The organism is Mesorhizobium sp. FG116 (genome assembly GCF_057809835.1).
This window is the reverse complement of the sequence record NZ_JBMDKS010000018.1, coordinates 1-57,671: the sequence shown is the minus strand read 5'-3', so window position 1 is coordinate 57,671 and position 57,671 is coordinate 1. Positions and strand designations below refer to the sequence as shown.

Genomic DNA, 57,671 nt, shown 5'->3' with positions numbered 1-57,671 from the left:
GCGTTCATGGCCGGGGTGAAGGAAACGGCACCGGACACCAAGTTCCAGGTGGCCTTCATCGGGTCGTGGTTCGATCCGCCCAAGGCCAAGGAAACCGCTTTTGCGCAGATCGATGCCGGCGCGGACCTGCTCTACGCAGAGCGCTTCGGCGTTTCGGATGCCGCCAAGGAACGCAAGGTTCTGGCTGTAGGCAACGTCATCGACACCCAGGGCGACTATCCCGAAACAGTGGTTGCCTCGGCACTTTGGCACTTCGAGCCGACGCTCGACCACGCCATCGAGCAGGTCAAGGCCGGCACGTTCAAGGCTGAAGACTACGGCGTCTATTCCTTCATGAAGAGCGGCGGCTGCTCGCTCGCGCCGCTGGGTGCCTTTGAAGGCAAGGTTCCAGCCGATGTGGTGAGCAAGGTTGCCGAGAAGGAAAAGGCGATCAAGGACGGCAGCTTCACCGTCGAGATCAACGACGCCGAGCCAAAATCCAGTTGATGCTGCTTGAAGGGCGTCTTCCAAAGGCGCCCTTCACCTCCTCGTCAAAGCGCAGTGGGCAAAATCGACGCGCTCAAGCGTTCCAGGCGCTTGGGCCGCGATGCCAGGGATATAGCACCACATGAGCACGAACATTCCGGCGCTTCGTCTCACATCCATTACCAAGCGGTTTGGCCCGTTGACGGCGAACGATGCCATTTCGTTCGACGTCAACCAGGGCGAGGTGATCGCGCTCCTGGGTGAGAACGGCGCCGGCAAGACGACGCTGATGAACATCCTGTTTGGCCACTATGTCGCCGACGAAGGCGGCGTCGAGGTATTTGGCCAAACCCTGCCTCCGGGTGACCCCAAGGCGGCATTGGCGGCCGGTGTTGGCATGGTGCACCAGCATTTCACCCTGGCCGACAACATGACGGTGCTGGACAATATTGCTCTTGGCACCCAATCACTGTTTCGGCCCCGGCTGGACCGCGCGGCAGCGAAGGCAAAGATTGCCGGCCTGGCGCAGGATTTCGGCCTCTCAGTTAAGCCAGATGCGCTCGTTGCGGACCTGTCGGTTGGCGAACGGCAGCGCGTGGAAATCCTCAAGGCGCTCTACCGCGACGCCCGCGTGCTGATCCTCGACGAACCGACCGCCGTGCTCACGCCGACGGAAACGGATGCCCTTTTCAAGACGCTGAAGCTTCTGGTCGCAAAGGGGCTTTCGATCATCTTCATTTCGCACAAGCTGCACGAGGTCATGGCGGCCAGCGACCGTGTGCTGGTTCTTCGCGCAGGGAAACTCTCCGGGGAAAGACGAACCGTCGAAACAAACCGGCGCGAACTTGCCGAACTGATGGTCGGGCGCGAAATCACTCCGCCCGCTGTACCCGCAGTTCCGCTTGGGCCAGTGCTGTTTGAACTCTCAGGCGTGTCGACCGTGCGCCAGGCACATGGCACGCCTTTGAAACAGGCGAGCCTCATTTTGCACGGTGGGGAAATTACCGGCATTGCCGGCGTTTCCGGCAACGGGCAAGCAGCGCTCGCCGGTTTGGTGGCCGGAACGGAAACTCCTTCAGCCGGAACGGTCACGGTCAATGGCAATGCCATTTCCGGCTGGTCACCACGCGCAGCGCTCGCCGCCGGCATCGCACGCGTACCGGAAGATCGTCACTCTCAAGGGGCGGTCGCCGATATGAGCGTGATGGAAAATGTCATCGCCGAGCACTATCGCGATGCAAGATTTAGCCGCTCCGGCCTGCTGGACTGGGCAGCAGCGCGAAAGTTCACCCAGTCGATCATCGAAGACTACAACGTGAAATGCCCCTCGCCCGACGCACGCATCAGATTGCTGTCGGGAGGCAATATGCAAAAACTCATTCTCGGGCGTGCGCTCGATCCTGATCCGTCGGTGATCCTTGCCAACCAGCCATCGCGCGGACTTGACGTGGGCGCTGTTGCCTATGTCCACCAAAAGCTTCTGGAAGCGCGCTCGCGCGGCGCGGCAATCCTGCTGATATCGGAGGATCTTGAGGAGCTGCTGGCGCTTTCCGACAGGATCGTGGTGATCTCGGAGGGACATCTTTCGCGGCCATCGGCGCGCGGCGAACTGACCGTTCGCCAGATTGGCGAGATGATGGCTGGACACGAGGCGGCATGATGAATTTGACCCGAAGCTGGCGCTCTTCCTGCACAGGCAATCTGCATGCGGCTTGAACCCAAACCCGCAACCTCGCTGGCCGCATCGATCCTCTATCCGCTCGGCGCATTGCTGGCGACATTCGTCATTGCCGGGTTGCTGGTCATGGCAGCCGGCGCGAACCCGATTTCGGTGTTCGGGCTCGTTCTAAAGGGCGCGGCCGGATCACAATTCGCCATTCTCGAGACGTTGACGCGTGCGACACCCTTGATCTTCACCGGGCTGGCGGTGGCCGTCGCCTTCCGCGCCAAGCTGTGGAACATCGGGGCCGAGGCGCAGCTTTACATCGGCGCGACCGTCACCGTTATCCTCGGCACAGGCGCGTTGCCATTGCCTGCACCCATTCTCATCCCGTTGCTCATGCTCGCGGCCCTGCTGTGCGGGGCAGTTTTGCTGGCCGGTCCGGCCTGGCTGAAAATCCGCTTCGGCGTCGACGAGGTGGTGACCACGCTGCTTTTGAACTTCATCGTGCTGCTCTTCGTATCGATGCTGCTGGAAGGCGTGCTGAAAGACCCGATGAGCCTAGGCTGGCCGCAATCGGCCAAGGTGATAACCGAGGCGCAATTGCCGCGCATCATCACCGGCAAGCGGCTGCACTACGGTTTTGTCATCGCCGTCGCCTTGGCGATCGCGCTGTGGTTCGTGATGAAGAAGACGGTGCTTGGCTATGAGATGCGCGCGGTCGGCCACAATGCGGGAGCCGCCCGCTTCCTCGGCATGCCGGTGAACGGCATCGTGATGAAGACCGCGCTGCTTTCCGGCGGCATCGCGGCGCTTGGCGGCTTCTCCGAAGTCGCCGGCCTCAAAGGCAACCTGACCCTCGATCTGTCGCCGGGGTTTGGCTACACCGGCATCGTCGTCGCCATGCTCGCCATGCTCAATCCGATTGGCGTCATTTTCTCCGCGATCTTCGTTGCCGGCATATTCGTCGGCGCCGCCGCCATGAGCCGCGCCGCGGGCGTGCCGAGCTACATTGCCGACGTCATCGTCGCGACGTCGCTCTTGACGATGGTGACCGCAATCATGCTGTCGCGGTACAGGATAAGGTGGCGCTGATGGAAGCTCTCGAAATCCTGTTCACCGCCTCCTTCTGGGTCGCAGCCATTCGCATAGCCTCGCCGCTGATCTTCGCCACCATGGGTGAATTGATCTGCGAACGCGCCGGCGTCCTCAATCTCGGCATTGAAGGCATCATGACCGCCGGGGCCTTCGCCGGCTGGTTCACCGTCTATCTGGGCGGAGACCTGTGGACCGGCGTGCTGGTTGCGGCATTTGTCGGCATGTCGCTTGGCCTGCTTCATTCCGTTTTGACCGTGCCGCTCGGGCTATCGCAACACGTCGTCGGCATCGGCATCACGATGTTGGCGACCAGCCTGACCTACTATTTCTACCGGCTTGCCCTGCCGGAAGTGACATCGCCGCCCAAGATCGTGCCGTTCGAGCCTTGGGCGATCCCCGGTCTTTCCAAGCTGCCTATCGTCGGCGAAGCCCTGTTTACCCAGACACCGCTGACATATCTGGCCTTTGCTTCGGTCGTTGTTGTCGCATGGGTGCTTTACCGCACGCCGCTCGGGCTGGCGGTGCGCGCGGTAGGCGAGAATCCGTCTGCTGTCGAGGCGCAGGGCATTTCTGTGACGGCGATCCGCACGGGCGCGGTGATGGCCGGCAGCGCGCTGATGGCGATAGGGGGCGCGTTCCTCACCATGTCCGCCTTCAACTCGTTTTTCTTCAACATGATCAACGGCCGCGGCTGGGTCTGCATCGCGCTGGTGGTGTTCGGTTCGTGGCGGCCGGGCAAGGCGCTGATCGGCGCGATCCTGTTCGCGGCTTTCGACGCCTACCAGATCCGGCTGCAGCAGCTTTCCGGCGGTATAGTTCCCTACCAGATATTCCTGATGCTGCCTTATGCGCTGTCCATACTGGCGCTGATTGTCGTTGCCCGCCGAGCAACCTATCCAAAGGCGCTGATGATTCCCTACCAGAAGGGTGAAAGATGAGCTTCGACCTGATCGTCAAATCCGCAACGCTTACCGACGGGCGCGTTGTCGACATCGGTGTGAACGGCGACAAGATCGCCGCGATCGAACAGGGGATCGACGCGCAAGCGGCAAGGACGATCGATGCCACGGGAAATCTCGTTTCCTCTCCATTTGTCGATCCGCATTTCCATATGGACGCGACGCTGTCCTACGGCATACCGCGCATCAATGCGTCCGGCACATTGCTCGAAGGCATCGCGCTGTGGGGAGAACTGAAGCCATTGCTTACGCATGAGGCAGTGAAGCAGCGCGCGCTTTCCTATTGCGACTGGGCCGTATCGATGGGTCTGCTCGCCATCCGCACCCATGTCGATGTCTGCGACGACCGCCTGCTGGCGGTTGAAGCCCTGCTTGAAGTGAAGAAGGAGGTCGCGCCTTACATCGATCTGCAACTGGTCGCCTTCCCCCAGGACGGCCTCTACCGCTCGCCCACTGCTCGCCAGAACACACTGCGGGCGCTCGACCTTGGCGTCGATATCGTCGGTGGCATTCCGCATTTCGAGCGCACCATGGAAGACGGACGCAAATCCGTGACCGAGCTTTGCCAGATCGCCGCAGAGCGCGGCTTGATGGTCGACATGCATTGCGACGAGACCGACGATCCGGAATCTCGGCATATCGAGCAGTTGGCCTATGAAACGCAGCGGCTCGGCCTGCAGGGACGAGCTGCGGGTTCACACCTGACGTCGATGCACTCGATGGACAACTACTACGTGTCCAAGCTGCTGCCGTTGATCGCAGAAGCCGATCTGTCGGTGATTCCGAACCCCCTTATCAACATCATGCTGCAGGGTCGGCACGACACTTATCCGAAACGCCGCGGCATGACGCGCGTTCCGGAAATGCTGAAATACGGCATCCGCGTCGGCTGGGGACAGGATTGCGTGCTGGACCCCTGGTATTCGCTCGGCACCGCCGACATGCTCGACGTCGCCTTCATGGGCCTGCATGTGGCACAGATGTCGTCGCCGGCGGATATGCGCCACTGCTTCGACATGGTGACCAAGGGCAACGCCGAGATCATGGGCCTCGATCATCTTGGAATCGAGGTCGGCAAGACGGCATCTCTCGTGATCCTAGATGCGGGTGATCCGATCGAGGCGCTCCGCTTGCGCGCCGAACGGCTGTGCGTCGTCGCCCGCGGCAAGGTGGTAGCAGAGCGGCCACGCCGAGACACCGCGCTATCCATCAAGGGCCGGCCGGCAAGCGTCAACCGCCGGCACAAGATCTGATCTTGTCCCGATAGTGCGAGGGCAGGGCTGCATTCCCGGCAAGATAGCCAGCAATATCAGCCCCCTAACTACGTAAGCAAATACTGACAATATGCGGCTGGCTGCCACTGCAGAACGCACCAGCGCATCTTCCGCTGCCCTCACGACCGTCGCCGACGCCCTGTCTGAAGCCCACTTCAAGGTAGCCACAAACGCAAAAACGCCCCAGCGGGTTACCGTCTGGGGCGTTTTGATGTTCGAAAATATTGGTTGCGGGGGCTGGATCTAATCTTCACTTGTTGCCCGAGCAAGTAAAGATGGTTGCGGGGACCGGCATCGATCACAACTTGCAATCGACGCCGGTAAAGATGGTTGCGGGAGGCTGCAACCACCATTACTTGCGACCTACTAACATCCATTTTCCTATCAACGCCAAATCCAACTCGGGGAGAATGGTTGCTAAAAATAGCAGCTTTCATTCCGTCCTATTCCGAACAGCAGCGTGAGTATCGGTTACACTACAATTCAACCGCCACGTCTTCCCGGCGAAAAATCCGGCACTGCGCGCCGAACGCGGTCAGCGCAGGTTCGTTTGTCATCTGTCACCTCTGACCGACCTGGAACGGGACGTAGGACATCGCCATGCAACTGCGCCCTCAGTTCCAGCCAACGCGCCTTGAGAACCTGCCAGTTGTGATCGTCGTATGTGCCACTGACGACAACAGGGTGAACCCGAATGCGGGGCGGGAGACCATCACCATGATCCCTCCATTTCCGCCATTCGCGAAGCCAAAGACTGTTCTTGCGATCCACACGCCCAATCTGCTGCTCGACAATGCCGGGATTCCACTCCGCGTGCAGTAGAATCACTGTGCGACAGGCCTCATGCAGATTCAGGCCCTCACGCCCGACGCGGGATTGCGCGAGGAGCACCATCGGCCAACTGGACGACCGGTTGAATGCAGATTGCAGCATACGCCGCGTTTGCGGTGCGGTTGCGCCTGACATCATCCTGGCGAAGTTGCCCTCGCGCCCGGAATAATCGTTCAGCCAGGCATCCAGCCGGGCTTTCTGCGTATCGTTGTTCTCTGCTTCATCATCCCCGGCAAGCTCCATGAGCAGTTTTTCGAACAGCCCGAGCATTTCCCGCCCCGTCCAGGAAGCGCCCGCAACTTCCCGCCTGCCACCAAGTGCCTCGAGCAATGCCCCGAATTGAAGGTCTTGTTTGCCGTCCTCATGGCGCAGAATCTCTGACAGAAATGCGGCAGCTCCTCCCTCCAGCGCAAGGTCTTCCAACTCCCGATGAAGCCGTGCGAGTTCAGCCCGGCGCTCGCTCGCCCACTCCTGATAGCGGGTTTTCAACATCACATCGATTTCGTCGACCCCACCCGACACCGCAAGATCAGGATCCCTCATCGCCGCAATGACGGCTGCTATATTGCTTTCCCCGATCCCACTGGCAGGCCAGTGCTGTCCGTCTCGCAAACGACGCAGCATCTCACGCGCGTCCAGCAGTCTGGTCAGCACATTCATCGGCGTCAGGAACCTGCCGAAGACGAGCACTTTCTCGCCGGCCCGTGTATAGGCCTCGATTTGTCTCACAGCCGCCAGGATCGCAGGGTGGCTATAGATGTCGTTGCTCTCAGCGGTGAAAGCTTCCGTCCAAAACCCCGCCGGACCAACGAGGTTTGCATCTGTCATGCCTGAAGGGCTGTCTTCCTCATCCTCTCCAAAGCCGAACCCATACCCCTGGGCAACGGCGAGCCTGACCCGTTTCACACGCGGATCATCCTGAGGGAGTAACGACAGCGCCTCAGCCGCACAAAAGCGGCGCAACCAGTCACGGGTAAAACCGTCTGCCTCCGGTGAAACCGGGATATCGGTGACCTCACGATAATCACCATGACTGTCTTTGAAGACGCAGAATTCGGGGTCACTTCGTTTGTCCCGGCGCAGGACGTGTGGTCGCAATGCTGCGTAGAACTGCCGGGCGGAGGTCTCGAATTCCCCGGTCAGCGTCTCGTCCAGTTCTTCGGTTTGAATCCGACGAACAACATCCACATAGCCGGTGATCCATTCCGTCAGCTCTGCGAGCGCAGTAATATCCTGATCGTCATCGCGACCATTGAGTCGCTCCAGCGTGTCGATCCACTGGCTGGAGTCCAGCTCGACCGGGGTTGCGGTCATGCCCAGACGAAAAGGATCATCCGCTTCCCAGCTTACCGGGCCGAGAATGCGCGAAAGGCTTGAATCTGCGCCGCGCGCCTTGTGGGCTTCGTCAACGACTATGAGATCAAACTGACCCAGGCCATAGCCGATCAGCGGCAGGATCCTGTTCTTGTAATCGTCCGCCGAAAGCCATTTCTGATCGCCGTTAATGGCATCGCGCGGCAGTTCGTGGTCCAGAATCGTTTGGGCAATGTGCCGCGCCGCACGGCGACTGGCATATACATAGCCCACCTCACCCGAATGGAAATTTTCGCGCATGAAGTTGCGCCGTCGGCCGTCAATCAGGCGGGCGACGTTGGGTAAGAGTTCCCGGCGCCAGCCTCCAGCGGGGCCTTCTCCACGATTGGGAAACTGCATGTTCGCGAAGGAATGAGAGATCATTATGATCTCTTCGGCGGCCCAGCCGTTCTCCGGCAACTCACGCTGCTTGCGGCGATCCGAAAGCCACTCCTTATGGCTGTGTAACCGTCTTGCGCTCCCCTCCGCATCGGTATCGTGCAAGAAACCGGAGATGAAACCATCATAGCTGCGCAGCGGCAGCAATGTCTTGTCGTCGGCGTTGAACCGTTTCAGTTCCTGTTGCCATTGTGCCCCAAGGCCCGCGGGCAGAACAATGGCGCTGCGCCCGCCCGCCTCCCACACCGCTGCGATCAGCGCCGCCGCAATGCGGGTCTTGCCCATACCCACCTCATCAGCCAGCAGGGCCGAGCGTTGGCCCGCCCGGATACGGCACGCTAGTTCTGTGACACTCGCCTTCTGGCCATGATCTAGCAGGGTATCATCAGACGTCCCTGCGATACGATCCAGAATGCTCGCGACCTCGTTCCAGTCCACCATCACGCGGCCTCCCGTTCCCAGAGCGATGGGTAAGCGCTGAGCTCCCACGCGACGGACACTGCCAAAAGCGCATCTCTCAATAGGTCTGGCGAAACCTCTTCCGGGCGCATACGCGGATCTGCCAGAGCAGGCAGAGGATTTGCCCTGGCGTTCCGGAAGAACTCGAGCATCGTTTTTTCGCGAGACGCGATAGCGCAAAGGTTCTGTTGCAACTCCCGACACCACCTTTGCCAGTCCCGCGGGTCCAACCTTGCCTGTGTCTCACAAAGACGCACCAGAAGTTCCATCATCCTGCGAATGGGATAGGCAGCTGGCGGAGCTTCGGTGGTATCTGAGGCGTCGGTGAGCGGCTCTTCGCCTTCCTCACCCTCATCTTCGCTGTCAGCATCACCTGGCTCGGGAAATGAGCCAAGGCTGGCAAGGATATCTTCGACCGACATATCGGAGGGGCGAGCGACAACAAGTGCTTCGGAAGAAATGACAGGCAGCCGCCAGCCGCCCTCCGCGAGTGTCACAATCGCTGGAGCCGGTGCAGGCCATGGACAAGGTGTCTGGGCCTGAGCCGCATCGACACCAATCACCATCACCGATTTGTCTTCGGGGGCCGAGAGCACCCCGTCTTGCCATATAAGCCACGCAACTGGCGGCTGGGTTTCTGGCTCATCGGGGCGCACAAAGCCTTCCCCTTGCTGCAGGGCCTCGGGCGTCACCACATCAGTGAACTGGATCGGCAAAACAGCGGCGATACCGTTCCGCGTGTCTCTGCGTCGCGGCCATTTCAGTCCTCCCGGCAGATCGACGATCACACCTGCCTCAAGGTTTCCCCCGGCGCTTGCGGCACGCTCAAACCCGTTCATGCTCAGATTGCCGGATCCAAGATAAGCCCGTCCCGAGGCCTCGGTCTCGCCCGACGCCAGCACCACAAATTTTGCATGCAGGCACCCATCAGTTCCATGCAAGACAGAGCGCGGAGGGCGCAAGTTCCAGCCTGCGTCAATCAAGGCACCGGCCCGGGCAGCAAGCCCCTGACAGGAGGACGGGTTGAGAAACAGGTCGAGAGCCGCTGTTTTCGTCAGGGATTTCTCCTGCACCAATGCGCGGCGCAGTCGCTCTGGCAGGCCAGCAGCACCATCGCCGTCGCTCTCGAAATAGCCAGACCCGAGGATGAGACGGTCGGCCTTCTTTTTGGTACCCAGGCGCTCGATCACCTGAGGAAACAGCGCCTGATTGCGGCTGTCGATGAAGCGGGGACGCGCGGATGACCTGGGCAAGGCTGTGATCGCGGCCTCCAGCAGGGCGTCTGGCCGGTGCCCGTCAAAACTGCGTTCGATCAGGGCGCAATCTGCCCGCTCGCGCAGCCATCCAAACATCTCATGCGCAGCGCGGATATCGGCAATGTCCTGTGCGTCAGGCACAGCAGAGTCCAGATCGATCAACCAGAACAGGTCGATGCTGCGAGTAAGCGGATCCTGTGTCCAGTTCCCCGTGCTGACAGCGAGGCGAATGACATAGCCATCTCCGCCGCGCTTGCGAAAACCCAGAAGCGCCACCTTGGCATGGAGAAGGTTGTAGCCGCGTCCCACGAGGCGCATCCACATCCAGGCAAGTCCCGGAACGTCCGAGATCGCATTCACTGTTGGATGGATGAAGGCGGCCAGCACCGGGCGCGCCATCTCGCCTGTGAATGTTCGGCGGATCTGCCCCAGGACCTGCCGCGTCGCGGTGAAGCCGCACATAAGGCCAAAGTCGCCATAACAATCTTCGGGCGGCATGAAGAGGGAGTAGAGCGTCGTGTTCTGCATCAGACGGCCTCCTATCCCGCGTCACGGCTGCCCGGGTTCACCTTTCCGGACAGCTCCGTCACCAGACAATGAAGATTGTGCAGCCGGAAAAGCTGCGGCGCGAAGGCCTCGTCCTGAGGGGGCCGATTCTCGTCCTGGGTCTCCGAGCTGCCCCGCAACTCGCCCGCAGCCGGCCCGAGAACAATGTGGCCTTCGCACTGAAAAATTACGGTAGAATCGCGCGCGGCCAGCCTCTGGATCAGCTGCTGATCGGACAGATTTCGGATTTCCGCGATAAATCTGCGGCTAGTCTCCTCATTGCCCTGATCGACAAGCGCGCCTTTTGCCGAGGCCAGATCGCGCAATTGTTTCAGCGGCTCGGCGGCGACTTCGGCTGCCTCCGCTTCTGACAGGCGCACAGGCTGATTATCGTCGCGAAGCTTCAGCAAGTGCTGTTCCAACTGGTCCAACACCGACAACGCAGCATCGCGCAGATCCATAAAAGCCGCTCCTGCGCGCAAATCCGACCAATGATCCGGCGCCAGCCCCGCCAATGCGGTTTCCTGATCCAAATGCGCGGAGCTGGGGCCAGTGCCGAGGCGCGCCAGGGCCCGGCGCCGGGTCGAGCCGGGATCATTTCCGTCGAGCAATCGGGCAAGGATCAGTTTACGCACCGCTTCCGGGACAGCCCCAACCGGGGAAAGCACTGTCAGGGCCTCCTTCAGGCCATGTGGCTGCCTGCCATGCGCCCAGGCACCAAGCAAACGGCGCGGTTCTTTCATCGCATTCAGCTCCAACAGCTCTCTTCCAGCGCTATGTATGCGGAACGCGCCGTAGCGGCTGCCCTGCACGAACCCGAGTGCGACCAGAGGCTGCACCATCGCCATGCGGATCGGCTGAACCACATAAGTTCCGCGACGCCTGAGATTGTGGAAACTGCTATCCTTCAAGCCCTGCATCTTCCGCGCCCCTCGCACGCGGCGATCCTGCGGACCCGCGATGACTTCAAGCATGACACGCGCTTCGACCGCGTTGCCGACAGGCAGTGCCGGCACACCAAGTTCCTCGGCGATAGAGATCGCCAGAACCGACCAAAGGATGGGCATGGGAAACCACATGCCGCCGATTCCGGGGACCGCCCGATCATTGAAATGACGAACCGCCGCCGCAAGCCCGAGGTTCTGCTGGCGCCGTTGCGAAACCACGGTATCGGGCGCAAGTATTCCCCAGGGCATCAGTTAACTCTGGCCTGTGCGAAAGCTCCCGCCGACGCGCCCTCATCTGCCAGTTCCAGCCAACCGTGATCGACCCAGAACACCGCCACGCCCTGCAGCGGATGCTGCGGGTATAGTCCGGCCAACAGTCCAGCATAGCTGGAAAGCTGTGGCCAATAGGGGCCAAACCCGTCACCGCCGCCGCCGGATTTATGGTCGATCAGCATCGCGCCTGCCGGGCCGATGGCGAGAAGGTCGAGGGCTCCGGGGATCTCTGCACCCTCGGGCGTGTGGCCAAGCACCGGAATCTCGGCGCGCAGGTCCGTATAGCCCTGATCGGCAAGCCAGGCTTTCAGCGCCGTGGCGCGCTCGGCCACTAGCGCAAGAGTGGCGTCGTCAAGCCCGGTCGCGAGAGCCAAAGTCGGGGCCAGATCGGGCCGGGTCAGGTATGTGCGCAGCGCCAGATGCAGTGCTGTGCCGCGGTAGGCATCGTTCAGTGCCTTTGGCCAGGGTGCTCCGATGTTGATACGGCGGGACACGGGCGGCACCCCCGCACTACGGGTTTGCGAGGGCTGCAGCCGCCAGGGTGTCAGCGGTGTCACGGGCAACGGCGCAGCGGCACCGAATCGCAGCGCTGAGGCTGCCGCACCGCCTGCGTACTCGGTAAATCCCGCCTCTTCAGGCAGTTGCGTGATCAGCGCCGGGCAATCCACGCCATTGATGCGCAGGCTGCCCGCCCCGATCTGCGGCGCGCAAGTATCGGACAGGATATGAAACAGGTTCGTAGCCTCGGGCGCGTCTTCTTCGCGGTCCTTCAGAAAACCCGGCCATTCCAGCACCATCCGGTCACGGGCACGGGTCAGGGCGACATAGAGAAGGTTTTTCGCATTGGTTTCAAAATCGGCGCGGCGGTCTTCGATGAAACGGCGGGTCGCCTCGGGCGCGGCAAAGCCGGGCGTGTGGATCAGGCTCGCGGACCCCAGCACCACCGCCATATCGTCGATGCGGTCCAGGGCATCGAAACGGGTCGCAGTGGCCCCCGCACGTTCCTCAATGCCATAGTCGAACTCGGCGACGACAGTGATCGGCCATTCCCGCCCTTTGGAGGCGTGCCAGGTGACGATCTCCACCGCCTCGGCGCTGTTGGCGGAAGGATCGGGATGACGGTCGAAATCGCGCTCGCTCCCACGGGCGTCGAGCCAGCCGAGAAATATCTTGGCAGTCTCGCCGTGGAACCCCGAGGCGGATTTGAGATCGCGATGCGCGGCTTCGAACTCACCCGCCTCAGCCTCTAGCCGCAAAAGATCGGCACGGGATTGGGCGGCGTCAGGCTGACGTTCCGCCCAGAGGCGCAGGCCGGCGGCATCCAACACCAGATCAAGGGCCGCACCCACCGGCAGGCGGGCCAAAAGGTTCGACAGAGCGGCGAGCCGCATCAGCACCGGGTCATCCACCAACCGCCCTTCCATTTGGGCGGATAGCGCCTCCTGCAAGGGCAGCGGGTCCGCGCCAAGCGTGCGCAAGAGCAGCCCGGCATGGATATCCGCCGGATTGGCGGCAAAGGCCAGCGCGGCGCGGGCGGCAACAATCACCGGGCTTTTCGCCCAGCCATCCTCAGCGATCCGCACCGGAACGCCGCGCGCGCGCAATTCCTCGGCATAGCGGGCGGCGGTGGTGTGGCGGCAGACCAAGAGCGCGATATCCGAAGGCCGCGCCGGCCGGGCGGCCTTCGTGTTGCGGTCGGTGATGGTCTCAGTATCAGTCAGGATACGGGCGATGCGCTCGGCGATGTGTTCTGGGGGCTGCGAATACTTTTGTGAGCGCCGTCCCTGCGTAGCGTTCAGAACCTCGATCGCGGGACCTGCGACCGCATCGCGGGTCGGCGCCAGCGGGTTATAGCCCTGCCCAAAGAGGCCAGCCCCCATCGCATTGACGAATTGCATGATGGCTGGGGTCGAGCGCCAGTTGCGGTCCAAAGGCTGGGTCGCATCGGGGTTTGCCGCCGCCAGCGCTATGGATAGGCGCGGATCGGCGCCCTGAAACCCCATGATCGACTGTTTGACATCGCCCACCAGCAGTGTACGCGGCGCGTGCTGGCCCAACTGCCACAAAAGCGCGAATTGCACAGGGTTGGTATCCTGGAATTCGTCGATGATGACGCAGTCGATCTCGTCCAGCACCGCTTGCCGCACGGCGAGGTCGGTGCGGAGCAGGTGCTCAGCCCCGGTGATCATATCAGCAAAGTCGATCAGGCCGAGCGCCTTCTTGCGGGTCTCATAGGCCGCCATCACCTCTTGCGCGCAGGCGATCAGGCAGGACAGGTGCAGCTTAGCATCGGCCAGCGGGCCGGGATGGCAGGGCAGCACATCCGCCGCCGCCATGATCGCCGTGGCAAGGTCGTCATATCCCGCAGGCGTCTTGCTGGAGCGGTTAGAGATGAACAGGCTGCGCAGATCGTTCCAGACCTGCCAATCCCGATCCAGAAGATCGGGCGCGCGATCAACACGTTTGAAAAGCGCGAGGTTTTTCTCCAGCTTCTCGACATTGGTTTTGGCGGTGATCCCGGCCATGCCTCCCTCGGGAAAGGCTGCGATCATGACCTGCACGGCCGTCTGCAACGCGGTGGTCGCGGCGATAGGGTCATCCAGAACCGGCCCGTAAACCGTATCCAGCCGCGTCAGTGCCGGAGCGATCAGGCCAGCGTCACGCCCCTTGTCCCCAAGGCCGCGCAAGAGGTCGATCATCGATAGCACCCGGGCGCGCAAACTGTCTTCGACCGTCTCGCCCTTCACGAAGTTCGGGGCGTAACCGAACCGCTCGGGCGCGGCCTTGATCGGGTCCAGCGCCTTGGCATGTGCCAGTGCCTGACGGATCAGCAGATCCCGCTCGGCATCGCCCAGATGGCGCGGCTGCGGCGAGGCGCCAGCCGCCAGAGCATGTTCGGTCAAAAGCCGCAGGCCCAGTCCATGTATGGTCGAGACATAGGCGCGCTCGACCGCCATCGCCTCGGCGACCAGTCCATCGGCCAGAAGGCCGGCACGGATCCTTTCGCGCAACTCGCCAGCCGCGGCCTCGGTAAAGGTGACGGCAAGGATACGTTCGGGCCGGACAATGCCGCGTTTCACCCAATCGGACAGCTGGGTCTTGATGCGGTGGGTCTTGCCCGCGCCGGCACCCGCGGGAACGATGACCAGACCTTGATCTGCATTGACGGGGGCCATGGTCATTCCTCCTCGAGCGTGCGGATGAAGGCGGTGACCAGGGCCGAGCCATCGGTCAGCGCATATGGGGTGAAGCCGGCTTCTTTCTTGAAGAAGGCCGCATCCTCAGAGGTGTTCAGCACGACCCGTCCTGCACCAAGTTCGGCCAAGCGTTCCGCCAGCTTGGCTACCGCCCCGGCATTCACCGCATCGCCCATGTCGCGGGCGGGCGAGCCCTCGGGCAAGACCAAACCCGAAGTCAGCAGCCCGCCATCATTCATCAGGTGATAGGCGACCGCCACCTTGCGGCCGATCAGCGGGTCCATGCCATCACCCTCGCGCCGCATGGGCCGCGCTATCATATCGGCGTAAAGCCCTGCCTGCAGATCCCAGCCCGCCTCCATCCGCTGCCGTCGGCCCTTGGTGCCGCTTTTCTTGTGATCGATGATCAAGAGCGCACCATCAGGCAGTTCAAGGATCGCGTCGGCCTTGCCATGCAGATTGATGCCATGCGCCTCACCGGCCAGCCAGATTTCATTGCCGATGATCTTGGCATTGAGCGCCAGCAAATGGTCGCGCCAGCGCAGGGCCGCCGCCATGATCTCACGCTCCAAACCGTGGCGCTCCATCTCCCATGACGGGCTGCGCAGATAGCCCGCGTGACGGGTGAGCGCACGGTCATAGGCCTCGGCGATCAGTTCTGCCAGCGCCTCGGTTTCCGGGAACGGCTGATCCTTCAGGAAGACATGCTCAAAGACATCATGGGCGATATTGCCCCTTGCCATCACGTCGAGTTCTTCGGTCGACCAAGACATATCCTCGGCCCCAACCTCGGCCAGAAGCCAGGCGAGCGGGCTGACAAGCAGCGTCTCGAGCCGTGAGGGCGATTGCGGTTTGGCGGTGCCGTCATCGCGCCGACGAAGGGACAGAAGGTCATGCCCCGGGAAAGCAAGCTCCTCAGGCAATTCCGCGGGTTCCGGCACCGGCCTCAGATGGTGATACGCAATCGGCCATTCCGCAGGACTCTGACGCGACAGATCGGTGATCAGATCGCTGGCATCCTCAACGCCCGCCACCGCCCGTGCCACCAGCGACAACCCGGCCGAAGGTTGCAAGCGCCCGCCCGCCAGATCGCGCCATGGGATGAGGAAGGTGACGCTGCCGGAAACCGCCTGAAGCTGTTGATCAAGTAACGCGAGGCTTTGCGCCAGCCCCTCGGCCCGACCGCGAAGGTGAACGCCGGTTCCCGCGTGTATCGCAGCGATCTCGCTGTCAAGAAACAGCGGATTGGCACGCGGGCGAGTCGGGTAAAGCCCGTCGGTGAAATCGCTGACGATCAGATGGCGGCATGGGCGCCACGGGCTTTCATGCGCGGACCAGAGACTGACGCCTTCAAGATTGCGGTCGGGGTCCGCAACCATGGGCGGCGCGACCTGAATGCCACGCAGGATTATCTCCCAATCCGGCGTGCCTTCGCCGGGGGGGACAGTCAGCCGCGCGCGGACCTGATCGCCTTTTCCGATCCGCTCGCAGATCCGGTCCAGCAGGAATCGCAGCTGCGGCAAGCTGCCGGCCGAGGCGCGGATATCGTCCCACAGTTCCTTATGTGCGGGCGTGTCCGTGAGGATGGCGCCTCGGAAATCGCCACCCATGAGGCTTTCGGCAAGATCGCGCCCGGTCTGTGCCGCCCAGGGCATCAAGGGAGAAAGCGCGAGGCTCGCCAAGACCATAGCCGGAGTTGGCGGTCGCTTGGCCAGCGCCAGATGTAGCGCGGTCTCGCCAATGACATCTCGCTCGGGTAATTGGCCCGGAAGGCCCGAGAGCGGCACTCCCTGGGCTGAGAAAGCGCGCGCGATCTGGCGCAGATCATCGCCCGACAGCACGGCGATTTCACGGGCCGAAACGCCGGACTCAATCAGCGCCCGGGCTTGGGCGGCGGCGAAATCGGCGCAGGCGGCGGGATCGCGCAGACCATAGAACGCGAGGCTGTCATCCAGAACCCCGGCCTCGATATCCTGCGCTGAAACACCGCCCTGCAGCGCGTGCAGGCGGCTGCCGATTGCGGCCCGGGGCGTATAGGCGCTTGCGGGAACAGTGCCGAACTCGTCCCGCAACCGGGCAAAAAGCGCCTGCAGCGCCGCAGGAGCTAGAGGATCCAGCGAACCTTCAACCACCGGCAACGAGCCCAGGAACGACCCATGCGGCAGGGCCAGCACATGGGAAATCGGTGCCAGCCCCTCTGGCAGCGCATCCCCCAACCTTTGCCACAACGCGACCAGCGCCAAGAGATGCCGCTTGGCGCGGCTGTCTGGCAGGTGATCGACGTTCGGCACCTTCAGATCCGGCGTGGCCAGCACAAGATCCGTCAGCGCGGCGGTCACCGCCGAGATCGTCTCGACAGGCGCATTGGCAAGACTTTCGGCCCAGACCGGGTCAGGCGCCTCGGCAATGGCACGCCCCGGCGCCCATTCGGCAGAAATGGGGGCAAGGGACAATTCGGCAAGACCGGTATCGGTCAGGCGGTATTGCAGGCCGGAGCGCGGATCAGTGACGAGGAAGGGGTAGTGCATGAATGGCCTGCAATCTGCGGATCAGGAAAACTGTAACGAGGATGAGGGCTTGGGCATCGAGGTCGACTTCTTGCTTCCCGCCGAGCGCGTAGCCGAACCTGCACCGTCAACACGGTCGACGAAGCTAAAGGTTCTCGACATAAGTCACGTAGAAACCACGGACCATCCGGTGCTCCTGCATCCGTTCTCCCAGCGAGAAACCGTTCATCTTGCGAGGCGTTGGCTGGAAAATATCCAATCCGCGATCCAGAACCATCTTCCAGCCGGTATCCGTCGTGATGTCGCGTGCATGGAGAGTGCCGCTCCCATCAAAGGCCCATGTGAAATCGACACCCGTGCCTGTGCAGGCTTCAGCAATCCCATCCAGGCACTCTCGCTGCTCCTGGATGTTCCCATCGTCCGGAGCCGTGACAAGATGCACAGCGATCTGATCTTCAGGCTGTTTGCGCCGGATTAGCATCTCGATCAGTTCCATCACGTTGCGCGCCTGATGGAACTTCCGGATATAGGGGTCTGTGATGATAATCCGCGTCGCACCATCCGTCCAAGGACCAAAGATCTTGTCGAAACTGATGCCCTTGCGGTTTTCTGTGAAAACGACATGTCCGGGAGTTGGGGGTGAGTGCGGGGCAGCGGCAACGGCAGGTGCTGCGGAAGCAGCCACCGTTGAGACCGGCTCTGCCGGTACCAACCCAATCTCTTGTTGATTCATACCTTCACTACCATCGTCGGTTGATCGACGGTGGTAGAACTGGGGGAACTCCTCTTCCTCCAGCGTGGCGACGGCGCGCTTTGCGCCATCCGATGCGATGTAATGGAAATCTGCTGCCTCAAAGGTGCTGTCGATCCGCAGGAGCTGATCCTTCACCCGCTTTCGGCATTCAATCGCAAAGCGCAGCAGTTCTTCAACTTCGGCTTCTGTCTCGCCTCCATTCGGGAAGATCAGCTTCAGCAGACCTGACATGGTCTTGTTGATCGCCGCACGGTCCCGGATATGGGTCTGAACCGGAATAGTGAAATAGCGATCTGGCCGGTGTGAGAAATCCTCAGCACGCAGATGGCGCAGGATTTCGGCGAGATAGTCGACAATGAACCCATAGCCAGATGTGAACATCTCACCCCGGATGATGTCGACCTCCCATCCAGGCAGATAGGCGTGCAATCGATCGATAAAGGCGCTGTCGTGGAACTGCGGCGGCAAAGCTTCGAAGAGGTCGGTATTTTTCAGCATCCAAGGCACGTTATGGTCCGTGTTGCCGACAAAGGCGAAGCTGGCCTCGGCGCCCATCGGATTTACACCACGAGAAAACTGCTTGTTCGCCATGTAGTTCTTCATGATATCGACAAGCGCCTTGTTGGCCGTCTTCTCGCGGCCGGCAAATTCGTCAAAGGCCACGACATCCCAAAAGCCGACCAATCCGATCCGGCCATTGGAATTGTTCACGAAAAGCTTGGGAACCGTGATTTCACCGCCCGAGATCAGCTGACCATGTGGTGAAAACTCGGAATAGATATGAGATTTTCCCGTCCCCTTGGGACCAAGCTCGATGAGGTTGTAGTTACGCTCAACAAATGGCACCAGGCGCAACAGTTGCAAAAGCTTTGACCTGCGCCCGAACAGTGACGGATCAAAGCCGATGCTCTGCATCAGCAGATCGATCCATTCCTCGGTGGTGAACTTGTCCCGCGTCTCGCGATAGCCGTCATAGTCCACACGGGCGATCTGGATCGGTTTCAACGTGTCGATGATCCAGGGGGAGATCCGGCTGTCTTCCGAAAATTCGTACTGCACATCGGCGATGCACCAAATACCCGTAACCAGCAGTTTCGGGTGCGCCTTTACCGTGGCGCTGTCGATGGCAACCCGCTTGATACCGAGGTTTTCAAAGACCGCCTCATAGGCATCGGTCTTTTCATTCAGCGCCACGCTAACCTGATCGATGACCTTGTAGCGGCCACGCTCCTTGATCGTTGATTGTACCAACCCCGCTTCGGAACGATGGACGTAGTGCTTGCGCAGGATGTCCTTGACCGTTTCAATGCCTGTCGCAATCGAGGCTTCGTCATCGGTCGCGCAATACTGGCCGAGAAGGTATTCGAGCACATAAGTGGGGACAATGGCGTTCCCCTTCACGGCCTTCACCAGGTCCTTACGGACCACGAAACCGGCAAAATGCTCATTGATCTTGTCATCAAGGGTCGACATCGGCACCTCAGAAATCGAAATCTGTACTGATCCCGCGTTTCAGCAGCAGCGGCTGCGAAGCGTGATCTTCGAAATGGCTGGTCTTGCCGATGCGCGTTCGCAGCTTCAGGAAGACTGTCTGATTGTTATAGGCGTCTGCCGCCCTGGACAGCAGGAAGCTCCGCGACAGCTCACGCTCGCGCGGGTTCTCGGACGCGAAATCGAACTCCAGCTCGGCTTCGTCAGAGATGAGTGTTCCATCGTCGGCAAAGATGGCTGCATGCACCTGCCGGGGCTGCTGCTTGTCGGTCACTGGCTCCGCCTGATAGAAGGTGACTTGGATCTGGCCCGTGGTGATCTGAGCACGGGGTGGCGGAATGATCTGCAACGAAACTTGTCCGACATCCTCTTTACGCTGCTTGCCGACACGCAGGACAGGCAGGACAATCTCCTGCAGGCTCGCCCCACCATGGACAAAGCGGCTGCCTGATCCTTTGACCCGCAGGCGATTGATCGAGTTCGGGATCAGAATGTCCTGCTCACCTTCCAGCCCAAGCTGCGCGGCCGAGAACTTCTTCATCCCGCCGCTGCTGTTGAGGCCTCGGCCGATCACGAAGCGCCGGTTTCGTGTAACGATCTCGCCTTCCGGCTCGCTCAGCGCGAAGCCGCTCTCTTCCAGAGCCTTGTGCTGCCACAGGAAGCCGTGATCGGCGGTGATCAGGATGTTCGAGAAGTTGGCCGAGGTCAGCTTACGCACCAGCTTCACCAGATCCTCGATGGCATCCTCTGCCGCAGCGGGGACATTTTCCTCGGTGGCTAGCTTGTCGCCAATCGCGTCAATCTGGTTATGATACAGATAGAGGACATCATGATCCCGGAAGAGGTCTTTGCCCTCCCATGATCCCAGATTCATGAAATCCTTCGCCGCGAGAACCTTTACCCGGTCTCCAGCCCGGCCCGCAGCAAGCACCTTTTCACGAGCGGCGGCCCCCATGGTGCTTTCACCGTCCAGCAGTACCAAATCATTGTCGTCGCGGATCGCCAGTTGTCGGTGCGGCAACAGCGCCGCCATGCCAAGCTGGGTATAGCTTGGCAAAATCCCGATCATCGGTTTCAACTCGGCATCGAACCGGTTGAGCTTGCGGATTTCGCGCAGTGCCTCTTCGGCCACCTCATAGCGCAGCGCATCCGAGATGATGACAACGACCTTTTGATCCTTGCGCCGGTATTCAGCGGCCTGTTCCCGGTAGAAATCCACCTGACGCGGAAAGCCCGGGACAGCCCAGTCCGTAAGGCGGGCCACCTGATCCTGCCAGGCATCGTTCAGCTTGAGCACGAAATTCGTGGTGTAGCGGTTCTCAACCGCCTCATAGAGCGCGGACAGCAGCCCCGACTGACCGCTTTTCTGCATGTGATAGATGAACTTGCGATAAAGCTGGTCGAGTCGGAACCAGCTTGCGGAATAGCGCTTCACACCATCGGACAGGCTGGTCATCGTCAGATCAGCCTCGGCCAGCGCCTGCTGAAACTCGGTCGCATAGCCAATGGCCTGATAGACATCGGCGTAGCGGCTATACCAATGGCTCTGGCGGCGATCGCGCACCCATTTCAGCACATCTGTCGCGGACAGGCTCTGCCGGGCCAGGCCCTCAACGATGGCGACGACGATCCGCCGATCCACTTCCTCGAAATGATCATGCGGGATGAGGGTGCGGAAATCGCGTGAAGTCAGATTGTCCCTGATCTTCAGCACGTCCTGATAATCGCCCGACAGTTTCTCGAACGCTTCACCCCACCGGCGCGATGCGCTCCATCGGCGGAACATCAGCGCGGCATGGGTGTTCAGGGGGGCAGCTTCTCCCATCGCCCGCGCCCAGGCGCTGCAAAACAGCGTGATGGCGAAATCCTGAAAATCCGGCGCATCCGCCTCATAGCCATAACGCGCAGAAACTTCCTTCCAGAAGAACTCCGCCAGCCCGACCCGATCCACCAGCTTCAGCGCCTCATCACGGCCTTCAGCCAGCTCGGCCAGCAACGCCTCAATCACCGTATCGAGATCGCCATCCGCACCAGCGCAGACTGCCAGCATCTTGCGGCGGACATCGCTGGCGCTTTGCGAGGGCCGCTCGCGCTCGATCGCGCGCAGCGCTTCCAGCCGCTTGCCGGAACGGTAAAATTCGGCGTGATCACGGACGGCGGCTTCGTATTTTGCGGGGATGCCGAGATCCGCCACCCAGATCGCCGCCTGATCGGCGCGGAACACGGCGCTGGCCAGTTGCACATCCAGCAGCCAGTTCTCGGGCATCGGCGGCTCGGGGCCGTCTTTATATAGCAGGAACCGTGCCTTCGGCTCCTGCCGCAGTATGCGGTATTTCAGGCCGAACTCGTTGTTGGCAATCTCCAGTTTGGTGACGCTGGGCAGGTCAACCGCGTCGAACGTGGCGCGCAGATCGCGGGCGGCGTCATACCAGAAGACTATGCGGTGCCCCTGATCCTCATAGAGGCGCATCAGGCCGGCGGTGATGCGGTCAGTCATCCGCAACCTCCAGCCCCTTGATCGGCTTCAGCGCACCGGCGAACAGCGGATAGTTTCGCTTCACGCCGTCATCCAGATCGATGGCGATCTTCTTCTGCGCCATCGGATAGACGACATCGCGTTCCCATTCGGTCAGCTCAGCGATTTGCTTGATGACCGTGGCTGTTTCCTTCTGCGCCTTGGTCTGCTGGGCGGGCGTGGCGGCAGGATCGACGGCCAGCTTTTCCAGCCGGGCGCGCTCCACCTCCAGCTTATGGATGAATTCGCGCACATATTGGTTCAGCACGACCGAAACCGTGTCAGGCCGGTAGCGGTGCATATAGATCAGCGCATTGAAGCTGCCCTTGGGGCTGGAGAACATCCAGTAGATCGGGCGCTTCTTGTAGCGACGCAGATGATAGTCGAAGAAATCCTTGGTGAACCACTTACGCAGATTCTTGCCGAGGGCGGCTTCGATGAAGGCGAGGTTTTCGCGGAACTTCGTCTCACCAAAGGTCACGCGCAGGAAATCGCGGGCGCGGGTGACGATGTCATCGGCGAACCAGTCAACATCCAGCACCGGGATGACGTTGTCACGGTCGGGGGCAAACGTCGGCTCCGACACGCGCGCCAAATATTCCTCAATCCCTTCACCCTGATTGGCAAGGATTAGGCCGGGCGCGTCGAGGCTGTAGCGCCCGAACATGCAGCCCACGGCATAGTGGAGAAATTCGGCCATCGTATCCTGCAACAGCCGCGCCTCGCGCTCTTCTTCCGTCCCCTTCACACCATAGCGATAGGCAGGGTTGCAGGTGAGCGTGATTTCCTCAATTGGCACCTCGGGGGTGAGTTCGTCTTGTAGGCCATAGGCGTCGATGAAGATGCGGTTGTTCTCTTCTTCAAGCCGCTGCATTTCACCCGTCATTCCCCGCCAATGGACGCGGAGGTTAGCGTAGGTAACCGCCAGCGTCTCACCGCGATGGTCGGACGAGAGCAGCGGAACGACTTGAAACTCTCGTGCTCGCTCGTTGTGTGCCCAATCGGCTTCAGACAGCGTAATGATCTGTTCTGTCGTCGAGTGAGCCGATGACAAAGCTTCTGCGACAACTGGAAGGTTCAATACATCGTTCGTTTGTACGTTGATTGTTGGACTCAATCGCTCCAAAATCTCCATACTGACTTTCGAATTTAGAAATCCAATTGCTCCAAACTTAAATGTATCCTTAACTCCGTCGCGAAGAAATACTGAAGGACCACCCGTTTCGGCGATCATTCCAGACTGGAACCATCGGAAAGTTGGCCCCTTCGAACTAACTTTTGTCCAGGTAATTCCATCTCTATCCCAAAGATATTCCGGAGATATTCTGGCGACATGATCCTTCCGGTAATGGTCGCGCGAGGCCGGATGCCAATCAACTGACACATCCGTGTTTCCAAAATGCTTTCTGCTTTCGCCGCCCTTTATGCATGTTCGGAAGCAATTATTGTCGTCGCGCTTATTTTTCGAAATTTCCCAGTGAAAACGTAGAAAACGCTCATTGTCTCCGGTTTTTGTTAAGCCGTCGCTGAACAGAAATGTCGAAATATACTCTTGTCGATGATAGGCGCTAATGATCCCGTCGCTCAAAGCATATGCGAGCGGCTTTCCGGGTACATCCGAGAAATCGTTTAGAGATGCTCGAAAACGATTTGCTGGCCGTTCCCATTCTCCGAAGAAAAAGCTCTGCTTATCTACAGTCGCAGGTACATCGCTGAGGTCGATGTAACAACCTGACGCTCCGGTGACCCCGGTTTTTAGAATGAAGCCTGTACCCCGGTTATAGACATGCCCTTCTGGAAAGCAGTTCCAGCCCACGTGCAACATTCCAATCACAGATGCCGTTTGGGACATCCAGTCCCTAAACTCCTCGAAGGATGAGATAAACATCCAGCTATCCAGAGTAACGAAGGCCATTAGCGTTGGCCGATTTGACAGCAGGGTTGCGCGGATGATGAACGAAGTCATCAAGTCGTTCTTACCCTCTGGAAAGACCCTTGTGATATAACTAGAAAGCTCTTCGTTTAGCCCTTTAGCGCCAGCATAAGGCGGGTTGGCCACTACGACATGATATTTCGGCGACAGCGCCTCAGCCATGTGCAGCAATGCGATGACGCGCTTTTGCACCTCCTTCAGCAGCAGGTCGGAACCGAAATCCCGCGCTTCGACGACCCGCAGCGTCTCGGCCGGATCGCGTAGCTTCGGCATGATCAACGAGCCGAAGTTCTTGGCCTGCTCGAACTGCCCCAGCGTCTCGCGCAGTTCATCGGTGAACAGATCCTTGCCCACCACGGCGGCCACATCCTGCATCTCGGCGGGCGTGAAGTGCACATCCTGCAGCACGACGATGTCGGGCTTCGCCTCCATCCGCAGGAATCGTCGCCGACCCAGCTTTGCCGCCGCCTTCATCGACAACGCGAAGGCCGCCAACGCCCCGGCGCGGTCGTCAATCTCGATACCGGTCAGGTTGTGCTTCAGGATCAGGCCGGGAATATCGGCCGAGTCATGGCCTTCCTCCGCATAGATTTCGTAGAGCAGGTCAAACGCATAGGTCAGCATATGGCCCGAGCCACAGGCCGGGTCGCAGATGCGGATATCCTCGGGCCGGGTAATCCGCAGAAAATCCGTCTCCGGCTCTTCCGGCGCGATGTAATAGTCCATCTTCGCCGCCAGCTTCGATTGCGGACGGTTCAGCAGCCACAGCCGCCCCAGCGAGTTTTCCACCAGGTAGCGGACAATCCAGTGCGGGGTGAACAGCTGTGTTGCGGCGGGGATATTCTCCGCAGTGATCTTCTGGTTCTTCTTCAGGCCTGCAAAGACCTGATCCTTCTTCTCGCTGATATAGAACTGGTACAGCCAGCCGATGATCTCAACATCCTGGCAGGCCTCTTCCGTCATCACGTCGCGCAGGCGGGCAAGGATGCTGTCCGGCGACAGAAGATCGTCGGGTATCAGCAGCTCGGTATAATCCTCGGCCCGGTTGAGCATATCGGCGCGCTCGAACATATAGGGCATGGCGCCATGCCATTCGTTGCAGGCATGGATCAGCAGCAACCGATAGGCTTCGGCCTGCCCGTCATGGGCGGGACGGGTGCCGTTCAGATATTCGGCGATCTCGGGCCGGGCACGATCGGGCAGGTTGCCCGCCATCGCCTCGGCCAGAATTTCTGGCCGGGTGGCGCCATCCGCAGGCGATACCACGCGCGGGTTGGTCAGGCCCGTGACATCCATAAAGCGCAGTGCGGTGAAGCGGTTGAACCATGTATAGGCGGCCTGTTCGATCACCTGGGCGCGGTTGTTGTTGGCGGCGGCCTCCAGCTTCGCAACTGCTTTGGGATGTTCGCGGCGCGCCGCTGCGCCTTCGGCCAGCACCATGTCCAGCCGGGCGGTGACCTGATCGATCAGCAGGTTGCGCGCACTTTGCGCAAATTTCTTCAGGGCGTTGGTATCCATCAGACAATCACTTTCTTGCCCGCGCCGATCTCGGCCAGCAGGGTCTTCTTCATCGCGTCGAGGTAGCGGGTCACATCGTCCTCATCTTCGAGATAGGTTTTCGTGAAGGAAACGGTGATCGACTGGGCTTTGACATATTGGGGTTTCACCGGTGCCGGCGGCACATATGGCGCTGGCTGAGGCTCGGCCACGCCGCCAGCAGGCTGGGGCTGCGGTGCCGGTGTTTGCGCTGGTGCTGGCGTGAGTTCCGCAATGCGGGTCAGCGTGTCAGCCAGAAGATTGGAGCACACCTCGGTCGCCAGATTGCGCAAGGCCGGGATTAGGCTCTGTGCGGCAAGGCCCGATTTCCGCGCAGTAAGCTCTTCGCGAATGCGTACCTGCTGCTCGGGCGGCAGTGCGCCAAACTCCGAAGTCTGGGCGACTTTTCCGGCAACCTCGTCAATCGCCGTGATGACAGCGTTGCGCTCAGCCAGAACGGTTTGCTCGATACGCTCCTTAAGGGCGTAGAAATCCGCCTTCAGTTCCTGAATTGCGGTGCCCTTGTAGCACTGCGGATCCTCGAGAACCTGACGCAGTTTTTCGGCGGCGACACCTTCGGCATAGCCAAGGTTCTGTTCCTGCCTGCTCAGAAAAGCACGCACTTCATCGTAGATTCCTTTTTGCGGCCCGCGCATGAAGCTGCGGACTTTGTCGAAGACATCCTCTTTTGCATCAAGCAGCTGATCTTCCTGTCCGATCGGGCCGGTGATGAACCAGGTGGAAGACTGATCGCGCATCCCATCCAACAAGGTGCGCAGGGGATCGAGGGCGGCGGCAAAAGGATAGGCTGCAATGGCACGGCTCTCCTGCTCGACATCACCAAGCAGCTTGCGCAGTTGCGTCTGCCACTCCGCACCCAGACTGCGCGCGTCATTCCCCGAGGCGGGAAGATCGAACAGCTCCTGAAACAGTTCGCGCGATTTGCGGATCTGGGCGGCAGTGAACTCGATCTGCGGGGAAAGCAGAATGTTGCCAAGGGCATGGCTGTTGCGCAGCCCCTGTATCAGCGCATCGCCCTCCAGGAGAGCGCTGTCGGCCCGAGCTTCGAGCTTGCCGCGCGCAACAAGGCTCGCGGTCAGGCAGAGAACCGCGATGGCGGGCCAGCCATAAGGTTTTGCTCCGAACTTCTCGACCAAAGCCTTGACCGAGACCCGCGTCCCAAGGCGCATCTGAGCCTGAGCATGATTCAGCACGTCCTGCTCGGCTTCAGTCAGACCGCTGCCTTCGCCTCCGAAAAGCCCGCCATCGACGCGTCCGGCTCGCCCAAGATCTGCTTCGGTGTAAGTGGCACCGCGCAGGACAGGCAGGCTGGTATAGACCTTGTCGACCAGGACCTGGAAACCTTTGACCAGCCGATCCTGCGGATCTTCGCCGCCGATCTCCAGCTCGGCACCGCGCACGAAAAGGCGAGCATCCGCGATCAGGCCGCGCAGCCGCTGCACCAGTTCCTTTTCACGCCGTGTATTCTGGTCACGCTTTTCCGCAATGATACGATCACGACCGGGTTGGGCTTCCCCGCTGGTGACCTGACGCGCAAATTTCACGGTCTGGAGCCAGAGGACGAGATCGCGCGTGAAGCGCACATCACGTCCCAGCAGGACAACCATCTCATCGCTTGCCATGCTGTTCGAGCGAACCACATCCGGCGCGTCGGAATCGTCGCTGAAGGGTGAGATGATGTTCACCGACAGCTCATGCTCCCGGTTCAGGCTGTGCCCGTCGAGCTTGCGGGTAAAAGCATAGTCCACACCCGTGCCAGCATGCTTGATCTTGCTGTGACGGAGGATCGCTCCAAACGCCAGTTCATCGAGCTGCCGTTCTATCTCGGCGGGATCGACGGCAATCGCCTTGATCTCGGCCTCGACGTCCTTTTCTTCATTGGTGAGGAATTCATAGACCTCGCCGTTGCGCTGGATCAGCGTCTGACGCTCCAGAAGCGACAAAGCCTCCTCGATATTGCGGCGCTGCTCGGTCTGGTCCGCCTCGAACCGGGACAACAGGAGGATCGATATGTTGCGGGCAGTCGGTTTGAATTCCTTGACGTATTTGACAAGGAACAACACCTTCAGCACCCGCACGGCAAAATCATCGCCAAGGTTCTTTTCAGCCAGTTGAATTGACTGCTGAACCGATGATTTCAGGGCGGTACGGATCCCCTCAAACATCAGGTCAAAGGTCGCCAGCCCCCCAACCGGCGTGTCGGCCAGCTTTTTGGCCACCTCCTGAAACACCCCCAGCATAGAGCGCTCGCCGACCGAGCTGTGCTTGCCCTCAAACGCGTTATGCTGCGAGAGGCCCATGATCGCGCGCTGGAACAGGTCATACTGGTAGTTCGGGAACGGGTAGCTCGCGACGAACTGGTCTTTTCCGGAGAAGTTCCTGAACTTGAAGGAATTATCTCCAAAATCGAACAGGGTGCGCAGGTTGTTCTCCTCAGCATCGTAAAGATTGCCAAGGGTGATCTGACCAGCCTCGGTCTTAGCCAGAAGGCGGCGCTGGATGACTTCGGCCACATCCTGGGAATTCAGAGGCATCCGGTTGGCGAAGCGTGCCTGAATTTTCGAAAAGTCATTTTCTTGCTGCGCGGTCAGATCCCCGATAACCGAACCCATGTCCTGCTGGGCAGTGACAACAATCCAGGCCTGCCCCTTGCACTTAGTGTTCAGGCTTTCGGCAATGGTTTGCAGGTTCGTCATGAGCTTGACGTTGTCAGCGATATACTGCCCCACCTCATCGACGAAGAAATTCAGCCGGAACTTCGGTCCCTGCGCATCGATCCATGACTTCACCATATTGGCAAAATCTTCGATCGAGACCTTCGTATCCTTGCGATACTGACCAAGAATATCCTTGACCTCATCGCCCGTGACCTCGGCAAAGGCGGTGGCAATGTGCTTGCCTTCCATCAGAGCCTGTTCGCGCCCGCGCTCCCAAGGCTTTCCGGAAGACTGCGCAAAGGCCGCTTTGAAGGCATCGAGCTTGCCGCGGCTGTCGAGATCACGCTCGAACTGCGCGATATGCGGGAGCTTGCCATAATAGCCGCACATCTCGTCAAAGACCTTCTGGAAGACGGCCAGAAGTGCATCGACATCCGTCTTCGAGATCACATCCGCCTTCTGGTCTATATTGAACAAGACCGACCGGGACGGGATCGACACTGCCTTGCGCAAGGCCCCCGCCAGCATCGGGTTGCCCGCGAGCTTGCGCTCAAATATCTCGATGGCGTGCTGCCCCTCGACCTCGTCGTTCTCCAGCAGAAGAGCGAGCATCTTCAGCAGGTGAGACTTACCTGATCCGAAGAAGCCCGAAATCCACACGCCGTTCGCGGTATCGTAATTGTTGTAGGCGTCGAGGAATTGCTCCAGTCGGGCGCCGATCTCGTTGGTGATGACATATTCATCAAGCTCGGTCAGGAGGCTGGCCTTGTCGTCAGCCTTGATCACCCCATCGATCGAACGGTCGACCGGCTTGGCAAAGATATCACGCAGAAAAGTAGCCATCGGTCAGACCTCGTAATTCATGATATTGAACGCGCGGTAGTATTTGTCGTCATGGAGCAAGCCGAACAATTCCAGCGATGCTCCTGTCGCCAGCGCGTGTGTGTATTTTCCCGGAAAGAACATGACCGTCGGGCGATCTTTCGCGGTGCTTTGCAGGTTGTTGAGTACGTTGTGCGACCTCAGGTAAGGGTAAACCTCACCTACGCCTGACAGGAAGATCACGTCGTGCGGGACTTCTTCGATGCGCCGCGCAATCTCTGGAATGAGGTGCGCCTGCGGGTCCAGAACGCCCTGCAACAGCTCCTTGAGCTCCGCCTTTTCCGTTTCGACTTCAACCTCAAGGATTTGCTCGAAGATACCCCGGTCTTCGAGGATCCTGATCGAAAGGTCATAGAGATCGATATCAAGTACGCGCACACCGGCGTGGCTCAGCCGGGCGATCAGATCCTCACGATCCTCGCCCAGGCTCAGTCCGTCTTCGGCATCAAAAGCGCAGATGAAAAAGGGAACCTCGTTTCCCAGCCCTTGCTTTTGCAAGAACCGATCGCTGGAAACTACCCTGAATAGGTGCTCGGCGCGGGCGCGCCGATCAGTTTTCGTGCCCACCATTACCCCCCATTTCCGGGAAAGACCTGCAAGTCCGCCGGATTACTCTCCTCAATCAGCCGCTTCATGCGCCCCGATAACCAAATCGGCTGAATTCTACCCTCGACGCTTATCAAACCAACTTCACGCAATATCCGAAACAAGACCTGACGCAATTTCGCGCAGGTTGAAGCTGAAAGAGCGGCGAGGCCGGGATCGCTTTCAGCCTTCTCCGCGAGAAAGCGGTCAAAGACCTCATGGCCCAGGTCGAGCCGCCATGATTGGTAGCGTTCGCTGATCACCTCGACTGCGAATTCGTGGACAAAACGATAGGTCCGGCAGACCGCCAACCACATCATCGCCTGCTGCTCGGCGCGGTCAGCCTCTACCGACAGGTAATGACGTTCGGCATCGGAGAGATGGCCTATCCGGTCGTACACTTCACGAAGCGCGCGGGTTTGCGAGGCCAGTTTGGGTAAGGATGACGCGCCCTGGGCCAGCAAACGCTCACGAGCAGATGCCCAGTTCTCACCGGGTTGATAAGCTTGAGCAATCACGATGCTCTCATTGAGCATCAGCCCGCCCACGCCAAAGGACATCCGATATTTCGCTGCGGCCACCATCATTTAGGTACCGCCCCGCTTGCTGTGTCAGCCTCATCGAATTCATGCTGCGCACGCTCAAGGGCGGCGGCAACCTCGTCTTCGTCAGCCGCAACGATATGCTGGGTCCGGGGATCACGCAGCCTAGCCCCATCAAGGAGTCCTAGCCGCTTGAGCACATAGAACAGCATGGCGTAGCGAACTGTCAGCACAGCGCGCCCGTCCGCCATGTTGTAATCCTTTGCGACCACCGCCTGCTGACCGACCGACAGATTAGGATGCGGCACAAGGGTGATATCGAAGGTTTCCTGCCACAGCCGGTCCTGTGCCGCAGCAGCACCTGGCTCGCCGAACTCGCCGAATCCAAGGACACGCGAGAGCAGGAAATCCTTGAAGCGCTCCGTCTCATGGCACCAGGCCCGCACATGCCAGCGCAGACCATCAAAGCCGAAGGCATGCGGGGTAATCCGCCGCCATGCCGGATCGGGCCGATCGCGGTTCATGGATTGGTAATGAAGGTCCAGCGACCTTTCCTCCCGCACCGCCGCCAGAACTGAACGCAGAACTTCGGTATCGACCTTACGGCGCAAAGTCAGAGCGATATCCATGTCAGGCGGGGCAGCGAGCCAGTTCGCCCCCGCGTCGGCGAAACCTTCCGCCATCGATCGGAGCCGCATGAGATAGGCGTCCGGGTCCGGGTCTAGAAACACCGGCTGAAATTCCGGGCCGGCTACGTAACGGCGAGCGCTTTTGTCATAGACCGCATTCTGCGGCGCACGCTCCTGATAATGGGTCAAGTCCTTTGACGCCTGCGGAACGGAGACGCCAAACGTATCGATCAGGTCAGAGCGATTGACACCCCCCTCCCAGAACAGGCGGAATTCGATGAACTCCAACCGCCTCTCGACACCCCATTTCAGCATTGCTCGTCCCGCCGCACTTGAAAGGATAAAAAGTATATGGGACACCTTGCGATGTCCGTATATTTTCTATTCTAACAAGCCTCAAACTGTCAAGCCCGAGGAAGGCGGGATGCGCACCGTGTCACCGTGCACAAACACGGCGGGGCAAAAGCGCTATCGAAGTCGGTCAGCCTGGACGTGGGCAGCGCCACGACATCTTCGATACCGGCACGGTCGATGTCGATTGCAGCCAATGCTACGGCGTGATCGTACAGTGCCGTCAAACCCTATTTTCGCCGGGCCAGCCCTGTCAGCGATCGTGCCAGGCTCAACAACCGCCGAGACGCCGGATTGTCGTTTTGCGCGGACCAGACCATGCTGAACGGCAGCACCTCATCCGCAAGTTCCCGGTAGGTGATCCCTGGAAACTGGGCGACGGTCGTTGCTTCGCTCGTCAGAGTGAGGCCGCGACCGAGAGCGACCAGCGATAGGATATTGTCGCGGCCGACCTGCTGAGACTGAATATCGAGGTGGCGGCCGAGACCGGCAAGGTGAGCAACCAAATAGTCGTGGATCTCCTGACCCGGCGCAACGTCACTCACAATGAACCGCTCGGAGACCAAATCGCCCCATCCAAGTTCCGGTTTGCCCGTCAAAGGGTGGTTATCGGGCAGCACCACGAAAACCTTCTCGCACCATAAATGCTCCGCCTCACAGCCATCCCATGCCGCGGTTCCCGTGATGAATGCGACGTCCAGACAAAGTTTCCGGACAGCCGCGATGTGCTCGGGCGGATTGCCGTCAATAAGGTCGACCTGCACGTTCGGGTGGCGCGTGCCGAAGGCACGCAACAGATCGAACAGAAATCCTGACGCAAGGGACGAAAATATCCCGACCTTGATCAGCCCTTGCTCCGCCCGGCCAACCGCCGCCACCTTGGTCACCCCAATGTCGATCTGGCGAAGAGCATGGCGAGCGTTGCGCAGGAATTCCCGCCCGGCAACGGTCAACCGCACCCCGCCAGCATGACGCATGAAAAGCGACGCCCCGAGTTCATCTTCGAGATCACGGATTCGTCGGCTGATGGAGGATTCCTGCACAGAAAGCGCGGCAGCAGCCTTGCGAAAACTCCCATAATCGACGGCGGCCACAAAATATCGCAACTGGTTCAGCCGGACCGCAGATGTGCCGGGTTTCCCCTCAACGACCTTTGTGAGGCTATCATCAGGCGAGGTCTGATTGTTCCCGATCACAGCCATGGTGCATCATCCGAAACAGCGTTCGGTTTCTGACGGGCACCCCGCCATCATCAACGCGAAAATCGATCTGTGTGCGTTCATCGGCTCTCCGCACATCCTCAAACTAAACGACGTTCAGTTACCGAATGCTGCTTCTTGACTTCCGGCCCGTCAACGAAAAAAGTAAATGTCGTTTAGTTTTCACGACAAGTTGCAACAGCCATCCGAATGGCCCGTCCCCGGAAAGAGCAAGAACTTGATATTGCTCGTCGCGCGATCGACGAAACGATCCGGCTGCTGTCAGAACGTGGCGACCTCGACGTACCGCTGACTGCGGTCGCGCACGCCATCGGTTGCACAGCGCCAGCGCTTTACGGCCATTTCCGCAACAAAAGCGCCTTGTTGCGCGCCGTTCGGGACGAAGGTTTCAACCAGCTCTACAGGGAAAAGCTGGCGGTCTTCCAGCAGATGCGCGGCAATCCATTCGGCTATTTGCGTGATGGCAGCTATGCCTATGTCCGCTTTGCCCTCGAAAACCCCACGCTGTACCGACTGATGTTCACACCGCCGCCACGGCTCGGAGTCAGCGATGATCCATGGTCGGGCGAAGCTGGAAGACAGATACTAAATCTATTGCTGGCGGGACTTCGCTGCTCTCAGGACCAAGGCTTTTTGCCCGGCATGGATCTGAGCCGTTACAGCTTCATGTTCTGGTCAACGGTACACGGCGCGGTGAGCCTCACCCTTCAGAACCGGGAAATGGATCAGACCGCCAAATGGGATGCGACACGAAAGGCCGTCGATACGTTGATGGAAATCATCGCCGCGACGCGCCATGACTCGCTCGGCACCTCATGAGCGAAACCTTCGGGCGCTGGCAAAGCCCCGATCTGTCGCAATGAACCGTTCCAGCATCGGCACAATCAACCTGACAGGATCGGCAGCGGGCTGGCCGGTTTCGCGAGCCAGCACTTCTGCATAGGCGGCAAGATCGCGGTGCAGCGGCCCCGGCAGTTCCACCGTCACCTTCACGGGCTTGTCTTCGATGAGGGGGCCGAGTTTCAGCTTCGTCATGGTCAGTTCCTATAAGGTTCGAGTACGAGATCGCGGGTAACGATGACCCTGACCGGGTAGCCCGGCCGGATCGTCAGGGTCGGCGCGACCTGCAACTGGCGCTGGACGATCTGTTGCCCGGCCTGATTGATGGTATCCTGCGCTCCGTCGCGGATGGCGCGGATCAGACGATCCTCGTCGTCGGTCGCCAGTTCCGTGCCGATGCCGAGCAGCGTGGACAGCCCCGCCGCTTTCATCAGATCCCACCAGTGGTAATCAACGCCATCTTCCAGCCCGGCATAGCCGGAAGCGTCCGCACCGGGCTGGCGCTCCAGCACGATGGAGCGGCCGTTGGGCAGGATCAGGCGGTTCCAGACCAGCAGCACGCGGCGCTGACCGAATTGCACACCGGCGTCATACTGACCGATGATGCGCGTTCCCTGCGGGATCAGCAGCAGACTGCCGGTCGGGCTGTCATAGACATTTTCCGTGACCTGCGCGGTGATCTGGCCGGGAAGGTCCGAGCGGATGCCGGTAATCATTGCCGCCGGGATTACGGCCCCTGCCTGAAGGATGTAGGGCGAGGCTGGCGCCATGATCCGATCCATGGCAACGGTCTGCCGTTCCACCGGCCCATTCAGAAATGCCGTGTGGCGGTCCTGTGTTGCGGGCTGGCCACCAAGGTCAAGGCCAGCAAGGCCCGGCATATTGGAGCCAGGCGTCGTCGCTGATCTCTGCCCCGACTGGAAGAACACGGTGCTAAGACGTGCGGCTTCTTCCTCGGCAAGACGTCGCTCCTCGGCAGGATCACGGGTTGGTGTTACCATATTGGGCGGCGTAACGGGTTGCCCCCTGTTCTGGGCATCCAGGATCGGGCCACCGAGATCGCCCGGCAATGCCGGCCCCAGGACCGGCCCGGTATAATCCTTCGGCAGACCTGCCAGTCCATCTGCCGTGGCGCGGTTCTCGGTCGAATAGAGTTCTTCACCGTTTCCGCTCATATCGCGCGTCTGGAGCGCATAGATCAGCGCCCCGCCGATGCCGAGGAGCGCGACGGCGCCAACACCGGCCAGCATTTTGCGCGACAGGCGCGTGACGCGCGGCGACTCGGCACGCAGACGCATCGGCGTTGGATTGGTGGTAGCCTCTTCGCTCATGACGGTTGCTCCCTGGTTTTGTCGGGCTGGGCAGCTTGCCTTTGCTCGATGCGAACGATCCTGACCATCTGCTGCTGCTTGCCGCTACCAAGACGCAACTCAGCCGCTCCGAACAGCCGATCAACGATCAAGATGTTCTGGTGAACGCGGGAATTGACGATCTGGGTCTCGCCCTCGGAACCGATGACGAAAATCGGTGGCATCTCTCCCTGCACGATGCCGCGCGGGAAAACGACATAGACACGGCGGCCATCATCGAAGACGGAAATCGGCCGCCATGGCGGCGTATCTCCGGTCAGGCCGTAACGATAGTTGCGTGCCGCCTCGATCGGGATGATGGGTGCTGCGGGAACGGTCTGGCGCTGACCGGCAGGCAGCGCCGGATAAGACCAGGATACGGACGGCATATAGAGCGCCTCGCGGGCGCGCAGCTCGATCATATAGGTGCGCCGATCGGTCGTCACCACGAGATTGGTTGAGATGTCGGATCGGGATGGTTTGACGAGAATATGGACCCGGCGCGACGTACCGCTCCCGCTCTCGGTATCGCCAATGATCCAGCGGGCGGTGTCTCCTGCCGCGATCGGTCCCGCGCCGGTCAGGCTTTCGCCCGGCTCCAGCGCAATATTGGTGATCTGGCCCGGTGCGGCATAGACCTGATAGAGCGCGCCTTCCGACCAGGGATATATTTGGATGGCGTTATAGTAACCCTCGCGGCGCGGCTCGACGCGGGCGGCGGCATTGGCGTTCTCAACCCGGCCTGCCGGTGTTCCGGCAGCGGTTCCGCCGCGTGCGACCGCCCAGGCCGGCGGCGTGTGAAGCGGCCGAGGCCGGTCATCGGTGACAGCGGTCGGCACGACGGGCAACGCTGGCACATCGGCATCATAGCTGAACTGCGGCGTCTTGTTGGTGGCGCAGCCTGCCAGCATGGTGACCGAAAGCAACAAAGCTGCAAAGGCGGGTTTACGGAAAACCGGCAAGGCGGAATTGCGGGAAGACGCGATGGTCATTGGCTCATCTCCCGCGACCATGAAATTGCATTAACGTAGATGCCGAGCGGATTGGCGCGCAGACGCTCGGCATCGCGCGGCGTCTGGATCACGATGGTCAGGATCGCGGTCCAGCGCTCGGTCGTGGAAAGCTGCCCGTTCTCATAGTGACGCTCGGTCCAGGCGACGCGGAAGCTGTCGTTCGAGGCGCGTATGACGCTGGAAACCTCGACTGCGATCTGCTGGCGGCCGACACGGGTGAACGGATCATTGGCGCGGGCATAGTCGTTGAGCGCGGCCGCTCCCCTATCAGTGGTGAACTCATAGGCGCGCAGCCAGTTCTGGCGCACGATGATGGCATCCGCCGGGATCGAGCGCGTCTGCTCGATGAAACGGCCAAGATGGAAGGCGATCTGCGGATCGGTCGGACGGTAATCGGCGGTGGCTGCGGCGACGGTCTGGGCTTGGCCGAGATTATCGACCTGCACCACCCAGGGCACGACGGTCCCTCGCGCCGATTGCAGAACGAGCGCGGCAGCGAAGCCCGCCGAGAGGATCAGCGAGCCGAAGGCCATATAGCGCCAGTTCTTGGCCTGCACGCGAGCCGAGCCGATGCGCTCGTCCCAGACTTGTGCGGCTTTCTGGTAAGGCGTCTCGGGTTCAGGCGATTTGCCGTAATGGGTCGCTGGACGTCTGAAGATGTTCATGAGCGGTCACTTTCGGAAATGTTGACGGAAGAGCCGCCGCCGTGGCTGTCACCGGAGCGGACGGCATGGGCGGCCATGGTCGTGCCGTGATTGAGCGCCTGGCGGCGGTGCATCTGCTGCGCCCATGCAGGCGGTCCGCCCGCCGGTGCGGAGGCGGGTGCGGCACCGGCCACGCTCGCACCGCCAATGGTTCCCTGCGAGGACGATCCACCGGTGACGCCGAGCCCGCCGCGCGCGCCATCGGAGAAGCTGGATTTGACGCTTTCCGCTGCTTTCGAGGCCGCTCGTTTCAGGGGCGATGCGGCGGCGGAGCCTGCCGCGCGGGCAACGCCGCCGAGGCCGGAGGCAACACCGGCAGCCCCTGACTGGCCGAGCGATCCGACACTATAGGCGACGCTCGCCGCCCCTGCCGCAGCAGCACCGCCACGGACGGCAGCAGCTCCACCCGACAGCGCCGCTGCCCCTCCCTTCGCGGCCATGCCTGCGGCAGCGCCGCCGGCAAGCATCATGCCGCCAGCGGCAAGGCCGGTTCCAACTGCTGCACCTGCGCCAAGCTGCGGGCCGCCAGAAACCAGACCGGAAGCAATGCCGGGACCGAAGATGCCGAGGCCGAGAAGGGAAAGTGCGGCCAGCACGATCGCCATTGCGTCGTCGATGGTCGGCGTCACGCCGCCGAAACCGGCCGTAAACTGCGAGAACAATGTCGAGCCGATGCCGATGATGACGGCGAGCACCAGCACCTTGATGCCGGAAGAGACGACATTGCCGAGCACGCGCTCAGCCATGAAGGCGGTCTTGCCGAAGAGGCCGAAGGGAATGAGGACAAAGCCCGCCAGCGTGGTCAGCTTGAACTCGATCAGCGTGACGAAGAGCTGCACGGCGAGAATGAAGAAGGCCAGCAGCACCAGCGCCCAGGCGAACATCAGACAGGCGATCTGGATGAAGTTCTCGAAGAACGACCAATAACCCATCATGTCCGAGATGGATTCGAGCAGCGGGCGACCGGCATCGAGGCCGGTCTGCGCCACCTTGCCGGGCCGCAGCAGATCGGCGGCGGAAAAGCTGGTGCCCGAACCTTTCAGGCCAAGACCGGCGAAGCTGTCGAAGATGATCTGGGCGAGATTGTTCCAGTTGCCGATCAGATAGGCGAAGACGCCAATGAACAGCGTTTTCTTGACCAGCCGGGCGATGATGTCGTCGTCGGCACCCCAGGACCAGAACAATGCCGCCAGCGTTACGTCGATGACGATCAGCGTGGTGGCAATGAAGGCGACCTCGCCACCGAGCAGGCCGAAGCCGCTGTCGATATAACTAGTGAAAACACCCAGAAAGTTGTCGATGACGCCGGTGCCGCCCATGGTTCACTGTCCCCCGTTCTGATGCGGAGCGGCGGGCACCGGCGTCCGGCCGAGGAACCGGTCGCGGTTCTCGGCCCAGGTGGCGAGGCAGCCGGGGTCGTTCACGGCGGCCTCGCCTAACTGCTGGCAGTGGCGCAGGCTCTGGTGCAGCGGATCGGCAGGCGCCTGAAGCGCCGGCGCCGAACGGGGCTGTGCTGGTTCGTCCTCGCGTGTCATTTCGATCACCGTCGCGGTGATGGCGATGGCCACGAATATGATCGCGCCAAGCCGGGCCAGCATCTTGCCGTCCATGTCGCGCCCCTCCTGTCCGGTCAGTTGCTGCCGTTGCCGAACATCCGGGCATTGCCGGGCTGATAGCCCGATCCCGGTGTCAGGAAACGCTCGCGTTGGATGCGGCCCTGGTCGGCGGCGGTGGCGCGCTCGGCTTCGATCAGAGCTTCGGAGCGACCATTGGCGGACATCAGCGCGATCAGGTCGGAAAGCTGCTGCGACTGGAGCGCGAGAAGCTGATTGCCCGCCTGTGTCGCCTGTAACGCGCCGGTGGCGTTCTGGCTCTGCCCGACAAGGGCGGACATTTCAGCGCGGTTGGTGTCGATATTTCCGACGACACCAGCCTGCACGCGCATGGCGTCCTGCAAACCGCCGACCGTATTCTGCCAGCGGGACCGCGCATCGGCGACGAGCTGGGCGTCGGTCGCGGACAGCGAAACCTTGCCGTATTTCTGTTGGAACATTTGATCGACGTTCTGCACGTCGAAGGCAATGTTCTGCGCCTGGGCCAGAAGCTGCTGCGTGCGCTGGACATTCTGCTGCAAAGTCTGGAGCGAGGAATATGGCAGACTGGCGAGATTCTTCGCCTGATTGATGAGCATCTGCGCTTCATTCTGAAGCGAGGTGATCTGGTGGTTGATCTGCTCCAGCGTACGTGCGGCAGTCAGAAGGTTCTGCGCATAGTTGGTCGGATCATAGACGATGCGGCCGAAGCCAAAAGCGTGAGCGGGGCTTGCCAGCATGGGCGACAGTGCAACAGGCATGGCGAGCGTCAGCGCCAGCACGGATGCACTGACATATCGGGAAACGGGGATACGGATCATGGCAGGGTCTCCTTTTCTTGGCTGTCATCTGGATGGATTTGGTCTGGCGCGACCGGCCGAGCGGGCTCTGTCCGTTCGACAAGATTTGTGAGGTTCGGGATCAGATCGACGGCCCATTCGACGCCGCGATGGCGCAGCCAGGCCGCGAGAAAACCGTCCTGCCCATGCTCGGCGACGAGTTCGGCGATACGGGTCTGATCGGATTTGGATGATGCGGCGCAGAGCGCGAGGCCGACTTCGCTGAGGCCAAGCTCGAACAGGCGATTGCCGCGCCGCGATTGGCAGTAATAGTCCCGCTTTGGCGTGGCCCGCGCGAGGATCTCGATTTGCCGGTCATTGAGGCCGAAGCGGCGGTAGATTGCCGTGATCTGCGGCTCGATGGCGCGTTCATTCGGGAGAAGCAGCCGCGTCGGGCAGCTTTCGATGATGGCGGGCGCGATATTGCTGCCGTCAATGTCCGAGAGCGATTGCGTGGCGAAGATGACGGAAGCGTTCTTCTTCCTGAGTGTCTTCAGCCATTCGCGCAGCTGGTTGGCGAACTCCTCGTCATCGAGCGCCAGCCAGCCTTCGTCGATGATGAGCAGGGTTGGCCGACCGTCGAGCCGGTCGCCGATCCGATGAAACAGATAGGACAGGACGGCAGGCGCAGCCCCAGTGCCGACCAGCCCCTCGATCTCGAAGGCCTGTACATCGGCTGATCCGAGATGTTCGGCCTCGGCGTCGAGCAACCGGCCATAGGCGCCGCCAATGCAGTAAGGGCGCAACGCCTGTTTCAGATCGTTGGATTGCAGCAGCACGGCAAGGCCGGTGATGGTCCGTTCCCCCGCCGGGGCGGATGCCAGCGATGTCAGCGCCGTCCAGATGTGCTCCTTCACCTCCGGCGTGATGATCATGCCTTCACGCATCAGGATCGCGGCGATCCAGTCAGCGGCCCATGACCGTTCATAGGCATCATCGATCCGCGCCAGCGGTTGCAGGGAAACGGAAACCTCCGATCCCTCGGTCAATCCACCGCCGAGATCATGCCAGTCGCCACCCATGGCGAGCGCGGATGCCCGGATCGATCCCCCGAAATCGAAAGCGAAAATCTGGCTGCGATCATAGCGGCGAAATTGCAGCGCCATCAGCGCCAGCAGCACGGACTTGCCCGCGCCGGTCGGGCCGACGACGAGGGTATGGCCCACGTCGCCGACATGAAGGGAAAGCCGGAACGGAGTCGAACCTTCGGTCTTGCCGTACAGCAAGGGGGGCGCTCCGAGATGTTCGTTCCGTTCCGGCCCCGCCCACACGGCCGATAGAGGGATCATGTGGGCGAGGTTGAGCGTCGAGATCGGCGGCTGCCGGACATTGGCGTAGGCATGTCCGGGGATCGAGCCTAGCCAGGCATCGACGGCATTGACAGTTTCCGGCATGGCCGTGAAGTCACGGCCCTGAATGATCTTCTCGACCAGACGCAGCTTCTCGTCGGCGATACGGGGGTCGGCATCCCAGACGGTGACGGTTGCTGTGACATAGGCCATGCCGGCGACGTCAGCGCCCAGTTCCTGCAAGGCCATGTCGGCATCGAGCGCCTTGTTGGACGCATCGGTGTCCACCAGCGCCGATTGCTCGTTGGTCATCACCTCCTTGAGGATCGCGGCGATGGATTTTCTCTTGGCGAACCATTGACGGCGGATTTTGGTGAGGAGTTTCGTCGCGTCCGTCTTGTCCATCAGGATGGCGCGGGTGGACCAGCGATACGGGAACGCGAGCCGGTTCATCTCGTCGAGCAGGCCGGGCGTGGTCGCTGTCGGAAACCCGATAATGGTCAGGACGCGCAGATGCTTGTCACCAAGGCGCGGTTCCAACCCGCCAGTCAGCGGCTGATCGGCCAGCAGCGCATCGAGGTGCATGGGCACTTCGGGCACGCGAACACGATGGCGGTTCGTGGAAATCGTGGAATGGAGATAGGTCAGCGTGCCCGCGTCATCGATCCAGTGGCATTCGGGCATGAAGCCGTCGAGCAGCGCCAGCACGCGGTCGGTGCGGTCGATGAAGCCGCGCATCAGCTCCCATGGATTGACGCCGGATTGCTCACGGCCCTCGTAGAGCCAGGTCTCGGCGCGAGCCGCATCTTCGGCGGGTGGCAGCCAGAGGAAGGTCAGGAAGTAGCCTGACACGAAATGCGTGCCCGCTTCCTCGAAGGCAGCTTTGCGCTCGGCATCGAGAAGAGCGGAGGCCGGATCAGGAAATTGGCTGCCGGGATAGGTCGCGGCTTCGCTTCGTTGTGCCTCAACAAAGATCGACCAGCCGGAGCCGAGGCGGCGCACGGCGTTGTTGATACGCCCGGCGACCGCGACCAGTTCGGCGGCAACAGCGGAATCCAGATCCGGCCCGCGAAACTTCGCAGTCCTCTGGAAACTGCCGTCCTTGTTCAGCACGACGCCCGAGCCAACCAGCGCGGCCCAGGGCAGGAAATCCGCGAGGCGGGTAGCGGTACGGCGATATTCGGTGAGGTTCATCATGGCTGCGCCCTCACACCGACAGATGACCGGGTATGCGCAGATGCTTACGGCCCACCTCGACAAAAAGCGGATCGCGTTTGGCAGCCCATACCGCGAGGAAATGACCGACCGCCCAGATGGCGATGCCAACCAGCCAGAGACGAAGGCCGAGGCCGACGGCGCCGGCCAGCGTGCCGTTGACGATGGCAATCGAACGCGGTGCGCCGCCGAGCAGGATATGCTCGGTCAGCGCCCGGTGAACCGGGATGGAGAAGCCCGGCACCGCATCGAGCTGTTCAAACCCGCCCGCCATCAGATGAGCGCCCCGCCGCCGAACGAGAAGAACGACAGGAAGAAGCTCGACGCGGCGAAGGCGATGGACAGGCCGAAGACGATCTGGATCAGGCGGCGGAAGCCGCCGGAGGTATCACCGAAGGCCAGCGCCAGGCCGGTGGCGATGATGACGATGACGGCGATGATCTTGGCGACAGGACCCTCGATCGACTGGAGGATCGACTGAAGCGGGGCCTCCCAGGGCATGGAGGAGCCGGAGGCGTGTGCGGCAGGCGCCAGCATCAGACTGATGGAAACAGTGGCAGCGGCGGTTGCCATGATGCGGCAGCCGCGTGAAATCGTGCGGATCATGAAGGGTTTCCTTTCGGGGTGGTTGCCAAAGTGATGGGATGCGTGATGGCGTAATCGCCGTCCGGCCCCAGCCCATCGACGCGGGCGAGTTCGACCAGCCGGCGGGAAGAGCCGCGTCCGGCAAGAACGGCGACGAGGTCGATTGTCTCGGCAATCAGGGCGCGCGGGACGGTGATGACGGCTTCCTGGATGAGCTGTTCGAGGCGTCGCAGCGCGCCAATGCCGGAACCGGCATGGATGGTGCCGATCCCGCCCGGATGGCCGGTGCCCCAGGCTTTAAGGAGGTCGAGAGCTTCGGACCCGCGCACCTCGCCGACCGGGATGCGATCCGGGCGCAGGCGTAGCGACGAACGCACCAGATCGGAGAGCGTCGCCACGCCATCTTTGGTGCGCATCGCGACCAGATTGGGCGCGGCGCATTGCAGTTCGCGCGTGTCTTCAATGATCACGACGCGGTCCGAAGTCTTGGCGACTTCTGCCAGCAGCGCGTTGGTCAGCGTGGTTTTTCCGGTCGAGGTGCCGCCCGCGACAAGGATATTGGCGCGCGTGGCGACGTTCAGGCGCAGCACCTCGGCCTGAGCACTGGTCATGATCCCGGCGTTTACATAGTCGTCGAGCGTGAACACCGCGACGGCAGGCTTGCGGATGGCAAAGGTCGGCGCCGTGACGACAGGCGGCAGCAACCCTTCGAAGCGCTCTCCGGTCTCGGGCAGTTCAGCCGACACACGCGGATTGCGGGCATGAACCTCGGCGCCGACATGATGGGCGACCAGCCTGACGATCCGCTCGCCATCGGCAGCCGACAGCCTCTCCCCCGTATCGGCCAGCCCTTCGGAGAGCCGATCCACCCAGATGCGGCCATCGGGATTCAGCATCACCTCGACCACAGCTGGATCTTCCAGAAACCGGGCAATCGATGTACCGAGCGCGGTGCGCAGCATCCGCGCACCACGCGCAATCGTCTCGGGTTTCTGATGTGATGCGGTCATGGCGGCCCCGTTCATGGCGGGACGCGCAAAAGACGGACCCCGGATTGGGGTCGATTAAAAGAACCTGATTTAGGGCCGTTTCAACAGATGTTTACGCGTGTGCGGGCATCGGCGGCGCAGGGCGGTAAATAGGATGGATCGAAAGTTCAGAGCTGGTTTCCATCCGCTTCGGACTGGCCTTGTGACGAAAGATCGTGAAGCGAATCGATATCCCGCGACAACTCTTTCAGGAATCTGTCGCCGGAAGCCAGGCGCTTGCCCAGCGTCTGCATGAAGCCTTCGAAGCGCTCGTTGCCCTTGATGCGTGCCGACTGTTTCGCGCTATCTGACAGCGGCGGCGTCATGGTGAGCCAGAATTGTACGAACAGCGAAAGCGTCTCGCCGAGGATGGCGACATCTTCGTCCAGCATATCGAACTGGCGGCCAAGCTTATCCAGGCGTCGCGACATTGCGGCTTCCAGCCGTTCGGTCGTGTCACCGGACAGGAAGGATGCTACCGCAGCCTCGATCACTGCGGATTTTGAAACATTGCGACGCAGCGCCAGACCCTCGACCTGCTTCAGCAGATCCGGGGAGAAGTAGACATTCATGCGGGTGCGACTCGTCATGCCTGTCTTCCTTCTCAAAGCTCGATGCCGTCATTTGGGTCGAGTGACGCCTGCCGCGCGACCATGCGCATCCGCTGACGCATGGCACGGGCTTTGGCGGCATCGACGTCGGGCTCATCATCGAGAAAATCGAACTCCTGCGATGGCGGCGGTGGTGGCGGGATGATTTCCTCATGTTCGGGAAGCTCCGGCTCAAGACGGATACCGGCATTGGCAGGATCGTCGTCGGACCTGTTCGACGCGGGTCCGTGGCCGGCCGCGGCCGCAACAACACGGCTCGTCCAGTCGTCTGGTGCCGATGTTTCCATCTTCACCGACTGCTTGTGCAGATCGGGCGGCGGCAGCACCCGTTCCTGAAGCCGCGCATCGGCATAGTAGCGCGCCTTGGCGGCGCGGATGGGCGGCACACCCGCTACCATGACGATCTCGTCGGTTGGCGGAAGCTGCATGATCTCGCCCGGTGTCAGGAGCGGCCGCGCCGTTTCCTGCCGCGACACCATGAGGTGCCCCAGCCATGGCGCGAGGCGATGGCCCGCATAGTTGGTGGAATCGCGCATTTCCGTGGCCGTGCCGAGCGCATCACTGATCCGCTTGGCGGTGCGTTCATCATTGGCAGCAAAGGCGACACGCACATGGCAGTTGTCGAGAATGGCGTTGTTCTGCCCATAGGCGCGCTCGATCTGGTTGAGCGACTGCGCGATCAGGAACGCTTTGAGGCCATAACCGGCCATGAAGGCGAGTGCCGATTCAAAGAAGTCCAACCGCCCGAGCGCGGGGAACTCGTCCAGCATCAACAGCAGGCGATGGCGCTTGCCGGAGGTTTCCAGCTCCTCGGTCAGCCGCCGCCCGACCTGATTGAGGATGAGGCGGATCAGCGGTTTTGTGCGATTGATGTCCGAGGGCGGTACGACGAGGTAGAGGCTGACGGGTTCTTTTGCTCCGACCAGATCAGCAATGCGCCAGTCGCAGCGGGCCGTCACGCGGGCCACGACCGGATCTCGGTAGAGGCCGAGAAAAGACATCGCCGTGGACAGCACACCGGAGCGTTCGTTCTCGGATTTGTTCAACAGCTCGCGTGCCGACGAAGCGATGACGGGATGCACACCGGCTTCGCCCAGATGCGGCGTGTCCATCATGGCGCGCAAGGTTGCCTCGACCGGACGGCGGGGATCGGACAGAAAACTCGCGACGCCGGCGAGCGTCTTTTCCTTCTCGGCGTAAAGGACATGCAGGATCGCGCCGACCAGCAGCGAATGGCTTGTCTTTTCCCAATGGTTGCGCTTGTCGAGACTGCCCTCGGGATCGACCAGAATATCCGCGATGTTCTGGACATCGCGGACTTCCCACTCCCCCTGGCGGACTTCCAGCAACGGATTGTATGCTGCGGAATGAACATTGGTCGGATCGAACAGCAGGACGCGGCCGTAATGGGACCGGAAGCCGGCCGTCAGATTCCAGTTCTCCCCCTTGATGTCATGGACGATGCAACTTCCCGGCCAGGTCAGCAGCGTCGGCACAACGAGACCGACGCCTTTGCCTGATCGGGTGGGCGCGAAGCAAAGGACATGCTCGGGGCCGTCATGGCGCAGATAATCCTTGCTGTGTCTTCCCAGGACCACGCCATCGGGGCCAAGCAACCCGGCGGCATGGATTTCCTTATCCTCGGCCCATCTGGCCGATCCGTAGGTGGCGACATTGCGCGCCTCGCGCGCCCGGATGATCGACATGAAAAAAGCGGCGGCGATAGCGAACAACGCCCCGGACGTGGCGATGAACGCGCCCTCGGTGAAAATACCGGGCGCATAGGCGTCGAAAGAAAACCACCACCAGAAGAAGGCCGGAGGATAATAGACCGGCCATCCGGCAACATCGAACCATGGATTGCCGAGCTGGGGCTGAAAGCCAAGGCGGAAGGCCACCCATTGTGTCGAAGTCCAGACCATCACCAGGACAATGATGAATACGACAATGATCTGGCCCCAGAGTATTCGGCCACCACGCATACAGGCTCCAATCGGCAAGAGAGTCGGAGCCGATCAAAGAATAGACGTTTTCGAAAGCGGCAACAGGAAAAGCAGGGGTGCCGTGTTGCCGGATACTATCGGCGGCACATCGGACAGGCCCTTTCAGATGCCGATGTCGACAGAACAATTTGCGAGGTGCCAGATCGGCAAAGGCTCAAATCCCGAGCCCTCGTGTTCGCCCCATTTGCCACGATACCGATCCACCCTGCACGATGCCCGCAACCTCGCGGCCGAGCTGGCGGTCGATCACTGGCCGCCATGGGACAAGAGTGAACTCGTGGCTCTTTTCGACAATGGCGAACTTGCCGCTCGATAGATGTGCGGTCCCGGTGAACTTGCCGCTGATATTTTCGCCATCGGCAGCCGCCCGGAACGGCAAGCCATTGCTGCTGGCCATTTCCGCACCGACGCGGGCCACTTCCCTTTCTCGCAGATTGGCGAGCAGGTTGCGCCGATAGAGGATGCGTCCATTCTGCTGCCGCGTGGCATCGCCCTGTGCGATATGGTGTTCACGCCGCTGGTCCATAGCCTCGCGCACCTGCTGGCCGAACCCTGCCGGGGTAAGGTCAGAGGCGTCCGGTGTGACCAATCGCCGGTCCAACCAGGTCGCGCCATCGGCGCCGATCTGCTTTTCCAGATCGAAGGTCGAGACGACACGGATGCTAGCTTGCCGGTTGCGACCGGCATCATAGGCGGTGGCGCGGCTCTCGAAGTCTTCGGGGATGCGCCACTGGTCGGCGTCGATCCGCTCGGCAATCCCGGCCCGGCGTAGCGACTCCAATCGCCGGACATGGGCATCGACATAGCCCTCATAGTCGCCACCCGGCACACGTCCCTCGAACTTCGCCTGTTCGAGGTGGCGGCTCGGTCGGTAGATACCATTTTCCGAGATCGCAGCGATGGTGCGATCAGAGGGACGTTGTGCTTTATCGGCGGGACCGACTTCCACGATGCTGCCGATCCGGGCATCTTCGACGCGGGCCGGATCAATGCCGGGAAGATGGTGCGTGCGCCCGTCGATCCCGTCGACCACGAGGGTCAGCTTTTCACCCATCTCATCGGTCAGATATTTGTCGACGACGCGGCCGGTGATGGGTGCCGCGGGTGCGGCATCGTGAAGCTGGAAGGTCATCGGATCACGTTCCTGCCCATCGGCCTTCAGCGCCTCTTGCATGTTACGGATGATGTCACCGCGCTCACCGAGTTCACGCAGCGCTGGTTCCATCTTCGCGCCAAGCTCCCAGACGCCGGGTGCATGTTCCGTTGCCAGCCTCATCTTTTCCAGTTTGGCGAGACGGCGCAGGCGAAGCGTGCGGTTGAACTGGCGGCGCGTGTCGTCGGGATCATGGCGCAGATCGAGGATCCGTTCATCGGCCTCTTCGGTCATTGCCCGGTCGATCCGGGTGAAGCGGTCCTGGTCGATTTCGGCAGTCAACTTGCGGCTCTGCTCGATCTCGGTGGCGGGTCCAAGTTCCAGCGTGACCAGTTCGCTGGCCCGCTCACGAATACCATTTGCGAGATAATCGCCATTGATGACCAGGTTCTCGCCCAGATCGTCCTTGCCCCGAACAATGATATGGGCATGGGGATGGCCGGTATTGTGGTGATTGACCGCCACCCAATCGAGCTTCGTGCCAAGATCGCCCTCAATGCGGCTCATCAGATCGCGGGTGTGCTCGGTGAGATCGGCGGCATCTTCCGGCGAGACGATGAAGCGGAACTGGTGGCGATCATCCTTGCCGCGGTCAAGAAACGCATCTCCATCGGCGCGGTCCTCGTTCGCCGAATAAAGCTGGCCGCGCTCGCCATCACGCGATGTCCCGTCTCGCTGGATATAGCGCAGATGGGCAGCCCCTTTGCCATTCTTTCCCGCGCCTTGGACATAACGGGTTTTGACGACGACGCGGCGCGCTCCGGCCGTACTGTGACGCCAACCGCCCGACAGGGTTCGGGCGCGGACAAAGGCCGCACCACGACCACGCTTGACGCCCGGACCTTTGCCAGCCTGCGACGCCTTCCCGCTCTTTCCGGCAGAACCAGATGAAGACGACGAGGATGTCCGTGATGCGAATGAAGATGATCTGCCGGGGCTGTTGCTATGCTGACGCGCCAGCTTCTTCGCCTGCGTCAGAAAGCTCTTCGCCTTGCCCGCCTTCGGCACGTCCGACCTGATGCGGCCAGGCTTCGGGCGAAAGCGGTTCTCGTCGTCGGCGCTCATGAGCGCATCCCATGCCGTTTAGACACGGAAACGGCAGATATTAGGCTATAGTGCCGGCCAAAACCCAACAAAGCCAAGGCTTTGCGCCATATCGCGGCACGCGAGACCCAAAAGCAGGGTGCCGTGCGCCGCGCCCCAAAACAGTGTGCAGACAAGGGCTTGCCCAGAAACCGCCCCGACAGGGTGCCGGTTTCCTTTATCTTGCCCTCCGCCTTTCCTTCCCTTTTTGCCCTTCCTGCCGGGAATGCTGCCAGGCGCACCCAAGCCTGACTGCACACCGAAAGCGGACCGAAGGCGCGTGGAGACGCCATGCTCATGGCGCATCTCCATTGCTCGCACGGGCCACGAATATGCCGCTGTCCTGCGGCTCCTGAACGGCGGGATCGCGCAGAGAAGCGGTTGCGTGGATGTCGCTCGATGGCTGATCAACCGCCGCTGAAATGCCGCCGGATTGCGCAACGAAGAGCGGGGCTTCGCGCCAATCCTGTGGCGGCGGCGGCACGATCGTCGGCACATCAGGCGCAGTCGCACTGCCGAGAACAGGTGCGAGCGTGGCGACATAGGCGCGTGTTTCTGCGGGCAAAACGCGACCTGTCGCCAGATGCTCGTCATAGCGACCGGGACCGGCATTGTAGGCGGCAAGCATGGCCGCGACATTGCCATAGCGGTCCCACATCTCCCGCAGATACGCCGTACCTGCGAGGATGTTGTCACGCGGATCGTAAGGATCGCGCCCGAGGCCATGGCGGCTGCGCAGGCCCGCCCAGGTATCGGGCATGACCTGCATCAGTCCCATCGCGCCCGCCGATGAAATGGCGCGCACATCGCCCGCGCTTTCCACACCCAGCACGGCCCGAATCCAGTGCTCTGGAATGCTGAAACGCTGTGACGCCTCTGCAATGAAAGCAGCATGGGGATGCGCGGTAACAGGCGCAGGTTGCGGCGTGACCTGCGCCATGGCCGGCATCGAGCCGCTGCCAGCCGACAGAAGGGCCGTGAAGAGAAGAAGGGCGCGGGATCGCATGATCTCAGTCCCGATCTTCGCGGGGCCGCGGGCGGCTCCAGTGCAGCGACCATGACGAGCCTGCATCGTCGTCGCGAAACAGATTGGCGCGGATCGGCTGCGGTAAGGCGGGATCGTCGAGCAGCACCGAGAGATATTCGCCAGCCTTTTCGCCGGTGCGTTTCCATGCAGCACCGACCTCCGGCCCGTCATGTTCAATGAAATGGACGCGATAGTCCGGCGCATTCTCCGCATCGGAATGTTCGGCGGGCACGATAACGAGATCGCGCTTCATGGTGAGCGTGACGAGCTGACCGGCGAAGCCGGATGCGTCACGCGCAAATTGACCGATCTGTGGCATGGTATGTCTCCTGTGTTTGTGGATTTGGCGTGGGTTCAATGCGTGGCCGCCCGCCATTCGTAGCGGCCATCGCCTTCCTCATCGGTCCAGAGCGGGAGCGCTCGCCCGATGACGGAACTGGCGAGAACAGGTCCGAAGTAACGGCCGTCGAGGCTGTCCCGGATGTCCCAATTCATGAGGAAGAGTTCGCCGTCGCGGATGATGCGGCAGCCCTGCCAGACCGGCAGATCGCGGCCCATGCGGTCGCGCTCCAGTGCGGCGCCCATCTCGACGTTATCGACGGTGATCGTCGCACCGCTGCGGCAGACGCGCTGTCCCGGCAAGCCGAGGACGCGTTTCAACAGCGGCACGCCCCGCCCGATATAGCCGCGCTCGACCATGAACTGCTCCAGCGGTTCGGGCGGCGCGATGACGACGAGTTCTGGAATTTCGAGCGTATCGGCGGGAGCAACCGTGTAGAAGCCGATGGGCGCGCTGGCAGTCGCGTTCCAGATCAGCCGGGTTGGCAGATCGGCAACCGCCGTGGCGACAAGCGTGCCGACGGCCAGCATGGACACGGCGAGGATATGACGGCGGCTCATGTCCAGATCCTCCGGCGGTTGAGCCACGCGGCATGGCGTTCCGGGGTGTAGGGGTTGGGTTCCTGACCGGCACTCAAGCGGTTGTGGACGTGCCGCCAATGGTCCGGCGCAACATCCGCCGGATCGATGCCAAGCGCGTCCACGGCATCAATCAGGGCCAGCACCCGCTGGACTTGTCGCCAGCCATCAATACGCAGCAGGATCTCGCAGCCAGGACGAACGAAGGGCACGGTCTGGTACGGTTCGCCGCGACCAACGGCGCGCAGGATGTCGAGCCGCGAGACGATGGTGCCGTAATCGTTGGAGGCCCAGCGGACGAAGGCAAAGATGCTTTCGGGCGCAAAACCGATCAGACTGCAGCGGCGTTCGATGATCTGCTCAAAGCTCTTGTGACCGAACCTGATCCAGCGCTCGACCTTCTTCTTCTGGAAGGTCAGTTCGACCAATGTGGTGAACGGAGCTGGTCCGCCCGGCCGCGGATGTTCATGCACTGCACACGCGGTCTTGCCGGTCATGGCTGATCTCCTTCGGTGGGTGGAAACTCGCGGACCAGCAGCTCGCGCAACATCACGGCGACGGTGACGCCGCGCCGGAAAGCGGCCACCTTGATGCGCCCGCGCAGTTCGGGTGTGATGTCGATGGTCAGGCGGGCGGTAAACGCCTCGGCAGCCATCTTTCCGGTTGCCGGCGCATCGGCGGCCCTGACCCAGCTATCGGGATTACCCGGACGCGATGCGAAGCCGGATTTGGCGGGTGGACGTGTCATCGCACAATCCTCCCGATCCCGAGGCTATCGATCTCGGCCACCAGCGCTGTGACCTCCTGTGCAGCCCGTTCGCCGCCATCGGTCTCTGAGACCAGTCGCCCAGTTTGTGCGGCTTCAGCAAAGGCGACGCGCTGGCCGATGGTCGTGGCCAGCAACGGCGGATCTTGGTCCGCCAGTGTCTCAGCCGTTTCGCGGGCGATGACGGTGCGCGCAGCGCATCGGTTCAGCAGAAAACGGGCGGCCAGTTCAGGACGATAGATGCGTGCTTTGTTCAGAAGCGCCAGCATCTCGGCGGAGGCCCAGCCGTCGAAAGGAGATGGCTGCACCGGGACCAGCACCAGATCGGCTGCAAGCAGCGCTGAGCGCATCAGACCAGCGACACGGGGCGGACCATCGATGACGACATGGTCGGCGTCACGCGCCAGCTCCGGCGCTTCCCGGTGCAGCGTATCGCGGGCCAGGCCGATGACGGTGAACAGCCTTGGCAGCCCTTCATCGCTGCGCCGCTCCGACCAGTCGAGTGCGGAGCCTTGCGGGTCGGCGTCGATCAGGATGACGCGTTTGCCTTCCGCAGCCCACGCACCGGCGAGATGCAGCGCCAACGTGGTTTTTCCGACACCGCCTTTCTGATTGAGGAGAGCGACGATCATCGCTGTCCTCCCGGCTTGCCGAGAGGAAGTTCAGGCGTGCTTGTTGACGCGGGCGATCCTTGCTTTGGGGGTGTCAGCTTGCCTTTATGGGCACCCGATCTGAGGGCCGCACCAGCCTTCGCGATGAGCTTTTCCACATCGCGACGCCGCTCTTCAAAGTTAGATTCTGTGTTAGACTCTAAGTTAAGGGCGCGATTTTCGCTTTTGTTACCGAAGGATAGGAGGTGTTTGGGTTCCCGATAGCACGAGCCTCCGGTTCCTGATGGCACGATAGTCCGGGTTCCCGATAGCACGAGACTATCCACAGGTTTTCCACAGGCCGGGACAGGCTCGAAAGCGAGCAGCATCCGGCCGCCGGTTTCGACCTCGGCGAACAGGGTGTAGCCGGGCAGTGGCTGGCGGCGGATAATGTCGCGCAGCTCGAAGGCGAAGCGCTTGAACGGCGACAGACTGCCCGATTTCTGGTGCAGGTGACGGAAGTCGAACCGCCAACCGTTTTTCTGTCGCCCACCATGCTTGCGCACCAGGCGATAGAGCCAGCGATCCAACCCGCCGGTCAGATTGAAATAGGCCCGGTCGATGGTGAGGATCAGGGCGTCATCCAGAACCGCACTGTAGAACCAGTCGGGCACGATCATCTCGATGCCGTCCGGACGGCCATTGGCATCGGTCCGCTCGTGCCATTCGTTGATCCACGAAAAACGATGTCGCCGTCCATTCGCGCGCTGGCGGATCGAGGTTGCAACCGTGGTCGATTGCAGCCGGTCCAGCGCCGCCTTCAGGCGCTGATAGTCCCTCAGGGAGGTTCCGCGCCCTGTGAATGTCAGGATTTCATAAGGCGTTGCCGCCATCAGGCGCGACGTGCGCAGACCGGCGTCCCGCGCTTCCACGACCTGGCTGGCCGCCCAGATCAGTATATCGGCGTCCCAGATCGTCGCCATACCGTGATCGGGAACAGCTTCGACACGGATCGAGACGTTGCCCAGCGCAAAGTCAATTGGGCGGATACGGTGCGATTTGGAAAGGGAAAAGAAAGGATAAGCCATGAGATCCTGCGCGTCTCGTGGCGCGAGTTCACCGGGAAGCGCCCGAAACAGATCGAGTTGCCCGCGTTCCGAGGCGGATGGGTGCTGCGCTGCCATAGAGGGCTGACCGCCGTGTTCAGCGCGTAATGCGCTTGGGCGAGGTGAATGCGGTCGGCGGCAGAGGTTTCGCCGGGAGAACCTGTCCGCGTGGGTCCGACGTGGAGGTAACCGATCCGCGTGCAACCCAGGCTGCGAGATCCTCGACCGAATAGACAACGCGGCCGCCGAGCTTGTGATAGGCAGGTCCCGTTCCGTAGGTTCTGTGCTTTTCCAGCGTGCGCGCGGACAGGCTGAGGAAATCGGCAGCTTCCTTGGTGCGCAGGTAGCGTGGCGGCAAGGCGGCGAGATCAGGTCGCATGGGGTGGCCTCCGTGGTTGTGCAGGATGCCGCTGACGATCAACGGCATGACATGCGCACGGTGGCGAAGGCGCGGCGGCAAGGGGGATGAGGAAGATCGAAGGGGTAGAATCCTCACCCTCGATCAGACGTCAGTGTCAGGGTTTGCGACGATGGCGCAAAAGGTCCTGATAACCGCCGTCGATCAGCGCGGCGGCAGATCGGACAAGGGCGATGACAGAGGCGCGCAAAGCCGATGTCTTCCACGGCTCAGCGCGAACGCGCGCCTCTCCGTAGATGGCGATGGCAATCTCACGATAGGTCGCGTGGTTGGCGTTTCCGTCGGCAGCTTGCATCATCAGGCGAAACCGCCGGCGCTGATACGGCGTCATCCTGGGGTCGCGGCGCGCGGGTTTCCCGGCCAGCATGTGCCAGAGCCTGAGAATGGCTTCGAGCCGATCCGGCAGATTTTCGTCAAGTGGCAGAATGATCGCCGGCTGCGAATTGGCATCGGTGTCGGCGAGGATCAGATATTGAACGCCGTCTCTGGCGTCACAGACACCATATACCCCCTCTGGTCCGCAGATGGCATCAGCAAGATCTACCGATAAGGCGGACGGAGAAGGCGGAAGAAAATCGGGCGATGCCCCGAGCATCAGCATGTCCGGATTGGCAACAGGCGACCAGATGACCGGTTGGTCGAGCGCGGAAAAGCCGGGGTCTGCCGGGAAATCGCAACCCCCAGCGATGTTGGACGTGATCCGCAAGGGGAAGATGCCCGGCGCCTTGCGCTACAAGGTCATCGAAACTGGCCTGATAGGACGCGTTACGGCGCAGGCATTCCCAGGCGACGCCCTCAACGGGCAGCGCATCGTAGAATTCATACTGGTCCTGGTCTCGCCAGCGGGATGTATCCGGCTTCATTGCTCCGCTCCTGGTTGAAACTGCACAGGTGGAGCGTGAAAGAATTGCGGTGCCTCTACCGAGATGGAAGCCAGAACAAGGACATAGGGTGATGCTCTGAAGGCATCACTGGTGCGACGGCGGCGAGGTCAGGTCCGATCTGTCGGATGACGCAGCAGCTGACGATAGCCGCTCTGTGTCATCCAGCGCGCCCGTGCCAGATGGCTGTCATGGACCTGCCGGGCGCGTTCAGGTTCCCGAACAGGGTCAATTCCGAACAGCACATTGACGGCTTCGGTCCATTCCGCCCCATCACCGGCGGCATCGAGCAGCCGCATATAGAGCTTGATATGCGCGCGATCATATTTGGTCAGCTCGTCGCTAACAGGTGCAATATCGTCGAAGGGAGGAACCGGAGATGTCATGTCGCGGGTCGCCACAGAGCATAGGCCGCCGCAGCGGATCGATGATGCCGCCCGCGCCGGTCAGGCGTCATGGATCTGTCGGTGTCTCTTCTCGTCTTGGCCATGTACCAGCAACACTCCTTGCCCGCGATCCGTGGACAGGAGAACGATCCCTGCTGCTTCAAGCGCCCGGCGCACCTGATCCCGCGTTGTCTCATACACCTCCAGCCGGTTCTCGGACTCGAGGCGCTTCAGGGCAGTTAACGATATTCGGGCCTTGTCAGCGAGCGTCTCCTGCGTCCAACCCAGTAACGCGCGCGCGGCCCGCGACTGTCGAGCGGTGATCATGCATGATCACTTCCCATCGCGACCGGCGCGCATTCCAGAACTACGGCTATTTTAGTCGTTCTTGCTCAATCCGCCACATGAAATCGCTGAGGCACACCGTGAGGCGATTTGCGCAGCACAGCGTTCGATGTGCCCGATTCGCTGGCCATGGCTCGAAAGAGCAGCACTTCTGCCTTGGATTAGTTCGGCGTTGCTCCGCGATTGATTGAGCCCCAAACGATGCAGCCGACATCTGAATGATTCGTTTAGAGATCATATCCTTGACGTTCGCAATAGACCAGGATACGTATTCAGATCAAAGCGACAGTAATGATCCGTAAAGGCATCACATGAAGGCGGAAAAAGAAACACTGGGGCTGATCGGCGACCATTTTCGCCGCGCGCGTCTTGCAGCGGGGTTGACCCAGGAGCAGGTGGCCGATCTTGCGGGCATTTCGCGCCCGCGCTACCGCGACATCGAGACGGGGGCAGCAGCCGCGCGCACCACGACTTTGATCAACATTGCCAGGGCGCTTGGGCTGGAAATGATGCTGGTTCCACAGACGATGGTGCCAGCCATCGAGGCGCTCTTGCGCCCGGATGCCGAGGACGATCACCCGGCCTTCAGCCCGCAACCGGAGAGCGACGATGACAGCCGTCCGTACCGCTGAGACCATCACCGCGCTGGACGTGTTTCTGAACAGTGCGAAGGTTGGCACGATCGTCAGGACGCCGGGTGATTTCAACGCCTTCAGCCTTGATCCGGCCTATCGCGCGACCGGCGGCATTCCGGTCCTGAGCCTGTCACTGCGCGCGGCATCAGGGGGCTTGCGCAAGGATCCGCGACCTGTCGCAGGCAGCCTGCCGCCCTTCTTTGCCAACCTGCTGCCCGAAGACCGGCTGCGTGAGGCGATGGAAAAGCACCATGCGGGCAATGTACGGCCGGGGAATGATTTCGATCTCCTGACAGCTCTGGGCGCGGATCTGCCGGGTGCCGTTCGGGTGCTGCCCAGTGACGGTCAACCGGGCATCGCAACAGCGCCCGCCCAAGGGCGGCCAAAAGCCCGCTTCTCGCTGGCGGGTGTGCAGATGAAGCTCTCGGTGATGAAGAACACGGGCAAGGGCGGGGGGCTGACCTTGCCGCTCGGGGATGACGAGGGCCAATATATTGCAAAATTCCCCTCGACCGCCTTTCCGGGCGTGTCGGAAAACGAGTTTGCGAACCTCGCGCTTGCCGAAGCAATCGGCATGGACGTGCCCGAGCGGGAACTGGTCAGCCGAGACCAGTTCGAGGGGATACCCGAAGAGTTCGAAACACTTGCCGAGGGGCTGATCCTGCTCGTGCGGCGTTTTGATCGCGGGACACACGGGCAGCGCATCCATATCGAGGATTTCGCGCAGGTTTTCGGCCTGTACCCGGCGCGCAAATATGATGGCGCCGCCTCCCACGACATCGCCTCTGTGCTGAATGTTGCGATCTCGCCGTTCACCGCGCTGGAGTTTGTTCGGCGGCTGACCTTCTCGGTGGTCATGGGCAATGGCGACATGCACCTCAAGAACTGGTCGCTGATCTATCCGGGCGACGGCGACACGCCCGCTCTTGCACCGATCTACGACATGCTTTCGACCGTTCCCTATATTCCGGCAGATGGGCTGGCGCTGTCTCTGGGCGGCGAGCGAGCCTTCAAGGGCCTGGCTCCGGCCCGCTGGAAGACGTTTGCCAATCGGGCAAGGCTTCCCGAGCCAGCCGTTCTCAAGGCCGTTGTCGAGACGGTGAAACGCATTGATACGAAATGGTGGACCCTGCCGGAACGCGAAGTGGTCCCCCCGCTCGTGCTGGAACGGATCGACGCCCATGTGAAAACCATGATCCCGATCCTGACCGGCTGAGCAGTTCCAGCCCGGACAGGTCACCGGGCCTAGCGGCTTTCCCGCAGGCATGAGAAAGGCCCCGACCTTGCGGTCGGAGCCTTTGTTCCGCGCCTCAGTCGCCGCGGCGACCGTTGGGGCGGGACCAGATGAGGGAGAAGGTTTCGCCGTCTTCTTCGTCGAAAAGGTTGGCGTAGATCGGAGCGTTGAAGCTCGGATCGTCCAGCTTGAGGCCCAGATAGTCGCGGCCCTCGTTGGAGCGCTTGGACCAGGCGGCGCCGATTTCAGCGCGGCCGACCAGAACGCGGTGGCTGGGGGCGTTCTCGCCGGTGGCGCGCAGGTCGGGGATGATGCGCACGCCCTTGGCCTGGACGCTGAGGGTGACGATTTCGCCGGTGAATTCGTTCGAGCCGGTCTTCTTGAAGGTGCCGATGGTTGCCATTTTAAGTCTCCGATTTCCGTTTCCGAGCCCGCACCATTGCGGCCTCTATGGCGATCGACCGGCCGGAGACGAACGCTGGCGCACCCCCTCGGGGGCTGGACAGCACAGGAGGAACTTTCTTGTTCCGCGCGGAATGGCGGCTCTGCCGTCAGGGGAAGAAAGTTGTGACGACGCTGTTGCGCTAAAGCGGTCGAAGCGCATCGCGCTGCTCTTCGGCCAGATCAGGCCATTGAAGAGGCCGTTTGGAGCGGTCGAGACACGGGGGTTGAACGGGGACGGTGGCAACCTCGAGGCTCCATCAGGATGACCAGACCGGCAACACCGGCCTTTCCTGTCACCCTGCGTCTCAGATCATGCGCATCTCTGCTTCCGGCCTGTTCCACCGGCATGCCACCACCCGCGGGTTCCCGTCAGTCTGCACGCGCTGGTGCCGACCGTCCTGCGCTCCTATGGGCCGCGTCTGTGCCCCAGGTTGATCCGGTGATTGGCCGCTGTCTGTCACCATTTTCCTGACGAAGACGGAAAACGATCAGCATCCGCTTCTGGTCGCCATCAACGGATCATTGCGGTTCAGGTTCGTGCAAAGCCGCCGTCCGCGTGGTCGGTTGCCGCCATGCCGGCAACGCGCAGGAACGCCGTCACGCCCACCGCAACCGCTCCGATCACCGAGAAGATGAGTTGCCATATCTCCGAGGGCATCATGTGCTTGACAATACCGAGCGTGGCGTAAAACCCGGCCATTCCCGCCGGAGCGACGAAGGCCAGAGCAATCAGCAGACGCGCCCACATCGGGCGGATCAGCATGAGCAGGCCCTGACCAACAGCCAGCGTCAGACCGGCGGCGAGAAGACCAACGACGATGCCGCCGAGCCAGCCAGCCCCAGTATCATAGGCCAAGGCGCCTGCATTCAGGCCAATAAAGAACGGCAAAGCGAATACGGCGAGATTGAACAGCAGCCAGCACATGGTGCCGATAGCTGCGATGGAAACGAGGATTCCGAGAACGATCATGGTGGTGTCTCCGTGCAAAAGGTTGGACGGTTGCGCCTTCCACCACCACCACGGCGCAGCCACAGAATAGCAGCATTCCTCTCACCGGGCGAGATGAGATAGTTTGTAAGGTCAAGCCTCTCTGTAAACTCGCCGCTTGAACAAGAAAGCTTATGCGTCTGGTGGACCAGTATCTGCTGCACCTCTACGATGACCATATCGTTGGGCGGAAGGATGCGGGTTAAAGTTTATGGCAGAAGTCGATTGGTCAGACAGGGCAATCGCATATGGCTCACGCGAGTAAGCCATTGAGAACGTTTCGGAGAAA

The 57,671-nt window shown here is 61.2% G+C and carries 49 protein-coding genes (1 of these 49 running past the window's edge); 8 read left to right on the top strand and 41 right to left on the bottom strand.

The window, feature by feature from the left end; all coding sequences use genetic code 11:
• The 5 genes from ACODTY_RS15045 to ACODTY_RS15025 all read left to right on the top strand — a co-directional run.
• Window positions 1-486, top strand: partial view of a BMP family protein gene (locus tag ACODTY_RS15045; protein WP_488995024.1) — the end only. Its footprint begins 549 nt before the window's first position; 486 of the gene's 1,035 nt are visible here — the last part of the coding sequence; the start codon falls outside the window, past its left edge; its stop codon occupies window positions 484-486.
• Between the two features lie 121 nt (window positions 487-607).
• Window positions 608-2,125, top strand: coding sequence for an ABC transporter ATP-binding protein (locus tag ACODTY_RS15040; RefSeq protein WP_488995023.1), 1,518 nt, complete (start codon window positions 608-610; stop codon window positions 2,123-2,125).
• Window positions 2,126-2,170: 45 nt separating this feature from the next.
• Window positions 2,171-3,220 carry an ABC transporter permease gene (locus ACODTY_RS15035; protein ID WP_488995022.1) on the top strand — a complete coding sequence of 350 codons (1,050 nt, stop codon included), beginning with the start codon at window positions 2,171-2,173 and terminating at the stop codon, window positions 3,218-3,220.
• The gene (locus ACODTY_RS15030) at window positions 3,220-4,161 is read left to right on the top strand and encodes an ABC transporter permease (RefSeq protein WP_488995021.1); all 942 of its coding nucleotides are present in this window, start codon (window positions 3,220-3,222) and stop codon (window positions 4,159-4,161) included. Before ACODTY_RS15035 ends, ACODTY_RS15030 begins: the two co-directional genes overlap by 1 nt.
• Entirely contained in the window at window positions 4,158-5,435 is a 1,278-nt protein-coding gene (locus ACODTY_RS15025; protein WP_488995020.1) for an amidohydrolase family protein, read from the top strand. Before ACODTY_RS15030 ends, ACODTY_RS15025 begins: the two co-directional genes overlap by 4 nt.
• Before the next feature lie 504 nt (window positions 5,436-5,939).
• On the opposite strand, the gene ACODTY_RS15020 is transcribed toward ACODTY_RS15025, so the two are convergent.
• The 13 genes from ACODTY_RS15020 to ACODTY_RS14960 all read right to left on the bottom strand — a co-directional run bounded on the left by ACODTY_RS15020 (window position 5,940) and on the right by ACODTY_RS14960 (window position 32,322).
• Window positions 5,940-8,480 (bottom strand): DEAD/DEAH box helicase family protein, encoded by a 2,541-nt coding sequence (locus ACODTY_RS15020; RefSeq protein ID WP_309588360.1) that lies wholly within the window; start codon window positions 8,478-8,480, stop codon window positions 5,940-5,942.
• Window positions 8,480-10,282, bottom strand: a complete 1,803-nt coding sequence (locus ACODTY_RS15015) for a phospholipase D-like domain-containing protein (protein ID WP_309588358.1) — start codon at window positions 10,280-10,282, stop codon at window positions 8,480-8,482. Before ACODTY_RS15015 ends, ACODTY_RS15020 begins: the two co-directional genes overlap by 1 nt.
• A gap of 11 nt (window positions 10,283-10,293) precedes the next feature.
• Window positions 10,294-11,274 carry a hypothetical protein gene (locus ACODTY_RS15010; protein WP_488995019.1) on the bottom strand — a complete coding sequence of 327 codons (981 nt, stop codon included), beginning with the start codon at window positions 11,272-11,274 and terminating at the stop codon, window positions 10,294-10,296.
• A gap of 221 nt (window positions 11,275-11,495) precedes the next feature.
• Window positions 11,496-14,696: a UvrD-helicase domain-containing protein gene (locus tag ACODTY_RS15005; protein ID WP_488995018.1), complete on the bottom strand. Its 3,201-nt coding sequence runs from the start codon at window positions 14,694-14,696 to the stop codon at window positions 11,496-11,498.
• 2 nt (window positions 14,697-14,698) lie between these two features.
• Complete coding sequence (locus ACODTY_RS15000) at window positions 14,699-17,056, bottom strand: PD-(D/E)XK nuclease family protein (protein ID WP_488995017.1); 2,358 nt, start codon at window positions 17,054-17,056, stop codon at window positions 14,699-14,701.
• A gap of 313 nt (window positions 17,057-17,369) precedes the next feature.
• Window positions 17,370-19,451 (bottom strand): BREX system Lon protease-like protein BrxL, encoded by a 2,082-nt coding sequence (gene brxL, locus ACODTY_RS14995; protein WP_309588352.1) that lies wholly within the window; start codon window positions 19,449-19,451, stop codon window positions 17,370-17,372.
• A 7-nt stretch (window positions 19,452-19,458) separates the two neighbouring features.
• A complete protein-coding gene (pglZ, locus tag ACODTY_RS14990; RefSeq protein WP_309588350.1) occupies window positions 19,459-21,966 on the bottom strand; it encodes a BREX-1 system phosphatase PglZ type A in 2,508 nt (835 codons plus the stop codon).
• Window positions 21,959-25,435, bottom strand: a complete 3,477-nt coding sequence (pglX, locus tag ACODTY_RS14985) for a BREX-1 system adenine-specific DNA-methyltransferase PglX (RefSeq protein ID WP_309588348.1) — start codon at window positions 25,433-25,435, stop codon at window positions 21,959-21,961. Before pglX ends, pglZ begins: the two co-directional genes overlap by 8 nt.
• The gene (brxC, locus tag ACODTY_RS14980) at window positions 25,435-28,974 is read right to left on the bottom strand and encodes a BREX system P-loop protein BrxC (RefSeq protein WP_309588346.1); all 3,540 of its coding nucleotides are present in this window, start codon (window positions 28,972-28,974) and stop codon (window positions 25,435-25,437) included. The genes pglX and brxC overlap by 1 nt, the downstream gene beginning before the upstream one ends.
• 3 nt (window positions 28,975-28,977) lie before the next feature.
• Window positions 28,978-29,583 carry a DUF1788 domain-containing protein gene (locus tag ACODTY_RS14975; protein WP_066700610.1) on the bottom strand — a complete coding sequence of 202 codons (606 nt, stop codon included), beginning with the start codon at window positions 29,581-29,583 and terminating at the stop codon, window positions 28,978-28,980.
• On the bottom strand, window positions 29,583-30,185 hold the full coding sequence (locus tag ACODTY_RS14970) for a DUF1819 family protein (protein WP_069709526.1): 603 nt from the start codon (window positions 30,183-30,185) through the stop codon (window positions 29,583-29,585). Before ACODTY_RS14970 ends, ACODTY_RS14975 begins: the two co-directional genes overlap by 1 nt.
• Window positions 30,182-31,084: a BrxR family helix-turn-helix transcriptional regulator gene (locus ACODTY_RS14965; protein ID WP_309588343.1), complete on the bottom strand. Its 903-nt coding sequence runs from the start codon at window positions 31,082-31,084 to the stop codon at window positions 30,182-30,184. The genes ACODTY_RS14970 and ACODTY_RS14965 overlap by 4 nt, the downstream gene beginning before the upstream one ends.
• Window positions 31,085-31,350: 266 nt before the next feature.
• A complete protein-coding gene (locus ACODTY_RS14960) occupies window positions 31,351-32,322 on the bottom strand; it encodes a LysR family transcriptional regulator (protein ID WP_075657532.1) in 972 nt (323 codons plus the stop codon).
• Window positions 32,323-32,529: 207 nt separating this feature from the next.
• Here ACODTY_RS14960 and ACODTY_RS14955 point away from each other — a divergent pair, with 207 nt between their 5' ends.
• Complete coding sequence (locus tag ACODTY_RS14955; RefSeq protein ID WP_113944566.1) at window positions 32,530-33,159, top strand: TetR/AcrR family transcriptional regulator; 630 nt, start codon at window positions 32,530-32,532, stop codon at window positions 33,157-33,159.
• Here the strand turns inward: ACODTY_RS14955 and ACODTY_RS14950 are convergent.
• The 26 genes from ACODTY_RS14950 to ACODTY_RS14825 form a co-directional block, all read right to left on the bottom strand.
• A complete protein-coding gene (locus ACODTY_RS14950) occupies window positions 33,154-33,375 on the bottom strand; it encodes a DUF2274 domain-containing protein (RefSeq protein WP_113944565.1) in 222 nt (73 codons plus the stop codon). The genes ACODTY_RS14955 and ACODTY_RS14950 overlap by 6 nt on opposite strands.
• Before the next feature lie 2 nt (window positions 33,376-33,377).
• Entirely contained in the window at window positions 33,378-34,478 is a 1,101-nt protein-coding gene (locus tag ACODTY_RS14945; RefSeq protein ID WP_473198093.1) for a TraB/TrbI/VirB10 family type IV secretion system protein, read from the bottom strand.
• A 29-nt stretch (window positions 34,479-34,507) separates the two neighbouring features.
• Window positions 34,508-35,521 (bottom strand): P-type conjugative transfer protein TrbG, encoded by a 1,014-nt coding sequence (gene trbG, locus ACODTY_RS14940; protein ID WP_309588336.1) that lies wholly within the window; start codon window positions 35,519-35,521, stop codon window positions 34,508-34,510.
• The gene (gene trbF / locus ACODTY_RS14935) at window positions 35,518-36,207 is read right to left on the bottom strand and encodes a conjugal transfer protein TrbF (protein WP_020818572.1); all 690 of its coding nucleotides are present in this window, start codon (window positions 36,205-36,207) and stop codon (window positions 35,518-35,520) included. The genes trbG and trbF overlap by 4 nt, the downstream gene beginning before the upstream one ends.
• Window positions 36,204-37,565 (bottom strand): P-type conjugative transfer protein TrbL, encoded by a 1,362-nt coding sequence (gene trbL / locus ACODTY_RS14930; RefSeq protein ID WP_309588333.1) that lies wholly within the window; start codon window positions 37,563-37,565, stop codon window positions 36,204-36,206. The genes trbF and trbL overlap by 4 nt, the downstream gene beginning before the upstream one ends.
• Window positions 37,566-37,568: 3 nt before the next feature.
• Entirely contained in the window at window positions 37,569-37,856 is a 288-nt protein-coding gene (gene trbK-alt / locus ACODTY_RS14925; protein ID WP_024707398.1) for a putative entry exclusion protein TrbK-alt, read from the bottom strand.
• A 20-nt stretch (window positions 37,857-37,876) separates the two neighbouring features.
• Complete coding sequence (gene trbJ, locus ACODTY_RS14920) at window positions 37,877-38,659, bottom strand: P-type conjugative transfer protein TrbJ (protein WP_309588331.1); 783 nt, start codon at window positions 38,657-38,659, stop codon at window positions 37,877-37,879.
• Window positions 38,656-41,163, bottom strand: a complete 2,508-nt coding sequence (gene trbE / locus ACODTY_RS14915) for a conjugal transfer protein TrbE (RefSeq protein ID WP_309588329.1) — start codon at window positions 41,161-41,163, stop codon at window positions 38,656-38,658. Before trbE ends, trbJ begins: the two co-directional genes overlap by 4 nt.
• Window positions 41,164-41,173: 10 nt before the next feature.
• Window positions 41,174-41,455, bottom strand: coding sequence for a VirB3 family type IV secretion system protein (locus ACODTY_RS14910; RefSeq protein WP_035746326.1), 282 nt, complete (start codon window positions 41,453-41,455; stop codon window positions 41,174-41,176).
• The gene (locus ACODTY_RS14905; protein WP_009450539.1) at window positions 41,455-41,787 is read right to left on the bottom strand and encodes a TrbC/VirB2 family type IV secretion system protein; all 333 of its coding nucleotides are present in this window, start codon (window positions 41,785-41,787) and stop codon (window positions 41,455-41,457) included. The genes ACODTY_RS14910 and ACODTY_RS14905 overlap by 1 nt, the downstream gene beginning before the upstream one ends.
• The gene (gene trbB / locus ACODTY_RS14900) at window positions 41,784-42,776 is read right to left on the bottom strand and encodes a P-type conjugative transfer ATPase TrbB (RefSeq protein ID WP_035746328.1); all 993 of its coding nucleotides are present in this window, start codon (window positions 42,774-42,776) and stop codon (window positions 41,784-41,786) included. The genes ACODTY_RS14905 and trbB overlap by 4 nt, the downstream gene beginning before the upstream one ends.
• A gap of 146 nt (window positions 42,777-42,922) precedes the next feature.
• On the bottom strand, window positions 42,923-43,384 hold the full coding sequence (locus ACODTY_RS14895) for a ribbon-helix-helix domain-containing protein (protein ID WP_015740163.1): 462 nt from the start codon (window positions 43,382-43,384) through the stop codon (window positions 42,923-42,925).
• Between the two features lie 14 nt (window positions 43,385-43,398).
• Window positions 43,399-45,387 (bottom strand): conjugal transfer protein TraG, encoded by a 1,989-nt coding sequence (locus ACODTY_RS14890; protein ID WP_309588323.1) that lies wholly within the window; start codon window positions 45,385-45,387, stop codon window positions 43,399-43,401.
• 175 nt (window positions 45,388-45,562) lie between these two features.
• Window positions 45,563-46,795 carry a DUF3363 domain-containing protein gene (locus ACODTY_RS14885; RefSeq protein ID WP_309588642.1) on the bottom strand — a complete coding sequence of 411 codons (1,233 nt, stop codon included), beginning with the start codon at window positions 46,793-46,795 and terminating at the stop codon, window positions 45,563-45,565.
• Between the two features lie 1,144 nt (window positions 46,796-47,939).
• Window positions 47,940-48,650, bottom strand: coding sequence for a lytic transglycosylase domain-containing protein (locus tag ACODTY_RS14880; RefSeq protein WP_405048942.1), 711 nt, complete (start codon window positions 48,648-48,650; stop codon window positions 47,940-47,942).
• 4 nt (window positions 48,651-48,654) lie between these two features.
• Window positions 48,655-48,990, bottom strand: coding sequence for a DUF736 domain-containing protein (locus ACODTY_RS14875; RefSeq protein WP_010336155.1), 336 nt, complete (start codon window positions 48,988-48,990; stop codon window positions 48,655-48,657).
• A 35-nt stretch (window positions 48,991-49,025) separates the two neighbouring features.
• Window positions 49,026-49,571, bottom strand: coding sequence for a S26 family signal peptidase (locus ACODTY_RS14870; RefSeq protein WP_015740155.1), 546 nt, complete (start codon window positions 49,569-49,571; stop codon window positions 49,026-49,028).
• Entirely contained in the window at window positions 49,568-50,086 is a 519-nt protein-coding gene (locus tag ACODTY_RS14865; RefSeq protein ID WP_488995016.1) for a DUF2840 domain-containing protein, read from the bottom strand. Before ACODTY_RS14865 ends, ACODTY_RS14870 begins: the two co-directional genes overlap by 4 nt.
• Window positions 50,083-50,337 (bottom strand): hypothetical protein, encoded by a 255-nt coding sequence (locus ACODTY_RS14860; protein ID WP_309588320.1) that lies wholly within the window; start codon window positions 50,335-50,337, stop codon window positions 50,083-50,085. Before ACODTY_RS14860 ends, ACODTY_RS14865 begins: the two co-directional genes overlap by 4 nt.
• Window positions 50,334-50,987: a ParA family partition ATPase gene (gene parA, locus ACODTY_RS14855; protein WP_309588318.1), complete on the bottom strand. Its 654-nt coding sequence runs from the start codon at window positions 50,985-50,987 to the stop codon at window positions 50,334-50,336. Before parA ends, ACODTY_RS14860 begins: the two co-directional genes overlap by 4 nt.
• On the bottom strand, window positions 50,984-52,129 hold the full coding sequence (locus ACODTY_RS14850) for a replication initiator protein A (protein ID WP_309588316.1): 1,146 nt from the start codon (window positions 52,127-52,129) through the stop codon (window positions 50,984-50,986). The genes parA and ACODTY_RS14850 overlap by 4 nt, the downstream gene beginning before the upstream one ends.
• Before the next feature lie 19 nt (window positions 52,130-52,148).
• Window positions 52,149-52,430, bottom strand: coding sequence for a helix-turn-helix transcriptional regulator (locus ACODTY_RS14845; protein ID WP_010336149.1), 282 nt, complete (start codon window positions 52,428-52,430; stop codon window positions 52,149-52,151).
• A gap of 136 nt (window positions 52,431-52,566) precedes the next feature.
• Window positions 52,567-53,064, bottom strand: coding sequence for a DUF2285 domain-containing protein (locus tag ACODTY_RS14840; protein ID WP_309588312.1), 498 nt, complete (start codon window positions 53,062-53,064; stop codon window positions 52,567-52,569).
• Entirely contained in the window at window positions 53,000-53,332 is a 333-nt protein-coding gene (locus tag ACODTY_RS14835) for a transcriptional regulator domain-containing protein (RefSeq protein ID WP_309588310.1), read from the bottom strand. Before ACODTY_RS14835 ends, ACODTY_RS14840 begins: the two co-directional genes overlap by 65 nt.
• Window positions 53,333-53,460: 128 nt before the next feature.
• The gene (locus tag ACODTY_RS14830; RefSeq protein ID WP_309588308.1) at window positions 53,461-53,736 is read right to left on the bottom strand and encodes a DNA -binding domain-containing protein; all 276 of its coding nucleotides are present in this window, start codon (window positions 53,734-53,736) and stop codon (window positions 53,461-53,463) included.
• A 60-nt stretch (window positions 53,737-53,796) separates the two neighbouring features.
• Entirely contained in the window at window positions 53,797-54,063 is a 267-nt protein-coding gene (locus ACODTY_RS14825; protein ID WP_020818551.1) for a helix-turn-helix domain-containing protein, read from the bottom strand.
• A 329-nt stretch (window positions 54,064-54,392) separates the two neighbouring features.
• On the opposite strand from ACODTY_RS14825, the gene ACODTY_RS14820 reads away from it, so the two are divergent.
• Window positions 54,393-54,713 carry a helix-turn-helix domain-containing protein gene (locus tag ACODTY_RS14820; RefSeq protein WP_309588304.1) on the top strand — a complete coding sequence of 107 codons (321 nt, stop codon included), beginning with the start codon at window positions 54,393-54,395 and terminating at the stop codon, window positions 54,711-54,713.
• The gene (locus tag ACODTY_RS14815; RefSeq protein ID WP_309588302.1) at window positions 54,691-55,932 is read left to right on the top strand and encodes a type II toxin-antitoxin system HipA family toxin; all 1,242 of its coding nucleotides are present in this window, start codon (window positions 54,691-54,693) and stop codon (window positions 55,930-55,932) included. Before ACODTY_RS14820 ends, ACODTY_RS14815 begins: the two co-directional genes overlap by 23 nt.
• Before the next feature lie 94 nt (window positions 55,933-56,026).
• Here ACODTY_RS14815 and ACODTY_RS14810 read toward each other — a convergent pair whose 3' ends face one another.
• The gene (locus ACODTY_RS14810) at window positions 56,027-56,353 is read right to left on the bottom strand and encodes a DUF736 domain-containing protein (protein WP_009450558.1); all 327 of its coding nucleotides are present in this window, start codon (window positions 56,351-56,353) and stop codon (window positions 56,027-56,029) included.
• 570 nt (window positions 56,354-56,923) lie between these two features.
• A complete protein-coding gene (locus ACODTY_RS14805) occupies window positions 56,924-57,364 on the bottom strand; it encodes a hypothetical protein (RefSeq protein ID WP_038146389.1) in 441 nt (146 codons plus the stop codon).
• Window positions 57,365-57,671 lie beyond the last annotated feature (307 nt).

Coding starts and splice junctions, on each gene's coding strand:
- ACODTY_RS14945 (WP_473198093.1), bottom strand. CDS start 34,478: ATGCGTCTGCGTGCCGAGTCGCCGCGCGTCACGCGCCTGTCGCGCAAA.
- ACODTY_RS15020 (WP_309588360.1), bottom strand. CDS start 8,480: ATGGTGGACTGGAACGAGGTCGCGAGCATTCTGGATCGTATCGCAGGG.
- trbF (WP_020818572.1), bottom strand. CDS start 36,207: ATGAACATCTTCAGACGTCCAGCGACCCATTACGGCAAATCGCCTGAA.
- ACODTY_RS14860 (WP_309588320.1), bottom strand. CDS start 50,337: ATGACACGTCCACCCGCCAAATCCGGCTTCGCATCGCGTCCGGGTAAT.
- ACODTY_RS14895 (WP_015740163.1), bottom strand. CDS start 43,384: ATGACGAGTCGCACCCGCATGAATGTCTACTTCTCCCCGGATCTGCTG.
- ACODTY_RS14845 (WP_010336149.1), bottom strand. CDS start 52,430: ATGCGACCTGATCTCGCCGCCTTGCCGCCACGCTACCTGCGCACCAAG.
- ACODTY_RS14840 (WP_309588312.1), bottom strand. CDS start 53,064: ATGCTCGGGGCATCGCCCGATTTTCTTCCGCCTTCTCCGTCCGCCTTA.
- ACODTY_RS15005 (WP_488995018.1), bottom strand. CDS start 14,696: ATGGCCCCCGTCAATGCAGATCAAGGTCTGGTCATCGTTCCCGCGGGT.
- ACODTY_RS15010 (WP_488995019.1), bottom strand. CDS start 11,274: ATGCTTGAAGTCATCGCGGGTCCGCAGGATCGCCGCGTGCGAGGGGCG.
- ACODTY_RS14905 (WP_009450539.1), bottom strand. CDS start 41,787: ATGATCCGCACGATTTCACGCGGCTGCCGCATCATGGCAACCGCCGCT.
- ACODTY_RS14955 (WP_113944566.1), top strand. CDS start 32,530: ATGGCCCGTCCCCGGAAAGAGCAAGAACTTGATATTGCTCGTCGCGCG.
- brxC (WP_309588346.1), bottom strand. CDS start 28,974: ATGGCTACTTTTCTGCGTGATATCTTTGCCAAGCCGGTCGACCGTTCG.
- ACODTY_RS14820 (WP_309588304.1), top strand. CDS start 54,393: ATGAAGGCGGAAAAAGAAACACTGGGGCTGATCGGCGACCATTTTCGC.
- trbJ (WP_309588331.1), bottom strand. CDS start 38,659: ATGATCCGTATCCCCGTTTCCCGATATGTCAGTGCATCCGTGCTGGCG.
- ACODTY_RS14960 (WP_075657532.1), bottom strand. CDS start 32,322: ATGGCTGTGATCGGGAACAATCAGACCTCGCCTGATGATAGCCTCACA.
- ACODTY_RS14825 (WP_020818551.1), bottom strand. CDS start 54,063: ATGATCACCGCTCGACAGTCGCGGGCCGCGCGCGCGTTACTGGGTTGG.
- ACODTY_RS14835 (WP_309588310.1), bottom strand. CDS start 53,332: ATGAAGCCGGATACATCCCGCTGGCGAGACCAGGACCAGTATGAATTC.
- ACODTY_RS14975 (WP_066700610.1), bottom strand. CDS start 29,583: ATGGTGGGCACGAAAACTGATCGGCGCGCCCGCGCCGAGCACCTATTC.
- brxL (WP_309588352.1), bottom strand. CDS start 19,451: ATGTCGACCCTTGATGACAAGATCAATGAGCATTTTGCCGGTTTCGTG.
- trbG (WP_309588336.1), bottom strand. CDS start 35,521: ATGACCATCGCGTCTTCCCGCAATTCCGCCTTGCCGGTTTTCCGTAAA.
- ACODTY_RS14885 (WP_309588642.1), bottom strand. CDS start 46,795: ATGACCGAAGAGGCCGATGAACGGATCCTCGATCTGCGCCATGATCCC.
- trbE (WP_309588329.1), bottom strand. CDS start 41,163: ATGATGAACCTCACCGAATATCGCCGTACCGCTACCCGCCTCGCGGAT.
- ACODTY_RS15030 (WP_488995021.1), top strand. CDS start 3,220: ATGGAAGCTCTCGAAATCCTGTTCACCGCCTCCTTCTGGGTCGCAGCC.
- ACODTY_RS14880 (WP_405048942.1), bottom strand. CDS start 48,650: ATGCGATCCCGCGCCCTTCTTCTCTTCACGGCCCTTCTGTCGGCTGGC.
- ACODTY_RS14910 (WP_035746326.1), bottom strand. CDS start 41,455: ATGGCGGGCGGGTTTGAACAGCTCGATGCGGTGCCGGGCTTCTCCATC.
- ACODTY_RS14805 (WP_038146389.1), bottom strand. CDS start 57,364: ATGATCGTTCTCGGAATCCTCGTTTCCATCGCAGCTATCGGCACCATG.
- ACODTY_RS15025 (WP_488995020.1), top strand. CDS start 4,158: ATGAGCTTCGACCTGATCGTCAAATCCGCAACGCTTACCGACGGGCGC.
- ACODTY_RS14875 (WP_010336155.1), bottom strand. CDS start 48,990: ATGCCACAGATCGGTCAATTTGCGCGTGACGCATCCGGCTTCGCCGGT.
- ACODTY_RS14815 (WP_309588302.1), top strand. CDS start 54,691: ATGACAGCCGTCCGTACCGCTGAGACCATCACCGCGCTGGACGTGTTT.
- ACODTY_RS14965 (WP_309588343.1), bottom strand. CDS start 31,084: ATGCTGAAATGGGGTGTCGAGAGGCGGTTGGAGTTCATCGAATTCCGC.
- trbB (WP_035746328.1), bottom strand. CDS start 42,776: ATGACCGCATCACATCAGAAACCCGAGACGATTGCGCGTGGTGCGCGG.
- ACODTY_RS15015 (WP_309588358.1), bottom strand. CDS start 10,282: ATGCAGAACACGACGCTCTACTCCCTCTTCATGCCGCCCGAAGATTGT.
- trbL (WP_309588333.1), bottom strand. CDS start 37,565: ATGGGCGGCACCGGCGTCATCGACAACTTTCTGGGTGTTTTCACTAGT.
- ACODTY_RS14810 (WP_009450558.1), bottom strand. CDS start 56,353: ATGGCAACCATCGGCACCTTCAAGAAGACCGGCTCGAACGAATTCACC.
- pglZ (WP_309588350.1), bottom strand. CDS start 21,966: ATGACTGACCGCATCACCGCCGGCCTGATGCGCCTCTATGAGGATCAG.
- pglX (WP_309588348.1), bottom strand. CDS start 25,435: ATGGATACCAACGCCCTGAAGAAATTTGCGCAAAGTGCGCGCAACCTG.
- ACODTY_RS14890 (WP_309588323.1), bottom strand. CDS start 45,387: ATGCGTGGTGGCCGAATACTCTGGGGCCAGATCATTGTCGTATTCATC.
- trbK-alt (WP_024707398.1), bottom strand. CDS start 37,856: ATGGACGGCAAGATGCTGGCCCGGCTTGGCGCGATCATATTCGTGGCC.
- ACODTY_RS14830 (WP_309588308.1), bottom strand. CDS start 53,736: ATGACATCTCCGGTTCCTCCCTTCGACGATATTGCACCTGTTAGCGAC.
- ACODTY_RS14970 (WP_069709526.1), bottom strand. CDS start 30,185: ATGATGGTGGCCGCAGCGAAATATCGGATGTCCTTTGGCGTGGGCGGG.
- ACODTY_RS14950 (WP_113944565.1), bottom strand. CDS start 33,375: ATGACGAAGCTGAAACTCGGCCCCCTCATCGAAGACAAGCCCGTGAAG.
- ACODTY_RS14865 (WP_488995016.1), bottom strand. CDS start 50,086: ATGACCGGCAAGACCGCGTGTGCAGTGCATGAACATCCGCGGCCGGGC.
- parA (WP_309588318.1), bottom strand. CDS start 50,987: ATGATCGTCGCTCTCCTCAATCAGAAAGGCGGTGTCGGAAAAACCACG.
- ACODTY_RS14870 (WP_015740155.1), bottom strand. CDS start 49,571: ATGAGCCGCCGTCATATCCTCGCCGTGTCCATGCTGGCCGTCGGCACG.
- ACODTY_RS15040 (WP_488995023.1), top strand. CDS start 608: ATGAGCACGAACATTCCGGCGCTTCGTCTCACATCCATTACCAAGCGG.
- ACODTY_RS14850 (WP_309588316.1), bottom strand. CDS start 52,129: ATGGCAGCGCAGCACCCATCCGCCTCGGAACGCGGGCAACTCGATCTG.
- ACODTY_RS15035 (WP_488995022.1), top strand. CDS start 2,171: ATGCGGCTTGAACCCAAACCCGCAACCTCGCTGGCCGCATCGATCCTC.